The 57,671-nt window shown below is 68.2% G+C and carries 45 protein-coding genes and 2 pseudogenes (2 of these 47 only partly in view); 30 read left to right on the top strand and 17 right to left on the bottom strand.

The annotated features are described in order from the left end of the window. Positions 1 to 648 carry the 5' portion of an alpha/beta hydrolase gene (locus LU699_RS02490; protein WP_232137826.1) on the bottom strand. 390 nt of this gene lie to the left of the window's left edge, so only the first 648 of its 1,038 coding nucleotides appear in the window; its start codon is at positions 646 to 648; the stop codon falls past the left edge of the window. Positions 649 to 772: 124 nt separating this feature from the next. Then, positions 773 to 3,040, bottom strand: coding sequence for a TonB-dependent siderophore receptor (locus LU699_RS02485; RefSeq protein WP_232137825.1), 2,268 nt, complete (start codon positions 3,038 to 3,040; stop codon positions 773 to 775). Between the two features lie 277 nt (positions 3,041 to 3,317). Here LU699_RS02485 and LU699_RS02480 point away from each other — a divergent pair, with 277 nt between their 5' ends. The 9 genes from LU699_RS02480 to LU699_RS02440 all read left to right on the top strand — a co-directional run bounded on the left by LU699_RS02480 (position 3,318) and on the right by LU699_RS02440 (position 14,095). Then, entirely contained in the window at positions 3,318 to 4,526 is a 1,209-nt protein-coding gene (locus LU699_RS02480) for an MFS transporter (protein WP_232137824.1), read from the top strand. After that, positions 4,523 to 5,689, top strand: coding sequence for an isochorismate synthase (locus LU699_RS02475; protein ID WP_232137823.1), 1,167 nt, complete (start codon positions 4,523 to 4,525; stop codon positions 5,687 to 5,689). The genes LU699_RS02480 and LU699_RS02475 overlap by 4 nt, the downstream gene beginning before the upstream one ends. Positions 5,690 to 5,714: 25 nt before the next feature. Next, positions 5,715 to 7,364, top strand: a complete 1,650-nt coding sequence (locus LU699_RS02470; protein ID WP_232150347.1) for a (2,3-dihydroxybenzoyl)adenylate synthase — start codon at positions 5,715 to 5,717, stop codon at positions 7,362 to 7,364. Beyond that, positions 7,364 to 7,999 carry an isochorismatase family protein gene (locus LU699_RS02465; RefSeq protein ID WP_269781329.1) on the top strand — a complete coding sequence of 212 codons (636 nt, stop codon included), beginning with the start codon at positions 7,364 to 7,366 and terminating at the stop codon, positions 7,997 to 7,999. Before LU699_RS02470 ends, LU699_RS02465 begins: the two co-directional genes overlap by 1 nt. A 35-nt stretch (positions 8,000 to 8,034) precedes the next feature. After that, entirely contained in the window at positions 8,035 to 8,262 is a 228-nt protein-coding gene (locus LU699_RS02460) for a phosphopantetheine-binding protein (protein ID WP_232137862.1), read from the top strand. Next, positions 8,259 to 12,179, top strand: a complete 3,921-nt coding sequence (locus tag LU699_RS02455) for a non-ribosomal peptide synthetase (RefSeq protein ID WP_232137820.1) — start codon at positions 8,259 to 8,261, stop codon at positions 12,177 to 12,179. Before LU699_RS02460 ends, LU699_RS02455 begins: the two co-directional genes overlap by 4 nt. Before the next feature lie 46 nt (positions 12,180 to 12,225). After that, positions 12,226 to 13,122: a 2,3-dihydro-2,3-dihydroxybenzoate dehydrogenase gene (locus LU699_RS02450; RefSeq protein ID WP_232580469.1), complete on the top strand. Its 897-nt coding sequence runs from the start codon at positions 12,226 to 12,228 to the stop codon at positions 13,120 to 13,122. Between the two features lie 58 nt (positions 13,123 to 13,180). Then, entirely contained in the window at positions 13,181 to 13,606 is a 426-nt protein-coding gene (locus LU699_RS02445) for a nucleotide triphosphate diphosphatase NUDT15 (protein ID WP_232137817.1), read from the top strand. Positions 13,607 to 13,735: 129 nt separating this feature from the next. Then, entirely contained in the window at positions 13,736 to 14,095 is a 360-nt protein-coding gene (locus tag LU699_RS02440) for a VOC family protein (RefSeq protein WP_232137816.1), read from the top strand. Positions 14,096 to 14,318: 223 nt separating this feature from the next. Here the strand turns inward: LU699_RS02440 and LU699_RS02435 are convergent, their stop codons facing one another. From LU699_RS02435 to LU699_RS02420, 4 genes are read right to left on the bottom strand one after another with little or no spacing between them, the layout of a single operon-like run. Beyond that, positions 14,319 to 14,597 (bottom strand): hypothetical protein, encoded by a 279-nt coding sequence (locus LU699_RS02435; protein ID WP_232137815.1) that lies wholly within the window; start codon positions 14,595 to 14,597, stop codon positions 14,319 to 14,321. Next, positions 14,587 to 16,941, bottom strand: coding sequence for an FdhF/YdeP family oxidoreductase (locus tag LU699_RS02430; protein ID WP_232137814.1), 2,355 nt, complete (start codon positions 16,939 to 16,941; stop codon positions 14,587 to 14,589). The genes LU699_RS02435 and LU699_RS02430 overlap by 11 nt, the downstream gene beginning before the upstream one ends. Then, entirely contained in the window at positions 16,938 to 17,825 is an 888-nt protein-coding gene (gene fdhD / locus LU699_RS02425) for a formate dehydrogenase accessory sulfurtransferase FdhD (protein ID WP_232137813.1), read from the bottom strand. The genes LU699_RS02430 and fdhD overlap by 4 nt, the downstream gene beginning before the upstream one ends. 52 nt (positions 17,826 to 17,877) lie before the next feature. Next, positions 17,878 to 19,563, bottom strand: coding sequence for an OFA family MFS transporter (locus LU699_RS02420; RefSeq protein WP_232137812.1), 1,686 nt, complete (start codon positions 19,561 to 19,563; stop codon positions 17,878 to 17,880). Positions 19,564 to 19,769: 206 nt separating this feature from the next. Between LU699_RS02420 and LU699_RS02415 the strand changes: the two genes are divergently transcribed. Then, positions 19,770 to 20,846, top strand: coding sequence for a substrate-binding domain-containing protein (locus LU699_RS02415; protein ID WP_232137811.1), 1,077 nt, complete (start codon positions 19,770 to 19,772; stop codon positions 20,844 to 20,846). Positions 20,847 to 21,048: 202 nt separating this feature from the next. On the opposite strand, the gene LU699_RS02410 is transcribed toward LU699_RS02415, so the two are convergent. Both LU699_RS02410 and LU699_RS02405 read right to left on the bottom strand, forming a co-directional pair. Then, entirely contained in the window at positions 21,049 to 22,713 is a 1,665-nt protein-coding gene (locus LU699_RS02410) for an alpha/beta hydrolase (protein WP_232150344.1), read from the bottom strand. A 208-nt stretch (positions 22,714 to 22,921) separates the two neighbouring features. After that, the gene (locus tag LU699_RS02405) at positions 22,922 to 24,733 is read right to left on the bottom strand and encodes a DUF885 domain-containing protein (RefSeq protein WP_232137807.1); all 1,812 of its coding nucleotides are present in this window, start codon (positions 24,731 to 24,733) and stop codon (positions 22,922 to 22,924) included. A gap of 262 nt (positions 24,734 to 24,995) precedes the next feature. On the opposite strand from LU699_RS02405, the gene LU699_RS02400 reads away from it, so the two are divergent. The 12 genes from LU699_RS02400 to LU699_RS02345 all read left to right on the top strand — a co-directional run bounded on the left by LU699_RS02400 (position 24,996) and on the right by LU699_RS02345 (position 40,834). Then, a complete protein-coding gene (locus LU699_RS02400; RefSeq protein WP_232137805.1) occupies positions 24,996 to 26,627 on the top strand; it encodes a TldD/PmbA family protein in 1,632 nt (543 codons plus the stop codon). 479 nt (positions 26,628 to 27,106) lie between these two features. After that, positions 27,107 to 28,741 (top strand): TldD/PmbA family protein, encoded by a 1,635-nt coding sequence (locus LU699_RS02395; protein WP_232137804.1) that lies wholly within the window; start codon positions 27,107 to 27,109, stop codon positions 28,739 to 28,741. A 12-nt stretch (positions 28,742 to 28,753) separates the two neighbouring features. Further along, a complete protein-coding gene (locus LU699_RS02390; RefSeq protein WP_232580468.1) occupies positions 28,754 to 30,088 on the top strand; it encodes a TldD/PmbA family protein in 1,335 nt (444 codons plus the stop codon). A gap of 588 nt (positions 30,089 to 30,676) precedes the next feature. Next, positions 30,677 to 31,375, top strand: coding sequence for a DUF4159 domain-containing protein (locus tag LU699_RS02385; protein WP_232150340.1), 699 nt, complete (start codon positions 30,677 to 30,679; stop codon positions 31,373 to 31,375). Between the two features lie 52 nt (positions 31,376 to 31,427). Further along, positions 31,428 to 32,429 (top strand): AAA family ATPase, encoded by a 1,002-nt coding sequence (locus LU699_RS02380; protein ID WP_232137799.1) that lies wholly within the window; start codon positions 31,428 to 31,430, stop codon positions 32,427 to 32,429. Between the two features lie 8 nt (positions 32,430 to 32,437). Further along, entirely contained in the window at positions 32,438 to 33,367 is a 930-nt protein-coding gene (locus LU699_RS02375; protein ID WP_232137798.1) for a DUF58 domain-containing protein, read from the top strand. Continuing rightward, positions 33,364 to 34,512, top strand: a complete 1,149-nt coding sequence (locus tag LU699_RS02370) for a BatA domain-containing protein (protein WP_232150339.1) — start codon at positions 33,364 to 33,366, stop codon at positions 34,510 to 34,512. The genes LU699_RS02375 and LU699_RS02370 overlap by 4 nt, the downstream gene beginning before the upstream one ends. After that, positions 34,509 to 36,752: a DUF4175 domain-containing protein gene (locus LU699_RS02365; RefSeq protein ID WP_232580467.1), complete on the top strand. Its 2,244-nt coding sequence runs from the start codon at positions 34,509 to 34,511 to the stop codon at positions 36,750 to 36,752. Before LU699_RS02370 ends, LU699_RS02365 begins: the two co-directional genes overlap by 4 nt. Beyond that, positions 36,749 to 38,563, top strand: coding sequence for a carboxypeptidase regulatory-like domain-containing protein (locus LU699_RS02360; protein ID WP_232150338.1), 1,815 nt, complete (start codon positions 36,749 to 36,751; stop codon positions 38,561 to 38,563). The genes LU699_RS02365 and LU699_RS02360 overlap by 4 nt, the downstream gene beginning before the upstream one ends. Before the next feature lie 27 nt (positions 38,564 to 38,590). Further along, positions 38,591 to 38,935, top strand: coding sequence for a GFA family protein (locus tag LU699_RS02355; RefSeq protein WP_232137794.1), 345 nt, complete (start codon positions 38,591 to 38,593; stop codon positions 38,933 to 38,935). Next, positions 38,932 to 39,729, top strand: coding sequence for a DUF4349 domain-containing protein (locus LU699_RS02350; protein ID WP_232137793.1), 798 nt, complete (start codon positions 38,932 to 38,934; stop codon positions 39,727 to 39,729). Before LU699_RS02355 ends, LU699_RS02350 begins: the two co-directional genes overlap by 4 nt. A 154-nt stretch (positions 39,730 to 39,883) precedes the next feature. Then, complete coding sequence (locus LU699_RS02345) at positions 39,884 to 40,834, top strand: aldo/keto reductase (protein ID WP_232137792.1); 951 nt, start codon at positions 39,884 to 39,886, stop codon at positions 40,832 to 40,834. A 36-nt stretch (positions 40,835 to 40,870) separates the two neighbouring features. On the opposite strand, the gene LU699_RS02340 is transcribed toward LU699_RS02345, so the two are convergent. Continuing rightward, the gene (locus tag LU699_RS02340) at positions 40,871 to 41,167 is read right to left on the bottom strand and encodes a hypothetical protein (protein WP_232137791.1); all 297 of its coding nucleotides are present in this window, start codon (positions 41,165 to 41,167) and stop codon (positions 40,871 to 40,873) included. Positions 41,168 to 41,273: 106 nt separating this feature from the next. Here LU699_RS02340 and LU699_RS02335 point away from each other — a divergent pair, with 106 nt between their 5' ends. Together LU699_RS02335 and LU699_RS02330 are read left to right on the top strand one after the other, a co-directional pair. Further along, a complete protein-coding gene (locus LU699_RS02335; RefSeq protein ID WP_232137790.1) occupies positions 41,274 to 41,657 on the top strand; it encodes a GNAT family protein in 384 nt (127 codons plus the stop codon). A gap of 60 nt (positions 41,658 to 41,717) precedes the next feature. Then, on the top strand, positions 41,718 to 42,110 hold the full coding sequence (locus tag LU699_RS02330) for a GNAT family N-acetyltransferase (protein WP_232137789.1): 393 nt from the start codon (positions 41,718 to 41,720) through the stop codon (positions 42,108 to 42,110). Here the strand turns inward: LU699_RS02330 and LU699_RS02325 are convergent, their stop codons facing one another. Both LU699_RS02325 and LU699_RS02320 read right to left on the bottom strand, forming a co-directional pair. Next, positions 42,111 to 42,632: a GNAT family N-acetyltransferase gene (locus tag LU699_RS02325; protein WP_232137788.1), complete on the bottom strand. Its 522-nt coding sequence runs from the start codon at positions 42,630 to 42,632 to the stop codon at positions 42,111 to 42,113. It abuts the gene before it with no gap. A 5-nt stretch (positions 42,633 to 42,637) separates the two neighbouring features. Next, positions 42,638 to 43,576 (bottom strand): peptidylprolyl isomerase, encoded by a 939-nt coding sequence (locus tag LU699_RS02320; protein ID WP_232137787.1) that lies wholly within the window; start codon positions 43,574 to 43,576, stop codon positions 42,638 to 42,640. A gap of 121 nt (positions 43,577 to 43,697) precedes the next feature. Between LU699_RS02320 and LU699_RS02315 the strand changes: the two genes are divergently transcribed. Beyond that, on the top strand, positions 43,698 to 44,072 hold the full coding sequence (locus LU699_RS02315; protein WP_232137785.1) for a PadR family transcriptional regulator: 375 nt from the start codon (positions 43,698 to 43,700) through the stop codon (positions 44,070 to 44,072). Further along, on the top strand, positions 44,069 to 45,010 hold the full coding sequence (locus tag LU699_RS02310) for a sensor domain-containing protein (RefSeq protein WP_232137784.1): 942 nt from the start codon (positions 44,069 to 44,071) through the stop codon (positions 45,008 to 45,010). Before LU699_RS02315 ends, LU699_RS02310 begins: the two co-directional genes overlap by 4 nt. Positions 45,011 to 45,101: 91 nt before the next feature. Here the strand turns inward: LU699_RS02310 and LU699_RS02305 are convergent, their stop codons facing one another. Continuing rightward, positions 45,102 to 46,442 (bottom strand): polyhydroxyalkanoate depolymerase, encoded by a 1,341-nt coding sequence (locus tag LU699_RS02305; protein WP_232137783.1) that lies wholly within the window; start codon positions 46,440 to 46,442, stop codon positions 45,102 to 45,104. 96 nt (positions 46,443 to 46,538) lie between these two features. Beyond that, positions 46,539 to 47,129 (bottom strand): class I SAM-dependent DNA methyltransferase, encoded by a 591-nt coding sequence (locus tag LU699_RS02300; RefSeq protein WP_232137782.1) that lies wholly within the window; start codon positions 47,127 to 47,129, stop codon positions 46,539 to 46,541. 137 nt (positions 47,130 to 47,266) lie between these two features. Between LU699_RS02300 and LU699_RS02295 the strand changes: the two genes are divergently transcribed. Beyond that, the gene (locus tag LU699_RS02295; RefSeq protein ID WP_232137781.1) at positions 47,267 to 47,725 is read left to right on the top strand and encodes a CopD family protein; all 459 of its coding nucleotides are present in this window, start codon (positions 47,267 to 47,269) and stop codon (positions 47,723 to 47,725) included. A 198-nt stretch (positions 47,726 to 47,923) separates the two neighbouring features. Here the strand turns inward: LU699_RS02295 and LU699_RS02290 are convergent, their stop codons facing one another. The 3 genes from LU699_RS02290 to LU699_RS02280 all read right to left on the bottom strand — a co-directional run bounded on the left by LU699_RS02290 (position 47,924) and on the right by LU699_RS02280 (position 51,740). Continuing rightward, a complete protein-coding gene (locus LU699_RS02290; RefSeq protein WP_232137780.1) occupies positions 47,924 to 49,105 on the bottom strand; it encodes a patatin-like phospholipase family protein in 1,182 nt (393 codons plus the stop codon). Beyond that, positions 49,102 to 49,887: a 3-hydroxybutyrate dehydrogenase gene (locus LU699_RS02285; protein WP_232137779.1), complete on the bottom strand. Its 786-nt coding sequence runs from the start codon at positions 49,885 to 49,887 to the stop codon at positions 49,102 to 49,104. The genes LU699_RS02290 and LU699_RS02285 overlap by 4 nt, the downstream gene beginning before the upstream one ends. 152 nt (positions 49,888 to 50,039) lie before the next feature. Next, positions 50,040 to 51,740, bottom strand: coding sequence for an alkaline phosphatase family protein (locus LU699_RS02280; protein ID WP_232580466.1), 1,701 nt, complete (start codon positions 51,738 to 51,740; stop codon positions 50,040 to 50,042). A gap of 165 nt (positions 51,741 to 51,905) precedes the next feature. Between LU699_RS02280 and LU699_RS02275 the strand changes: the two genes are divergently transcribed. Then, a complete protein-coding gene (locus LU699_RS02275; protein ID WP_232137777.1) occupies positions 51,906 to 52,598 on the top strand; it encodes a response regulator transcription factor in 693 nt (230 codons plus the stop codon). On the opposite strand, the gene LU699_RS02270 is transcribed toward LU699_RS02275, so the two are convergent. Further along, positions 52,574 to 53,983: a sensor histidine kinase gene (locus LU699_RS02270; protein WP_232137776.1), complete on the bottom strand. Its 1,410-nt coding sequence runs from the start codon at positions 53,981 to 53,983 to the stop codon at positions 52,574 to 52,576. The genes LU699_RS02275 and LU699_RS02270 overlap by 25 nt on opposite strands. A gap of 237 nt (positions 53,984 to 54,220) precedes the next feature. On the opposite strand from LU699_RS02270, the pseudogene LU699_RS02265 reads away from it, so the two are divergent. Both LU699_RS02265 and LU699_RS18385 read left to right on the top strand, forming a co-directional pair. After that, positions 54,221 to 57,382 (top strand): annotated as a pseudogene (locus tag LU699_RS02265) (ESPR-type extended signal peptide-containing protein); the annotation flags it as partial. 192 nt (positions 57,383 to 57,574) lie between these two features. After that, positions 57,575 to 57,671, top strand: a pseudogene (locus tag LU699_RS18385) (YadA family autotransporter adhesin); its annotated part runs 731 nt beyond the window's last position; the annotation flags it as partial.

Here is a 57,671-nt window from a genome sequence, read left to right as displayed (position 1 = left end):
GGCGGCGTAGGTGTCGAACGCGCCGGTGCGCGTGTACAGCACATGCAGCGCGAACAGGCCGGCCAGCGAATGGCCCCACAGCGTCTGCTGCGTCGGATCGGTGGCGACGCGGCGTTCGACTTCGGGCCGGATCGAGCGTTCGATGACTTCCAGCAGCGCATCCGCGCCACCGCCGCCGACGATCGTGCCGCCGTCGCGCACCGGGCGTTCTCCGGTGAATGGCGTGTAGTCGCGCGTGCGCGCTTCGGAATCGATGCGCAGATCGTTGGCGTAGCCGACGAACACCAGCGCATGCGGCACCGGCTGCGCGGCGAGTTCGGCGAGCAAAGCGTCGTCGAATTCGATCAGCGCGGCGTTGCCGTCGAGCATCCAGAACGCCGGCCAGCCGCCCGCGGGCGCGGCGCCTTTCGGCGCAGCCACGTGCACGCGCCAGGTGCGCTGGCCGTCGGCGCTGCTGACGTCGAAGCGCTGGAAGGTGTAGTGCTGCGAGGCGTGATTGGCGACGGTATCGGTGATCGACTTCGTCGGATCGCGCTGCTGCGCGGACGCGACCTGTGGCACGGCCTGCAGCGCGAACAGCAGGCCGGCGGCCGCGGCGAGCGTGGCCAGGCGCAGCGGACGTGCAGCGGTGGATCGGCGGTTGGGCATGCGGGACATCGTGAGGTGCGGGGGTCCGATCTTCGTGCGACGGGCGGGATGCGTCCAGAACGTCGCGGAATGAGGGCTGGACCCTGGACGGTCCGGCCGGGTACGGCCCGGAGGCCGCGCGACATCAGAAGCCGATGTTCATGCTCACGTAGTACGAGCGGCCCGGCTCGTTGTAAGTGGCCGCGCCTGCGTACTGGCTGTTGGACTCGCGGAACAGGCGCTTGTCGAGCAGGTTGTTGACGCCGCCCCCGAGGCTGATCGTCGGCGTGATGCGGTAGCGCGCGCCGATGCCCCAGATGTTGTACGGCTCGCGCACCTGGCGCACGGACACGCAGTCCGCGCCGGCTTCATCGCAGCGGTCGTCGTTGTTCATGTCGCGCGTCGCCGGTTCCTGGCGGCCGTAGAACGTGCCGGTCAGCAGCAGCGACAGCGCGTCGGTGGCCTGCCAGTCGAGCGAGGTATTGACGGTGTATTCCGGGATCACCGACAGCGGCTGTCCGGTCACCTTGTTCTCGTTCTCGATCATGTAGGTGACGTTGTTGTTCCACTTCAGCACGCTGCCGCGCTCGCCGATCAGCGGGATATTGATGTTGCCTTCCAGGCCCGAGACCACGGCTTCGGGCGCGTTCTCCCACTGGAAGAGGCGCGCGGGGCGCACGGTCGGCGTTCCCGGCGTCTGCCCGATCGGCGTGAAGCCCGACACCACCTTGTCCTTGTAGTCATTGTGGAAGTAGGTCAGCGAGGCGTGGTGGCCGGAGACCGGCGCCCACTCGATGCCGATTTCCTTGTTGATGCTGGTCTCGGCGTCGAGATCGGCGTTGCCGAGGATGTAGCAGCCCGAGCCGAAGCTCGGGAAGTTGTCCGGGCAGCCGAAGCCCATCGTGTAGTACAGATAGTTCGGGTTCGACTGGTAGAGATTCGGCGCCTTGAACGCGCGCGCCACGCCGCCCTTGAGCTTGAGGTCTTCGCTCAGCGCGAACTGCACGTTGAGGCTGGGGCTGGCGTTGTTGCCGAACTGGCTGTGATGATCGAAGCGCACGCCCGGAGTCAGGATCCAGCGCTCGCCGGCGTAGATGTTGTCCTCGACGAACACCGCCGATGTCTGCGCATCGGCCTTGCCGCCGCCACGGTTCGGATCGAGGCCCGGAATGCCGCCGCCATTGCCGCCCGACTGCGACATCGAATACGGATCTTCCAGCTCGCTGTCGCGATGCTCGAAGCCGACCGTCCAGATGTGCTCGGTGGCGCCGATGGTCGTCGGCAGGTTCACTTCGCCGTCGATCGCGTAGTTGCGCAGGCGCGAGGTCGACGATGCAGTCGCGCTGCCGATCGTGCCTTCCGGGCCACCGGCCAGGCCTTCGTTGAGGCGCGTGTTGTTGGTGCCTTCGAAGGCGACGGTCACGCGCGACGATGCATCGCCCCAGCGGCCGCGATGGGTCACCGCGCCGCTGTTGCGGTACATGCGGTTGGTCTCGGCGCCCTGTTCGGCGAGCTCGGTCGTCAGCGGCGTGCCATCGAGGCTGACCGCGCGGTCGCCGGCGTAGATGTTGCCCTGGCGGCTGGTGCCGGCCTCGAACTCGACCACGTGCGCCTCGTTGATGTCCCAGCGCAGCAGCGCGTTGACGTCCTTGTTGCGCACGCCTTCGCGGCCCGCGGGCGGGGTGACGCCGACGTCGGTCAGGAAGTCGGCGTTGAGGTCGAGCGAATCGGCCTCGGTCTTGTTGAGGTTGCCGTAGAGGCGGAACGACAGGGCATCGGTCAGCGGGCCGCTCAGGGTCACGCCGGCACGCTGGCTGCCGCCTTCGACGCCATGCTGCGGCACCTGGCCGAACAGGCTCAACGAGCCGCTCAGATCGCCGGTCGGACGCTTGGTGATGATGTTGACCACGCCGCCCGAGGCGCCCGAGCCGTAGCGCGCCGCCGCCGGTCCGCGCAGCACTTCGATGCGCTCGACAGCTTCGGCCGGCACCCAGTTGGTGTCGCCGCGCGTGTTGCGCTCGCCGCTGCGGCCCATGCGGATCGAATCGCGCGAGCCGACCGGCTTACCGTCGACGAGGATCAGCGTGTTCTCCGGGCCCATGCCGCGCAGGTCGATCTGGCGGTTGTTGCCGTACTGGCCCGAGGAACTGTTACCAGTGAGGTTCACGCCCGGCATCGTGCGGATCAGCTCCGACAGATCGTTCGCCGGCGGACGGCGCTCGATGTCCTCGACCGTGATCACCGAGGTGCCCAGCGCCTGACGGGCGATGGCTTCGGCGGTCACGCGGACGGTGTCGAGTTCGACGGCGTCGCGGTCGGTGTCGTCGGACAGGCTCTGCGCGAGGGCAGGCGCGGACAGCAGAAGGGCGATCGAGGCGGACAGGGCAGTGCGGTGCAGTGGGGCGGACGACATGCGGAAACTCCGGCGCTGGTAACTCGCCATGGCGGCGGCAGGCGGTGACGTGGAAAGGGCGTCGCTGGGCGACGTTCGCGAATAGTAAAATGAATGCGAATTATTCTCAATAACTTCATTGCGGCGGAACGAAGCGTCTCGCGGCGCCTTCCGTGGTTGTCCGCAAATGCGATCTGTTATCATTTGGGTCCTGTACTGCGCTCGAGGCCGTCAACCGACGGACACCCGGCGCATTGCCTGCCAGGCCGCCGCTGGCGCCCGCGAACCCGAGATCCCGATGCACACTGCGACGACCGCGCCCCGCACCGCGTCCGCCCTGCCGGCGCTGGTGTTCACTGCCCTCGTGGGCACGATGGCAATGATGGCCTTCGTCGCGGTGGTGGGCCCGGTCGTGCGTCTGCTGGGACTGGCCGAATGGCACGCCGGTCTGTCGGTCACCGCCGCGGGCGTGCTGTGGATGCTGTCGGCGCGACGCTGGGGCCGGCTCAGTGATCGCATCGGCCGTCGACGCGTGCTGCTGATCGGTCTGACCGGCTACGCGGTGGTCTACATCGCGATGGCGGTGTTCGTGGACGTGGCGCTGCGGTCGCCGCCGGCGGTGCTGGTGTCGGTGGTGATGCTGGTGGGCACGCGCGCGTTGATCGGCCTGTTCTATGCGGCCATTCCGCCGACCGCCGGCGCGCTGGTCGCCGATGAAGTCGCGCCCGGTCTGCGCGGCAGTGCGATGGCCAAGCTCGGCACCGCGAACGCGCTCGGCATGGTGCTGGGCCCGGCCGCGGCCGGCTGGATCGCTTTCCACGGGATCGCACTGGCGCTGTACATCGCGGCAGCGCTGCCGCTGCTGGCGCTCGTCGTGCTGTGGTGGCGGCTGCCCGACACGCCGCCTTCGGACAGCCTGCACCAGAAGCCGAAGACGGGCATGGCGCTGGCCGATCCACGTCTGCGCCTGCCGGTGTTCACCGTGTTCGCGGCGATGGTATCGGTGACGATCGCCCAGGTCGTCGTCGGCTTCTTCGCGATCGACCGGCTGCAGCTGTCGCCGGCCGACGGCGCGCGCGTCGCCGGTCTGGCGCTGACGGCTGTCGGCATCGGCCTGATCTTCGCCCAGTCACTGGTGATGCGTTTCAAAGCGGTGCCGCCGGCGCGCTGGATCGCGTTCGGCGCGTTCGTCTCGGGCATCGGCTTCGCCTCTTCGGCACTGGTGGCCGTGCAATGGCAGCTGCTGGCGGCCTATGGATTCGCCGCGTTCGGCATGGGCTTCGTGTTTCCGTCGTTCCAGGCGCTGGCGGCCGATTCGGTCGAGTCGCACGAGCAGGGCGCGGCCGCCGGCACGGTCGCGGCGGTGCAGGGCATGGGCATGGTCGCCGGCCCGCTGCTCGGCACGCTGCTGTATCGCTGGTCGCCGTCGGCGCCGTATCTGTTCGTCGGCGTGGTGTTGGCATTGCTGTCGCTGGTCGCCACATTGCACGCGAGACGGCCTGCATGAGCGCGACCCGCGCCATCGACGCGCGCGATCTGGGCGGCGATGTCGCCAGCCTGTTCCGCCTGCACGCGCCGGACCGGCGTCTGGCGACCGATGGCATCCGCAGCCGTCTGCCGGCTGGCCCCGCAGCGACGCTCGGCGAACGCGTCGCCACGTTCTTCGCCACGCCGCGCAGCGGAGCGGATCTTCTGGTCGGTGCGCTGCCGTTCGATCCGCACCAGGACGACGCGCTGTATCAGCCCGAGCGCTTCTCCACGCCCGGCACCGGCAGCCTGCCGTCGACGCTCGGCCCGCTGTTCGCTACGGCTGAACTGCCGCCTGCCGCCGACTACGCCGACGCGGTCGCGCGCTGCGTCGCCGTGCTGCGCGATGCGCCCGCCGGCGAGGACGCGCTGCGCAAGGTCGTACTCGCGCGCGGCCTGCGCGTGGAAGGCGCGGCACCGATCGATCCGCACGTGCTCGCGGTCAAGCTCGGCAGCGATGCCAGCGTGACCACCTATGTCGTGCCGCTGCCGGTTGCGCCGGGCGAAGCGCCCGCCTGGCTGGTCGGCGCGACGCCGGAGCTGCTGGTGTCGCGTCGTGGCCGCGCGGTGGTCTCGCATCCGCTGGCCGGTTCGGCGCGTCGCGTCGGCAACGAGGCCGAAGACCGCCGTCGTACCGATGCGCTGCTGGCCTCGGACAAGGATCTGCACGAACACCGCTTCGTCGTCGAAGCGATCCTCGATGGCCTCGCGCCGCTGTGCAGCCAGTTGCAGGCGCCGCCGCGACCGTCGCTGCATGCGACCGCGACGATGTGGCATCTCGCGACGCGTATCACCGGCACGTTGAAGACCGACGACATCTCGTCGGCGACGCTCGCCGGTGTGCTGCATCCCACACCCGCGGTCTGCGGCACGCCGCGTCTGCCGGCGCTGCAGGCGATCCGCGATCTCGAACCCTTCGACCGCGGCTTCTACGCCGGCGCGGTCGGCTGGACCGATGCGTCGGGCGATGGCGACTGGTACGTGGCGATCCGCTGCGCGCGCGTGCAGGGCCACGCGATGCATCTGTTCGCCGGGGCCGGTATCGTGGCCGATTCGCAGCCCGCGCTCGAGGTCGACGAGACCGCGGCGAAGTTCATGGCCCTGCGCAACGCGCTCGGCATCGACGACGCCCGCGCGGCCTGAAGACACACCAGGACACCTGTTCCGCATGACCGATGCATCCCGACACACCGTGCCGCTGCGGCAGACGTGGCCCGACGATTTCGTCGCGCGCTACCGCGCCGCCGGCCACTGGCGCGGCGAGACCTTCCCCGGCTTCCTGCGCGAGCGCGCGGCGCGCTTCGCAGACAGCGTTGCCGTCGTCGGCGGCGATACGCGCTGGACCTATGCGCAGCTGTGGTCCGAGGCCGAACGCATCGCCGCGGGCCTGCTCGCGAGCGGTCTGGCGCCCGGCGACCGTGTCGTCGTGCAGCTGGGCAACATTCCCGAATTCATTGCCGTGGTCTGTGCGCTGTTCCGCGCGCAGCTGGTGCCGGTCTACGCCTTGCCCGCGCACCGGCTGGCCGAGGTCGCGCATTTCGCGCGCAAGTCGGAGGCCAGTGCCTACGTCTGCGCGGACCGCTACGAGACCTTCGACTACCGCACGCTCGCGCGCGAACTGCAGGCCGAAGTGCCTGCGGTGCGGCAGGTCTTCGTCGTCGGCGATGCGGCGGAGTTCGTGTCGATCGATGCGCTCGACGGTCCGCATGGTGCGCTGCCCGGCGATCCCGATCCGCAGTCGGTCGCGTTCCTGCAGATCTCCGGCGGCAGCACCGGCCTGTCGAAGTTGATTCCGCGCACGCACGACGACTACATCTACAGCTTCCGCGCGAGCAACGCGTTGTGCGGTATCGATGCGGACAGCGTCTACATGGTCGCGCTGCCGGCCGCGCACAATTTCCCGATGAGCTCGCCCGGCTTCTTCGGCGCGCTGTACGCCGCCGCGCGTGTGGTGCTGAGTCCCGGCCCCGGGCCCGATGTCGCGTTCCCGCAGATCGCCCGCGAGCGCGTGACCTGCGTCGGCCTCGTGCCGCCGCTCGCGCTGTTGTGGGCTGATGCCGCGGGCAAGACCGCGCACGATCTGTCGAGCCTGCAGGTGCTGCAGGTCGGCGGCGCCAAGCTGGTGCCGGAGGCCGCGCGCCGCGTGGTCGCGGGCCTGGGCTGCACGCTGCAGCAGGTGTTCGGCATGGCCGAAGGCCTGGTGAACTACACGCGTCTCGACGATGCCGATGATCTCGTGCTGACCACGCAGGGCCGACCGATCAGCGCCGATGATGAAGTGTTGGTGGTCGACGATCACGGCGCGCCGGTCGCCGATGGCGAAATCGGCCATCTGCTGACGCGTGGCCCGTACACGATCCGCGGCTATCACAACGACGACGCGGCGAATGCGCGGTCGTTCACCGACGACGGCTTCTATCGCACCGGCGACATGGTGCAGCGCCTGCCTAGCGGCCATCTGATCGTGCAGGGCCGAGCGACCGACCACATCAACCGTGCCGGCGAGAAGATCTCGGCCGAGGAGATCGAAGACCACCTGCTCGCGCATCCGCAGGTGTTCGACGCAGCGGTGGTGTCGATCCCCGACGAATTCCTCGGTGAGCGCAGCTGCGCGTTCGTGATTCCCGGCGATACGAAGCCGCGTCCGGCCGAGCTCAAGGCTTGGGTGCGCGGCCGCGGGCTCGCGGCGTTCAAGGTGCCGGACCAGATCGTGTTCGTCGATGCGTTCGGCACCACGGCGGTCGGCAAGGTCAGCCGGCGCGAGCTGCGTGCGCAGCTGCGCGCGCGTTTCCTCGAAGAGCAGAAGGACGCCGGTTGATGGGCCTGCCGAAGATCGCACCGTATCCGTTGCCCACCGCCGCCGAACTCCCGGTGGCACGCGGCCAATGGCTGCCCGAACCGAAGCGCGCCGCGTTGCTCGTCCACGACATGCAGCGCTACTTCCTCGCCGCGTTCGCGCAGGACGACGCGCCGCTGGCGCCTGCCGTGCAGAACCTCGCGCGCCTGCTCGCGCATTGCCGCGGCGCGGGCATCCCGGTGTTCTACACCGCGCAGCGCGGCCACCAGGACCGGCGCGATCGCGGCCTGCAGGCCGATCTCTGGGGCCCGGGCATGCAGGCGAGCGCCGAGCACGAGAGCATCATCGATGCGCTGGCGCCGGCCGACGGCGACCACGTGCTGGTCAAGCACCGCTACAGCGCCTTCCAGCGCAGCAACCTCGACACGCTGATGCGCGCGCGCGGTCGCGACCAGTTGCTGATCACCGGCGTCTACGCGCACATCGGCGTGCTGTCGACGGCGACCGACGCCTTCCAGCGCGATATCGAGACCTTCGTCGTCGCCGACGCGGTCGCCGACTTTTCGCGCGCCGACCACGACCTTGCGCTGCACTGGATCGCGCGCACCTGCGGCGTGCCGCTGACCACCGACCGACTTCTGGAGATGCTGCAGTGACTGTGGACCGCACCGGCCCCTTGACCCTCGAGCGCATGCGCGCCGATGTCGCCAAGCTCGTCGGCGAAGCGCCGGAAGATGTGCGCGACGACGACAATCTGATGGACCTCGGTCTCGATTCGATGCGCGTGCTGGGCCTGGTCATGGCCTGGGGCGAGCACGGCATCGCGCTGGAGTTCTCGCATCTCGCCGAGCACACGACGCTCGCCGGCTGGTGGCAGGTCGTGCAGGACCTGCAGCGCGACACGCCCGCCGCCGGATGACCGCGACAGCGTCTCATGTCGAAGCCGATGCCTCGACATCGGGCACGGGCTGGCCGCTCACCGAAGCGCAGGCCGGCCTCTGGTATGCGCAACGGCTGGCGACGGACAACCCGGCGTTCAACACCGCGCACGCCTTGTGGATCGACGGCGCGCTGGATGTCGAGGCCTTCGTGCGCGCGGCGGACCAGGCTGTCGACGAGGCGCCTGCGCTTGCGTTGCGTATGCGCGAGACGGGCGACGGTCCGATCCAGTGGATCGACGCGGGTCACGTGCCGCATCTAGAGATCGTCGATCTGTCGGCCGAACCGGCACCGGACGATGCCGCGCGTGCGGCGATGACGCGCGATCGGCTGTCGCCGGTCGATCCCGCGCGCGATCGACTCGCGCTGCAGCGGCTGTACGTGCTCGGCGGCCACCGGTTCGTCTGGTATCTGCGGGTGCATCACCTCGCGACCGACGGCTACGGCATGGCGCTGCTGACCGAACGCGCCTGTGCGCTGTATGCCGACGCATCCGCCGGTGCGGCATTCGCGCCGCTCTACAGCGTGCTGGCCGAGGACGCGAGCTATCGCGCGTCGGAGAAGCGTGCGACCGATGCGGCGTACTGGCAGGAGACGCTGGCCGGCATGCCGGCGGCGTCGGGGCTCGGCAGCGGATTCGCCCATGCCGCGCCCGATTGCCTGCGTCACGTCGAAGCGCTCGACGCGGACTTCCGCGACGGCCTCGCCCGCGCGGCGACCGCGCTCGGCCAGCCCTGGCCGGACGTGCTGACCGCGCTCACCGCTGCCTATTGCCAGCGCTTCGGCGGGCAGGGCGAAGCCGTCGTCGGTGTGCCCTTCATGGGCCGGCTCGGCAGCGCGTCCGCGCGCGTGCCGGCGATGGTCATGAACGTGCTGCCGCTGCGCGTGCCCGCACAGCCGGATGCGAGCGTCGCGGATTTCATGCAGACGATGGTCCGCGCGCTGTTGCGCGGCCGCCGGCATGGACGCTACCGCGGCGAGCAGCTGCGGCGCGATCTCGGCCTGATCGGCGGTCAGCGTCGTCTGCATGGCCCGCTGATCAATGTGCAGCCGTTCTACCGGCCGACACTGCTCGCCGGCACGCGCGTATCGATGGAAATCCTCGGCACGGGACCGGTCGACGACATCACGCTCGGGTTCCGCGGCGATGGCGTGCAGGCGCTCGATCTGGAGATCGAAGCCAATCCGGATCTGTACGCCGACACCGACGTCGCCGCGCACGCGACGCGTCTGCGCACCTTCCTCGGCGCGGCGTTCGAACTTGCAGCGCAGCCGGATGCGCGTCTCGACGACGTGCCGCTGGCGACACCGGACGAAGCCGCGCGCACGCTGTTCGACTTCAACGCCACCGCGCATCCGGTACCCGACACGACCCTGGTCGCGCTGATCGAAGCCTCGATGGCGGCGACACCCGACGCGCCGGCACTCGTGTTCGGCGGCGAGACGCTGACCTACCGCGCACTCGATACGCGCAGCCGCGCACTCGCGCAGGCGCTGCGGGCGCGCGGTGCAGGCGTCGGCACGGTTGTCGCGGTCGCATTGCCGCGCTCGATCGAACTGGTCGTGGCACTCGTCGCCGCACTGCGCGCCGGCGCTGCCTACTTGCCGATGGATCTCGCGCATCCGCTCGAGCGACGTGCGCGCATCTTGCGGTCCGCGCAGCCGGTCGCGCTGCTCGCGAGCGCCGACGACGGGATCGACTGGCCCGACGACGCGCTGCGCTTTGCGCCGCGTGATTGGCCGCAGCGTGCGGACGACGGCGTGCTGCCGTCCGTGGATCCGCAGAATGCGGCCTACGTCATCTACACCTCCGGCTCGACCGGTGAGCCCAAGGGTGTCGTCGTCGAGCATCGCGCGATCGTTAATCGGCTCGAATGGATGCGCACGCATTACGGCATCGATGCGAGTGATCGCATCCTGCAGAAGACACCGGCGACATTCGACGTCTCGGTCTGGGAGTTCTTCCTGCCGCTGCTGGCCGGCGCCACGCTGGTGGTCGCACCGCCGGACGCACACCGCGATCCGGTCGCGATAGCGCGGCTGATCTCCGATGCCGGCATCACCACGCTACATTTCGTGCCTTCGATGCTGGCCGCGTTCCTGAGCGCGCCGGAAGCGCGCGGGCTCTCGACGCGTCGCGTCTTCGTCAGCGGCGAAGCACTGGATGCCGATTTGCGCGATCGCTTCCACGCGACGGTTGCGTCGGAATTGCACAACCTCTACGGCCCGACCGAAGCCGCGGTCGACGTCAGCTTCTGGCCCGCCAGCGCGGACGACACCTCGCGCCCGGTGCCGATCGGCTTCCCGGTCTGGAACACGCGGATGTACGTGCTCGATGCGCGCATGCGCGCGTTGCCGCCGGGCGTCGTCGGCGATCTGTATCTCGGCGGCGTGCAGCTCGCGCGCGGCTATCTGGGCCGCGACGACTTGACCGCCGAGCGCTTCCTCGACGATCCGCATCTGCCGGGTGAGCGCATCTATCGGACGGGCGACCTTGCACGCTGGCGCAAGGATGGCGCGGTCGAGTTTCTCGGCCGCAGCGATCACCAGGTCAAGTTGCGCGGCCTGCGCATCGAACTGGGCGAGATCGAGGCCGCCATCGTCGCCAGTGGACTCGCGTCGCAGGCGGCCGTCATCGTGCGCGAGGACCGCGCCGGTGACCGGCGCCTGGTCGGCTACCTGCAGCCGACGGCGGACTTCGACGCTGCGTCGCTGCGTACCTCCGTTGCCGCGCAGCTGCCGGATTACATGGTGCCGTCGGCCTTCGTCGCGCTCGTCGACTGGCCGGTGACCGCGAACGGCAAGCTCGATCGCGACGCCTTGCCGGCACCCGCGTTCGAGCAGGGCGCATTCGTCGCGCCGCGCACGCCGACCGAAACCGCGCTCGCCGCGTTGTTCGCCGAGGCCCTGGGTGTCGCACACGTCGGCGCGGACGCCGACTTCTTCGCGCTCGGCGGCGATTCGCTGCTCGCCGTACATCTGCTGCTCGCGATCCAGCAGACGTTTGGGCGCGATCCGGGTCTCGGTGCCTTGTTCGCGACGCCGACGGTGGAAAGACTCGCCGCCGCGCTCGATGCGGGCGAGGGCGACGATCCTGACCACGGCCTCGCGCCGGTGATCGCGCTCGCGCAGGGCGAAGCCGCACGCGCGCCCTTGTTCGTCGTGCATCCGGCCGGCGGCATCGCCTGGTGCTATCGCGACCTCGCGCGTTTTCTCGCGCCTGCGCGCAGCGTATACGGCCTGCAGTCGCCGGCCCTCGACCTCGCGCATGCGCTGCCCGGCAGCATCGACACGCTGGCGGCCGAGTACGCCGACCGCGTCGTCGCCCTGCAGCCGGACGGTCCCGTGCATCTGCTCGGCTGGTCGGTCGGCGGCATCCTCGCCCAGGCGATGGCCGTCCGTCTGCGCGCGCTCGGTCGCGAAGTCGGTGTACTCGCATTGCTCGATGCGTACCCGGCCGAGGTCTGGCGTGCCGAGCCCGAGCCCGATGCCATCGCCGCATTGCGCGCGTTGCTGGCGATTGCCGGCTACGACCCGGATGCGTATCCCGAGCTGCGTACGCGCGAGGCCATTGTCGATTTCCTGCGTCGCGGCGACAGCGCGCTGGGCAACCTGCCGGGCGCGGTGCTCGACGGTGTCGTGCGCGCGGTGACCGACACCAATCGCCTGGTGCGACTGCATCACCACCATCGATTCGACGGCACGCTGCTGCACGTGCGCGCCGGCAACGATCATGCCGACCGCCCGCAGCTGCAGGCATCGTTGTGGTCGGCGCATGCCGCGCGCATTGATTCGATCGCGTTGCCGTTCCTGCACGCGGAACTCACGGGCCGCGACGCCACCGCGCGCATCGCGCCGATGCTCGACGCGCGACTCGCGGCGTTCGACGCGCGCTGACCGGCGCATCCTTCATTCGACAGACGAAATACCGGGAACCGCACGCATGCAACTCACAGGCTTCGACGGAAAGCTCGCTCTTGTCACAGGCGCGGCAGGTGGTATCGGTGCTGCGGTAGTGCGGCTGCTTCAGGAGAGTGGCGCGACGGTGGTGGCGACGGATCGGGAGGCGCCGGTGGTGGGGGCATCGTCCGGAGACACTGCGTCGGCTGATGGGGCCCTCACCCCAACCCCTCTCCCGGAGGGAGAGGGGCTCGAATCTCGAGGTCGTCCGCTTTTGAGCCCCTCTCCCCCTGGGAAAGGGGTTGGGGTGAGGGCAGGTCTCGCGACCCTCCATTCCCACGCCCTCGACGTCACCGACGCGGCCGCCGTCGACACCCTGATCAAACAGATCGAAGCCGACATCGGCCCCATCGATCTCGCCATCAACGTCGCCGGCATCCTCTCGACCGCATCGGTCCTCGACCTCACCGCCGAAGAGTGGCGCCGCACTTTCGCGGTCAACACCGACGGCGTCTTCCACGTGTCGCAGGCCGTGGCCCGTGTCATGGCGCCGCGCCGTCGCGGCGCGATGGTGACCGTCAGTTCCAACGCCGCCGGCATCCCGCGCCAGAACATGGCGGCCTACGCCGCGTCGAAAGCCGCCACGACGATGTTCGTGCGCTGCCTCGGCCTCGAACTCGCGCCGCTGGGCATCCGCTGCAACATCGTTGCGCCCGGTTCGACGCGCACGCCGATGCAGACCGGCATGTGGACCGACGCCGGCGGCGAGGCGCGCACCATCGCCGGCACGCTGGAGACGTTCAAGAGCGGCATTCCATTGGCCAAGCTCGCCGAACCCGAGGACATCGCGAACGCGGTGATGTTCCTGCTGTCCGACCAGGCCGGCCATATCGCGATGAGCGATCTCTACGTCGACGGCGGCGCCACGCTGCGCGCGTGATTGACTCGCATCGGCGCATCGCGGGATCACTGGCTTCTACACACGACAGGACACGGGAATGACAACGCAAGTGCAGACCGGCGCAGTCCTGGTGGGCGTCGGCGTGATCATCCTCCGCGACGGCAAGGTGCTGCTCGGCGAACGTGCCGGCTCACATGGCGCCGGCACCTGGGCCTTGCCTGGCGGCCATCTGGAGTTCGGCGAAACGGTTGCGGACTGCGCGCGGCGCGAGGTGCTGGAAGAAACCGGGCTCGCGATCCACGACATCACGCCCGCGCCGTACACCAGCGATGTCTTCGCCGTCGAAGGCCGCCATTACGTGACCCTGTTCGTCACCGCGCAGGCGACTGGTGAGCCAGCGGTGCTCGAACCCGCGAAATGCCTGGGCTGGTCGTGGTGCCGTTGGGCCGACCTGCCGGCTCCGTTGTTCCCACCTCTGCAGACCCTGCACGATTCCAGCTTCGTACCTGCGGGCGCGGTCTGATTCTTCATCGTGGATCGGCGCTGCTTCCAGGCGCGAGTCTCTTCCGCACCAAACGAATGAAGCGCCGCGCAGGCGCGACGTGCCGACGGCATTGGGGCATCATCCGCGAAACCGCACCGGAGCCCCGCCATGCCCGCCCACGAAAAGCTCAACTACGTCGAACTTCCCGCCCGCGATCTCGATGCGACGAAGCGGTTCTTCGCGCAGGTATTCGGCTGGACCTTCGAAGACTACGGTCCGGAGTACATCGCGTTCTCGAACGAAGGACTCGACGGCGGTTTCTATCGCGCGGATCTGCAGGCGCGCAGCGAGGCGGGCAGTGTGCTGCTGGTGTTCTACAGCGCACGCATCGAAGAGACGCTGGCGAAGGTCGAGGCCGCGGGCGGCACGATCCTGAAACCCGTCTTCGAGTTTCCGGGCGGTCGCCGTTTCCACTTCGCCGAGCCGAGCGGCAACGAGTTCGCGGTGTGGTCGGATCCGGTCGCCTGAGCGGTGCGACAGCGCGCTGCACATCCCGATGCGCGGATCAAGCGGCAAGATCCACCGGCATCGGCAGGGTGGTGAAAATTTGACCGCATGAAATGGGGCCGCCTGCGAGGCGGCCTCGCGGTGCTTATCCACACCTTTGTCATCAGACCATCCACATCCGGTGTGGACAACGCAGGCCGAAGTGCTCGTTGCGGTGCGGTCAAGCGCGGCGTAGAAGCGCCGGTCAAGCCGGCGCGCTGTCGTCCGGCTGCAGCAGCGACATCGCGACTGCGCGGCCGCTGTCGGTGAGTTGCGCGAGCGTCCGCTCGCCATCTTCGACGGTGCGGACCCAGCCCGGGCCCTGCGCATCGCCGATGCGTTCTTCGCCGAGGTAGGCGAGGGTGCGCAACAGCACGCTCATGCGAACCCCGAGACGCTTGCACAGTCGCGGCAGCGACATGCCATCCGGCGCTGCCGCCAGTTCGGTCAGCAGCGCCTGCAGCAGGGCTTCGTCAGCGGACAATGGTGGCTGTGATGTCGCGCTGGCGCGGCATGTGCGCGCCGACGTCGGCGACGTGCGGGGTCACGATGACCGGTACCGACTTCGAGGTCGGCGTGCGCGATTCGTCGGCGAAGCTCGACAGCGGCACCAGCGGATTGGTCTCCGGGTAGTAAGCGGCCAGACATCCGCGCGGGATGTTGTATTCGACCAGCAGGAAGCGCAGGGCCTGACGGCGCACGCCGTCCTCGCACAGGCTTTCCAGGTCCACCCAGTCGCCGGCCTTCATGCCGAGCGCGGCGATGTCATCCGCGTTCGAAAACAGCACGCGACGCTCGCCGAACACGCCGCGATAACGGTCGTCGAGGCCGTAGATCGTGGTGTTGTACTGGTCGTGCGACCGCGTGGTCGCGAGCGTGAACACCGGCTGCGTGCCGTGCATGCGGCGCGCGCGATGGATCGGATTGTCGGTCGGCACCGGGCAGGCGAAGAACACCGCCTTGCCGGCCGGATTCACCCACTTGCGATCGCGCGCCGTATTCGACAGGCGGAAACCGCCGGGCACGCGCACGCGGGTGTTGAAGTCATGGAAGTCGTCGAAAGTCATTGCGATCAGGTCGCGGATGCGGTCGTAATCCTCGACCACGCCCAGCCAGTCGATCCTCGAACGCGCGCCCAGTGTGGCGTGCGCGAGGCGCGCGACGATCGCCGGTTCCGACAGCAGCGTGTCGGACGCCGGCGGATTGATGCCCGATGACAGGTGCACCATGCTCATCGAATCCTCGACTGTCACGCCCTGCGGGCCGGCGGCCTGGATGTCGATCTCGGTGCGGCCCAGGCACGGCAGGATCAACGCGTCCTTGCCGTGGATCAGATGGCTGCGGTTGAGCTTGGTGGTGACGTGCGCGGTGAGCGCGCAGCTGCGCAGACCGCGCGCGGTCGCGTCGGAATCGGGCGTGGCGATGGCGAAGTTGCCGCCCATGCCGAAGAACACCTGGCCGCGGCCGTCGATCATCGCCTCGATCGCGCCGACGGTATCGAAGCCGTCCTCGCGCGGGGGCTCGAAGCCGAATACGTCGCGGATGCGATCGAGAAACGCGACCGGCGGCTTCTCGTAGATCATCATCGTGCGGTCGCCCTGCACGTTGCTGTGGCCGCGCACGGGGCACGCGCCGGCGCCGGGACGACCGAGGTTGCCGCGCAGCAGCAGCAGGTTCATCAGCACGTTGATCGTCGCGACCGAATGCTTGTGCTGTGTGATGCCCATGCCCCAGCACGCGATGACGCGTTCGCACGAGAGATACAGCTCGCCGGCGCGACGGAGCTGCGCCTCGTCGAGTCCGGATTCCTCGATGATCACGTCCCAGGATTCGGCCAGCACGTCGACGACGAACTCATCGAAGCCGGTCGTGTGCTCGGCGATGAACGCATGGTCGAGCAGCGATGGCCGGCCGAGTCCGGTCTCTTCCACATCGCGTTCGAGCACGTGCTTGATCATGCCTTTCACAGCCGCGAGGTCGCCGCCGATCTTGAGCTGGAAATAGTCCGAGGAGATCTTCGTCGAACTGTAGGTCGCCATCTCCAGCTTGTCCTGCGGATCGGCGAAACGTTCCAGGCCGCGCTCGCGCAGCGGATTGAACGAGACGATCTTTGCGCCGCGCTTCGCCGCCTCGCGCAGTTCGCCGAGCATGCGCGGATGGTTGGTACCGGGATTCTGGCCGAAGATGAAGATGCCGTCGGCGAGTTCGAAATCGTGCAGCGACACCGTGCCCTTGCCGACGCCGATCTGCTTCTTCAGCGCGGTGCCGGACGACTCGTGACACATGTTGGAGCAGTCGGGAAAGTTGTTGGTGCCGTACTCGCGCACGAACAGCTGATAGAGGAACGCGGCCTCGTTCGAGGTGCGACCCGAGGTGTAGAAGATCGCGTTGTCGGGCGAGGGCAGGGCGTTGAGATGCGTCGCGACGAGACCGAGCGCTTCGTCCCAGGTCACCGGCACGTAGTGATCGGTCGCCGCGTCGTAGCGCATCGGCGTGGTCAGCCGTCCCTGCTGTTCCAGCCAGTAATCGCTGTACTCGGCTAGCTGCGTGACGGTGTATTTGGCGAACAGCTCGGGACCGGCGCGGAACTTCGTCGCTTCGGCGGCGACGGCCTTGGCGCCGTTCTCGCAGAACTCGAAGGTCGAGGTGTGGTCGCGGTCGGGCCAGGCGCAGCCGGGGCAATCGAAGCCGTCGGGCTGGTTGGCCTTGAGCAGGGTCTTCGCGCCGCTGACCGCGATCTTCTGTTCGGTCAGATGCTTGGCCACGCTCTTGAGCGCGCCCCAGCCACCGGCGGGACCGTCGTACTTGCGGATCGTGTCGTTGCTCATGGGGCAAAGCTCCTGCCTGTGCGCGCGGCGACCGGCGATGTCGCCGGCGGGGGCAGCAGCCGCTGCGCGTGGGTGTATACGGCATGCCCGTCGTCGCGTGCGAAACCGATCAGGGTGAGATGGGCGCGCTCGGCCAGCGAAATCGCCAGCGCAGTGGGCGCGGAAATCGCCGCCATCAATGCGATGCCGACACTCGCCGCCTTCATCGCCATTTCGTAGCTGGCGCGACTGGTGACGACGAGGAAGCCGTCGGCCGGATCGAAGTTATCGGCGTGCAGCGCGCCGATGAGTTTGTCGAGCGCGTTGTGGCGGCCGACGTCCTCGCGTGCGAGTTGCAGCCTGCCGTCGAGCGACGCCCAGCCTGCCGCATGCGTCGCGCCAGTGAGGGCGGCGATGGATTGCGCATCGCGCAGTGCGCGCAATGCCCGTGACAGTGATTCGGGTGACACACGGACATCGGTCGTGACCGGTGCCGGATACCGCAATGCCGCTTCCAGCAACTCGCTGCCGCAGACGCCGCAGCCGCTGCGTCCGCTCATGCTGCGACGACGTAGCGCCAGTGCCTCGGCGCGCGCCTCGGGAATCCGCAGCCGGATCTCGATGCCTTCGATGAAATGCGCGATGCCTTCGATCGCCACATCCTCCGGCGCATCGACGATGCCTTCGCTGATCGCGAAACCGCGCGCGAAATCTTCGAGGTCGGCAGGCGTTGCCATCATCACCGCGAACGGCACGTCGTTGTAGACGAAGGCCACCGGCACTTCTTCGGCCACGTGGTCGTCGACCTGACGCACCGCGCCGTCGCGCCAGCGTTCGACCGGACGGCGCACCGCGCCGGCCGTCGCGTCGCTCTGAAGAAGATCTGTGTTGGGGGAACGTGTCATGTCGGGAGGGTACCGGCGACCGCGTGAGCGGCCGCCGGTCCTGGCTCATGCCTCAGGCGAACAGCACCAGGGCTTTTTCCAGCGTTTTCCAGATGCCGAAGGCGAGCGGAATGCCGACTGCGGCCCAGCAGAACGCGACCAGTGCCGGGTTGCCACCCGCGCCGATGCGATCCATCTCGTCCTGAGAGATCAGCGACTTGCCGCTTGCGTCGACCTTCTCGTGCGCCAGCTGCTTCTCGTGCGCCAGTTCTTCCGGCGACATGAAGTACTTCGGGTTCACCGGACGCACAAGCAGGTTGCAGATCAGGCCCAGCACCAGCATGCCGGCGAGGATGTACATCGTGGTGTTGTAGACCTGCGACGGCGGCATGCCGAGGCTCAGCTGATGCTCGCGCATGTAGCCGATCACAAGCGGGCCGAGAATGCCGGCGGTCGCCCATGCGGTCAGCAGGCGGCCGTGGATCGCGCCGACGTGCTGAGTGCCGAACAGATCGGCGAGATACGCCGGCACAGTGGCGAAGCCGCCGCCATACATCGACAGGATTACGCAGAAGGCCGCAACGAACAGCGCGATCGAACCGGCGTTGCCGAGCGTCGGCGCCGAGGCGTACAGCGCGATGCCGAGCACGAAGAAGATCGAGTAGGTAACCTTGCGGCCGAACTTGTCCGACATCGAGGCCCAGAAAAACCGGCCGATGATGTTAGCCAGGCTCAGCATGCCGACGAAGCCCGCAGCGATCGCGGCGATGGCCGACAGCTGCTCGGTGCTCAGATCACCGAAGCCGACATCCAGACCGATCAGACGACCACCGAACATCTCCTGCAGCATCGGCGAGGCCAAGCCCAGCACGCCGATACCGGCCGACACGTTGAGGCACAGCACGCCCCAGACCAGCCAGAACTGCGGGATGCCCCAGACGCGCTTCACGTGCACGTGGCCCTGGGTGATCATCGCGTTGTCCTTCGCCGGCGGCGGCGTCCAGCCCTTCGGCTTCCAGCCGGTCGGCGGCACGCGATAACCGAACGCGCCGGCCATCATGAAGACGAAGTAGGCCGCGGCCATCATCAGGAAGGTTTCCTTCACACCGACCGAGGTCGGCGTCGCGAAGTGGCGCATCAGCATGTCGGCCAGCGGGCTGCCGATCAGCGCACCGCCGCCAAAGCCCATGATCGCCATGCCGGTCGCCATGCCGCGGCGGTCCGGGAACCACTTGATCAGCGTCGACACCGGCGAGATGTAGCCCAGGCCCAGACCGATACCGCCGATCACGCCCGAACCCAGCCACAGCATCCAGATCTGATGCAGGTGCACGCCGAGTGCGGAGATCAGCAGACCGCCGCACCAGCACAGTGCGGCGACGAAGCCGGCCTTGCGCGGACCGACGCGTTCCAGCCAGCCGCCCCAGATCGCTGCCGAGCACCCCAGCAGCACGAAGAACAGCGTGTACATCCACTGCAGTTCGCTGATCTGCCAGTCGCAGCTGGCCGAGGTGATGCGGGCGAAGAAGCCCATGTCGGCGCCGCAGGCAATGGCGGCATCGATGCCGACCGCCTTCGACAGCGGCAGCCAGAACACGCTGAAGCCGTAAGCCATGCCGATGCACAGATGGATCGCCAGCGCGGCGGGCGGGACCAGCCAGCGGTTGAAGCCGGGCTTGGCGATGATGCGTTCTTTCGAGAGCAGGCTGCCTTCGCGGGCGCTGCTGGCGGGTTGTGTCGTTGCGGAACTGGTGGCCATGAATCCTCCCCGGGTCGATGTGCCGATCTCTGACCTTTGTCGCGTATTTATGTTCTTGGATACATATTGGCTGCGACAAATCGCCGCAACGGTACCCCCGCAACCCTTGTGCCGCCAGTTCCAATGGTCGAATATCCGGCTTTCAGGAACATATTGAACCTGCGGCCGATGCGCGCTGCGCTGCAGCAGGTTTGAGGGAGTCGCGCATGTACAAGGTCCGCATCCAGCCGCGTTGGGAACTGGAAAGCGCTGCGGGCGCTAAGCTGCCGTCGCATCTGGTCGAGCTGCTGATCGCGGTACGCGGGACGGGCTCGCTGGCCGCGGCGGCGCGCAAAGTCGGCCTGTCCTACCGCTACGCCTGGGGCCAGCTGCAGGACGCGCGCGAAGTCTTCGGCCAGCCGCTGCTGCGCATGACCCGCGGCCGCGGCGCGCGCCTGACCCCGATCGGCGAACGTCTGGTCTGGGCCGACAACCGCATCGCCGCGCGCCTGACACCGATGCTCGACAGCCTGGCCACGGAACTCGAAGCCGAACTCGAACGTACCGTCAGCGCGCATGCCACGCCGCTGCGCATCCACGCCTCGCACGGCTTCGGCGTCGAAACGCTGCGTCGCACGATGGCCGAAGCCGATCTCGCGCTGGACCTCAAATACCGCAGCCCCGACGACGCACTGGTCGCGCTGCGCAGCGGTGCCTGCGATATCGCCGGCCTGCACCTGCCGATCGGCGATCTGGAACCCGCGCTGTTCGTGCACTACCGCGACCGCCTGGATCTCGACGCCGACCGGGTGATCCATCTGGCGATGCGCCGTCAGGGTCTGGTGCTCGCGCCGGGCAATCCGCGCGGCATCGAGACGCTGCAGGATCTCGAACGCCCCGACATCCGCATGATCCATCGCCAGCCCGGCTCCGGCACGCGCCTGTTGCTGGAAGCGATGCTCGCGCGCCACGGCATCGCGTTCGAACGCATCCGCGCCTGCGACGTCGAGGAGCTCACGCATGCGGCGGTGTCGGCCTACGTCGCCAGCGGCCTGGCCGATGTCGGCTTCGCGCTGGAGCCGCCTGCGCGCAAGTACGGCCTGGATTTCTTCCCGCTGATCACCGAGCACTATTTCTTCCTGTGCCACAACGATGTGCTCGATTCCGGGCGACTGACCGCACTGCTGACGCTGTTGCGCAGCGATGGATTCCGGCGCGATCTCGGCATGCTGCCGGGGTACGACCCGAGCTACTGCGGCAAGGTGCAGACATTGCCGGAGGCGTTCGAGTCGGCGCGGGGATAGGGCGGTGCATGCGCTGTGTTGACTGCGCCGGAGGAAGCAGACATCCGCGCGTCATCCCGGCGAAGGCCGGGATCCATTCTGACGCTGTGCTTCCGGATAAACATCAGAATGGGTCCAGCGTGCGCCGTGGCGACGGCAAAACGAACGTGCTGCCCGGTGTGGCGATCGTGGGCATCCCGGCGGATGGCAGCGGTTGCGAGCGCTACAAGCCCTCCGCCGCCAGCGTCGCCTTCAACGCCGCCACCGAATCCGCGTCCCACGTCGCCCCCGTCGTCGCGATCCACGCATCGACATAATCGTCGGCGGCGAACACGTGTCCGTATCCGGTCGGCGTCGAGGTCGCGACCGCCATGTCCATGCCGAGCTGCAGGAACGTCACCAGCGGAAACCAGCGCAGCGAATCGGACACGTCGTCCGCACGCGGCCCGGCCAGCCAGTCCGGGCGCCGCAACGCCGAGCCGGCTTCGAAGAACGTGATCGGGTCGCTCGGATACTGCAGATAGACGATGCGCGTGCCGCCCCATGCCGCATCGCCCGCCGGCGCGCCGTCCTGGGTCATGAAGCGCACGACCGAACCGTCGCGATACCGCGGACGCCAGGCCGGCGTGGCGGGATCGCGGCCGAGCGTCGCGTGACGCCAGGTGCGACTCGGAAACGGGGGGCCCGCCCACAGCGCGCCATCGAACGGTTCGCCGATGATGTCGAACAGATCGACCGAAAGATCGGAGTTCAGCGCGCCGAGGCTCAAGCCATGCAGATACAGACGCGGGCGCTGGTCGCGCGGCAGCGTGCGCCAGTGGCCGTGCACGGCGGCGAACAATGCGCGCGCCGAATCAGCGCCATAGGTCGGGTCGACCATCAGCGCCAGCCAGCTGGCGAGGTATGAGTACTGCATCGAGACCGTCGCGACATCGCCGCGCTGCAGATATTCCATCGCCTTCTGGCTCGCGGGATCGAGCCAGCCGGTGCCGGTCGGCGTGTTGATCACCAGCGTCGAACGCTCGAACGCGCCGACGCGGATCATCTCCGCCAGTGCGAGCTCGGCGCGCGCCCGGATGTCCGGCGCGGAATTCAGGCCTACGTAGATCCGCAGCGGTTCCTGCGCGGGTTGTCCGCTCAGCGCTTCGATCTCGACCTGGGTCGGGCCGGCGGCGACTGCGGCACGGCCCATGCGACCCAGGCCGGACCACCCGAGCAGCGACGCTTCGCTGCCGGTCTTCAATGGATCGAGCGGCGGATCGAGCGCGGTGTCGACGACCGAATCGAGTTGCCGGTAAGACGAATCCAGCGCACGCAGGCCGGCCTCGAACACGACGCCGTTGCCGATCGACCAGAACAGCAGGCCGGCGAGCGCGACGCTGACGATCAGCGACACGCGCCGCGGCAGATGCCGGCCCAGACGCTGAGACAGCACGTACACCACGCCGCCGAACAATCGGCCGAGCAGCAACAGCACCAGCGCGACACCGCCCGCCACCAGCCCGACGAACACCGGGCGCGCACTCGCAACCGCCTCCATGCCCATGCGCGCACGAATGTCGTTCTGCCAACCGGAGGCCTGCGCGAGAAACCCGATCACCATCGCCGCGCACACGACGACCGCGAGCCCGGTCGCGACACGCCCGACCGCCAGATCACGCAATCGCGGTAGACCGAGGAAGATCCACAGCCAACGCATCAGCACGCCGACGCCATATCCGGCCGCGAAAGCGATGCCGGAGAGCACGCCCTGCAGCAACGCGTCGCGCGGAATCAGACTGGGTGTCAGCGATGCCGCGAAGCACAGCGTCCCAAGCCAGAGCCCCATGCTGCACAAGGGATCGAGCATGCGCGCGGCGGCGTGGCGAAGAGAAGCGCGTGTGGGCATGACGCGATGATATCGCGGGTCAATAATCGACCTGCTGACACCTGTTCCGCCCTGACGACCTGGGCTCGTGCTCTCGGTCATTAGGGAATCGTTCGGCACCGTCATCCCAGCGCAGGCTGGGATCCATTTTGATTCTGATGCTTTGCGCGAAAATCAAAATGGGCCCCAGCGTTCGCTGGGGCGACGGTTGCGGGTGCGCGAGCGACGTTTACTCGATCGTCTCGTCCAGCATCAGCTGACGCGCGAAGCGCACCGGTGGGGCGCCCTGGGCCAGCATGTCGTCGTGGTACTGCTTGAGGTTGAACGCCTCGCCGGCCTTGGCTTCGGCCGCCTTGCGCGCGTCGAAATGTTCCTGCGCGCCGACGAAATACGTGGCGAGCTGGGTCGACGACAGCTGGGCGCGGATCCACTTGCCTTCGGCTTCGCTGGTCTGCTGGAAGGTCTGGCGGACCATCAGGTCCATTGCCTGTTCCTTGGTCCAGTTGTCGACGTGGATGCCCTGGTCGAGGATCGCGTTGGCCACTGCGCGCGCGTAGAACTTCAGCTGCATCAGGCGGAACAGCGGATCGTTATCGGCGTAACCGGCGTCGGCCATCATCCGCTCGGTGTAGACCGCCCAGCCTTCGGCGAACGGACCCGAGCGGAACACCGCGCGCAGCGTCGACGGATGGTTCACCGAATGCGCGCCCTCAAGGTAATGGCCGGGCATCGCTTCGTGGATCGTCAGCACGTGGATCATGTGCTTGTTGTATTCGCGCAGGAACGAATCGACCTGGCCGTCGTCCCAGTCGTCCGGGATCGGCGAGATCGCGTAGTAGGTGTCCAGGCCCTTGTCGAGCGGACCGGGCGAATCGCAATACGCGACCGCAACACCGCGCTGGAATTCCGGCATCAGGATGATCTTCACCGGATCGTCGGGCACGGTTACCAGATCGTGCTGACGGGTGAACTCGGTCGCGACATCCAGCGTGTGCTTGGCGAAATCGACGACTTCATTGCGGCCCGGCTTGTCGGCATAGGCGACTTCCATCGCCGCTTCGATCGCCGCCTGGCGCTGGTCTTCGCTCGGCTGCGCCGGCGTCTCCGGTGCGCCTTCGCGATCCTTGAGCACGGCCTGGACGACGACGTACATCTCGTCGCGGATGCGCACCAGTTCGGCTTCCGCGCGCTGGCGGATGTCCTGGCGGCTGAGCGAGGAATTGAGCGCGAACTTGAGCTTCTGGTCGTAGATCTCCGCGCCGACGCGGAACTCGCCCTTGGCGTTCGGCACCAGCGTGCCGTCGAGCCAGGTCTGGTGTTCGTCGACGGCCGCGCGCAGCGTCGCCACCGCGGCGTCGAGACGCGTGCGGTCCTCGCCCTGCAGCTGGTCGGCGTTCGGGGTGATGAACGTGTCGATCAGCGACAGCACGCCCTTGTTCTGCGCGGCAACGGTGCGCGCATGCGTCGCGGGCACGCGCGCCGGGTCGAGGTTCTCGCGCGCCTGGGCCAGGATCGTCGGGATCTTCTCCATGCGCGCGGTCGCCGACTTCAGGCGCTCGGGCATCGGTGCGAATTCGCGCGCCATCAGGTTGTAGATCGCGCCGCCCGCCAGGCCGCTGTACATCTGCGGATCCCAGGCCCAGCTCTGCAGCGTTTCGGTATCCCAGATGCCGTACTCGAGGGTGTTCTTGAGGATCAACGCATCGACATGGTTGTCGCGCGAGAGCTGGGCGAGATCGATTGCATCGAGCTCGGTCAGATAGCGACGGTTGAAGTCGAGACCCGCCTGGCGGCCGGCCGCGGAGAGATCGTCCACTTCGGAATCGAAGCGGTGATCGCCGATCTGTGTGGCCGAGATCGGCGAGAACCGCATGCCCTCGTCGAGATAGCGCTTCGAGAGTGCCGCGAACGCGGCGTCGGCCTGCGACGGTGCGCTGGCAGCGGGCGCGTCCTGCGCGGTGGCGGGCGCGGTCGGCGCCTCACGGTTGCAGCCGGCGAGGGCGGCGGTGAGCACGGCGACAGCGAGCAGGGAACGACGCATGCGGCGGTTTTCCGGGTACGGGACAGCGGGCAAGCATAGAGGCGCGCCGGCGGCCTTGCATGTGCCGATGGTGGCGGAACGGGTCCGCAGCGGTGGAAGGCGCACACGCGTCACGCCGCGTCATCGGCAACGCCAGGCTGGCCCGGCCCACGTCACGTATGAGCGCGCATACAGGTGCGGAAAAATGGCGCCTGATTTGACGCATGCACCATGCGCACCGAAGAATCGGGCGGTATGCGGCCATCGCCGCGGGGAGAGTGGAATGCGGCGTCGTGACTTCATGGCCTACGGTGGAATCGGGCTTGGCAGCCTCTTGTTGCCCGGTGGCATCGGCCGCGCGATCGCTGCGGAAGACCTCACCAGCACGCTCGATCCGGCGCTCAAGAAACGGCTCGCCGATGTCGCCCTGCAGGCGTCACGCGATGGCGGCGGCAGCTATTGCGACGTGCGCATCGGACGCTACCTGCGCCAGTACGTGATGACTCGCGAGACGCGCGCTGAAAACGTGGTCAACGAGGAATCGACCGGCGTCGGCATCCGCGTGATCGCGAACGGTGCCTGGGGCTTCGCGGCGACGCGTGCACTCGATCCAGACGGCATTGCCGAAGCCACGCGGCAGGCGCTGGCAATCGCCAAGGCCAATGCACGCATCCAGACCGAGCCGGTGCAGCTGGCACCGGTGCGCGGCGTGGGTGAGGTGTCGTGGGCGACGCCGGTGCGCCGCAACGGCATGGCCGTGCCGCTGGAGGAAAAGGTCGCGCTGCTGATGGACGTCAATGCCGCGGCCACTGCGGAAGGCGCGGACTTCGTGAGTTCACGACTGTTCCTGGTCAACGAGCAGAAGTATTTCGCCAGCACTGACGGCTCGTACATCGACCAGGACGTGCATCGCATCTGGGCACCGTTCACCGTCACCGCTGTCGACAAGGCCAGCGGCAAGTTCCGCACCCGCGACGGCCTGTCGGCGCCGATGGGTCTGGGCTACGAATACCTCTCGCCCGATCCGGCGCAGCGCTTCGAACTGCCGGGCGGCGTGATCGCCTACGGCCAGGCCTACGACATGCGCGCCGATGCCGCAGCGGCGGCGCGTCAGGCGCGCGAGAAGCTGTCCGCACCGTCGGTGCAGCCGGGTCGCTACGACCTCGTGCTCGATCCGTCGAACCTGTTCCTGACCATCCACGAGAACGTCGGCCACCCGCTCGAACTCGACCGCGTGCTCGGCTACGAGGCCAACTATGCCGGCACCAGCTTCGCCACGCTCGACAAGCGCGACGAGGGATACCGTTGGGGCAGCGAGATCGTCAATTTCTTCGCCGACAAGACCCAGCCGGGCAGCCTCGGCGCGGTCGGTTTCGACGACGAAGGCGTGCAGTGCAAGCGCTGGGATCTGGTCAAGGACGGCATCCTCGTCGACTACCAGACCACGCGCGACCAGGCCCACATCCTCGGCAAGACCGAGTCGGATGGCTGCAGCTATGCGGATGCCTGGTCGAGCGTGCAGTTCCAGCGCATGCCCAATGTGGCGCTGGCGCCGGGCAAGGCGCCGCTGACGGTCCAGGACATGATCGCGGGCGTGGAACGCGGCCTGTACATCCACGGCCGCGGTTCGTACTCGATCGACCAGCAACGCTACAACGCGCAGTTCGGCGGGCAGCTGTATTACGAGATCAAGAACGGCGAGATCGCCGGTATGGTGGAGGACGCGGCCTACCAGATCCGCACGCCGGAATTCTGGAACGCCTGCTCGGCGATCTGCGACGAGCGCGACTTCCGCCTCGGTGGTTCGTTCTTCGACGGCAAGGGCCAGCCGAGCCAGGTCTCGGCGGTGTCGCACGGCTCGGCGACGACGCGCTTCGACGGGATCAACATCATCAATACGGCGCGGAATATTTGAGGCGTTCAAAGCGCCTCGTAGGATGGGTAGAGCGCAGCGAAACCCATACCGTGTGGCTGAAGTCGGCATCGGTGCGAGCGTCTGCCCTCACCCCAACCCCTCTCCCCTAGGGAGAGGGGCTCGCTCAACGTGCGTCTACGGATTTTCATTGCATCCAGCGCATCGCATGACCCAGCACCTCTCCCTCCGGGACCAGCACCTCTCCCTCCGGGAGAGGTCGACGCGCGCAGCGCGTCGGGTGAGGGTCGGCAGTGAGGCAGTGCAGAACGCTTTTGCTCGATCCGCGGACAGCCATCTCCAACGCTTCGCCCTCTACACACCCACCCAGCGACCCCCATCACACACGCGTATGCCGAAAGTCACTGGACGCTGTGCACGCATCGCGTCAAGAATCGGGATGGCCTCGCAGGATGCGACGCCACCCTTGCCAACCCCGTCCACGGCGAACGCCGCTGCGGACCCGTTCCGGGAGAGCTCCCTTGCATAGACGCGACTTCCTCGCCCTCGCTGGTGTCGGCGCGGGCGGCCTGATGTTGCCTGCCGTCTTCGGCCGGGTCATCGCCGCCGAGCAGCTGGTGTCCACGCTCGATGTCGGCTTCAAGAAGCGGCTTGCCGATGCCGGCCTCAATGCCGCGACATCCGCGGGTGCCACGTATTGCGATGTCCGCGTCGGCCGCTATCTGCGCCAGTTCGTGATGACGCGCGAGGACAAGGTGCAGAACGTCGTCAGCACCGAATCGATCGGTGTCGGTGTGCGCGTGATCGCCGGTGGGGCCTGGGGCTTCGCGGCGACCAATACGCTGACGGAACAGGGCGTGGCCGAGGCCGCGCGTCAGGCGACGGCGATCGCGATGGCGAATTCCAAGGTGCAGACCGCGCCCGTGCAGCTGGCGCCGGTGAAGGGTGTGGGCGAGGCCTCGTGGCGCACGCCGATCACCAAGAACGCCATGGAAGTGCCGGTGGCCGAGAAGGTGGAGCTGCTGCTCGGCGTCAACGCGGCGGCGATGGGTGCAGGCGCGAGCTTCGTCAATTCCACGCTGTTCCTGGTCAACGAGCAGAAGTATTTCGCCAGCACCGACGGCTCCTACATCGATCAGGACGTGCACCGCATCTGGGCACCGATGACGGTCACCGCGATCGACAAGGCCAGCGGCAAGTTCCGCACGCGCGAAGGCCTGTCCGCACCGATGGGCATGGGTTACGAATATCTGGATGGCGCGGCGTCGGGCAAGATCCTCTCGCCCAACGGCGTCGTCAACTACGGCAACTCCTACGACATGCGCGAGGATGCGATCGCCGCGGCCCGCCAAGCGCAGGAAAAGCTCAAGGCGCCGACGGTCAAGCCGGGTCGCTACGATCTCATACTCGACCCCTCGCACACCTGGCTCACCATCCACGAGGCGATCGGCCATCCGCTCGAACTCGACCGCGTACTCGGCTACGAAGCCAACTACGCCGGCACCAGCTTCGCCACGCTCGACAAGCGCGAGCAGCGTTTCCAGTACGGCAGCGACATCGTCACCGTGTTCGCCGACAAGACCCAGGAAGGCAGCCTCGGCGCCGTGGGGTATGACGACGAAGGCGTTGCGACTAAGCGCTGGAACATGATCACCGACGGCAAGCTGGTCGATTACCAGGCGATCCGCGACCAGGCCCACATCCTCGGCAAGACCGAATCCGACGGCTGCTGCTACGCCGATTCGTGGTCGAGCGTGCAGTTCCAGCGCATGCCCAACGTCTCGCTGGCGCCGGGCAAGGCGAAGCTGAGCGTTGCGGACATGATCAAGGACGTCGAGAACGGCATCTACATCATCGGCGACGGTTCGTTTTCGATCGACCAGCAGCGCTACAACGCGCAGTTCGGCGGCCAGCTGTTCTACGAGATCAAGGACGGCGCGATCACCGGCATGGTCGAGGACGTGGCCTACCAGATCCGCACGCCGGAATTCTGGAACGCCTGCACCGCGATCTGCGACGAGAGCGACTACCGCCTCGGTGGTTCGTTCTTCGACGGCAAGGGCCAGCCGAGCCAGGTGTCTGCGGTCTCGCACGGCTCGTCCACCGCCCGCTTCGACGGCATCAACGTCATCAACACCGCGCGTTCGCTCGGCTAAGGAGATCCCACCATGACCATCTTCACCGAAGCCCAGGCGCGCGAGATCCTCGAGAAGACCGTCGCCCTGTCCACCGCCGACGAATGCACGGCCACGCTGGCCGGTTCCGTCGACGGCAACATCCGCTTCGCACTCAACAACGTGTCCACCAGCGGCATCGTCAGCAATGCCGAACTCGCGGTGCAGGTCGCGTTCGGCAAGCGCGTCGGCACCGCCAGCATCAACGCCTTCGACGACGCCTCGCTGCGCAGCGTGGTCAAGCGCGCCGAAGTCCTCGCGCGCCTGGCGCCGGAGAATCCGGAATTCCTGCCGGCAATCGGCAAGCAGGAATACCGCCCCAGCCCGACCTTCAGCGAATCGACGGCCGCGATCACGCCGGAATTCCGCGCCCAGGTCGCAGCCGGCTCGATCACCCCGTGTCGCGCCGAGCAGTTGATCGCCGCAGGCTTCCTCGACGACGGCAAGAACTTCGTCGCCTTCGCCAACAGCAATGGCAACTTCGGTTACCAGCAGGCGACGAACTTCAACTACACCTGCACCGTGCGCACCGAAGACGGCCGCGGTTCGGGCTGGGTGGGTCGCAACCTCAAGGACGCCAGCGCGTTCGACGCCGGCCGCGACGTGCGCGTGGCGATGCGCAAGGCCAGCGATTCGGCCGAGGCCAAGGCGCTGGAGCCGGGCAAGTACACGGTGATCCTGGAGCCGGCCGCATCTGCTGGCCTGATCAGTTTCATGATGCGGTTCTTCGACGCGCGTACCGCCGATGAAGGCCGCAGCTTCCTGTCCAAGCGCGGCGGCGGCAACAAGCTCGGCGAGCAGGTCTACGACCCGCGCGTCAACATCGTGGCCGATCCGTGGCACCCGGAAGCGGCCGTGATGCCGTGGGATGGCGAAGGTCTGCCGCGCGAGAAGATGCCGATCATCGAGAACGGCAAGATCGCCAACCTTGACTACTCGCGCTTCTGGGCGCAGCAGCAGGGCAAGCGCGCAGTCGGCCGTCCGGGCAACCTGCTGATGTCGGGCGGCGAGGGCACCACGGCCGACCTGATCCGCGGCACCGACCGCGGCATCCTGGTCACGCGCACTTGGTACATCCGCATGGTCGATCCGCAGACCGTGCTGTTGACGGGTCTTACCCGTGACGGCACGTTCTACATCGAGAATGGCGAGATCAAGCATCCGGTCAAGAATTTCCGCTTCAACGAGTCGCCGGTGATCATGCTCAACAACATCGACGAGCTGGGTCGCCCGGTGCGCGTGGGTGGCGACGAGTCGTCGATGGTGATGATGCTGCCGCCGATGCGGTTGCGGGATTTCACGTTTACGTCGTTGTCGGATGCGGTCTGAGGCATTCGGTTCGCGGTTCTGCGTTCGTCGTGGAAAGTGCTCGCTTTCCGCGACGCGCGCGATGCAGATCGCAAACCCGGAGGGCGGCGGGCATGGATGCCCGCCGTTTTTCGACCGAGCCAGGATGGCGAGTCGAAAAATTCCGGAACGAATGACATGCCGGGTGAGCTCCGTCGGGGAGGCCGTTTTCTTTGGTTCCGTTTCTTTTGGGCCAGCAAAAGAAATGAACCCGCTCGCCGCAAGGCGAGTGGAAGCTCTTGACTCTGCCTGTCTCACCGAAGGTGCCGATAGAGGCGAGGATCAAACGCTTTCGTCCGCTGACGCGGCCGAGTTCATTTCTTTTGGTAGACGCCAAAAGAAACGGAACCAAAGAAAAACGTCTCCCCGAGGAAGCAAATCCGGTGAGTCACTTGTTCCGGGATTTTTCGACTCGCCATCCATGGCTCGGTCGAAAAACGCCGCACATCCATGTGCGGCGCCCTCCGGGTCTGCGTTCTGCATCGACCATTCGCTGCAAAGCCAAAGCCAAAGCCAAAGCCAAAGCCAAAGCCAAATCGAGTACCTCGTCACTACTGAGGCGTGCGCGCGATGAACCGCCGCCAATCCCTGCAACTGCTGCTCGCCAGCGCCACAACGCTCGCGCTGCCGCATGTCGCGGCCCAATCGGCCCGCTACGACTTCTGGTTCACCCGCCTGCGCTATGAATCAGGCAACTGGGATGTGGACCAGCGGATGCCGTCCAATGTCATCACCTCGCTGATCGACTACACCAGCCTGCGGGTCGATCCGGAAGAGCGCGTCGTCGCGCTGTCGGATCCGAAGATGCTCGCCTCGCCGTTCTGCTATCTCGCCGGGCACAAGCTGGTCGAGTTCAGCCCCGCCGAGCGACGCAATTTCGAGCGTTATGTGCGCGGTGGTGGATTCGTGTTCGTCGATGACTGCAACCACGACATCGACGGGCTGTTCGCCAAATCGTTCGAGGCGCAGATGGCTGAGATTTTCGGCGCGTCTGCGCTGAGCAAGCTGCCCAACAATCATGCGCTCTACCGCAGCTTTTTCCAGTTCCCTGACGGCCCGCCGGCGACGAGTTTCGAGCTCAATGGCTGGGGCGACGATCTGGTGCACGACTATCTCAAGGGCATCACGATCGACGGGCGCCTGGCCGTGCTCTACAGCAACAAAGATTACGGCTGCGAGTGGGATTACGACTGGCGCAACAAGCGTTTCCTGGCCGAGGACAACACGAAGTTCGCGGTCAACATCGTCATGTATGCCTTGAGCGCATGACACGCATTTCTCGTGTGGGCACGCGTCCACACCTGCACTTTTCGAGGCACGCATGACCGACACCGCTCCTACCGAAGCCGACCTGCAGGCCCGTCTCGCCGAGCTCGATGCCCTGCGCGCTGCGATTGGGCGCGCGGTCGTCGGCCAGGCCGATGTCGTCGAACAACTGCTGGTCGCGCTGCTCGCAGGCGGCCACGTGCTGCTCGAAGGCGTGCCCGGGCTCGGCAAGACGCTGCTGGTGCGCACGCTGGGGCAGGCGCTCGATCTGGGCTTCCGGCGCGTGCAGTTCACGCCCGACCTGATGCCCAGCGATCTGCTCGGCACCGAACTGCTCGAGGAAGATCACGGCACCGGCAAGCGCCACTTCCGGTTCCAGGAAGGCCCGGTGTTCACCCAGCTGCTGCTCGCCGACGAACTGAACCGCACGCCACCCAAGACCCAGGCCGCGTTGCTGGAAGCGATGGCCGAGCACACCGTCAGCCATGCCGGTGTCACCCGCGCGTTGCCGCGGCCGTTCTTCGTGCTGGCCACGCAGAATCCGATCGAACAGGCCGGTACCTATCCCTTGCCCGAGGCGCAGCTCGACCGCTTCCTGTTGCACGTTGCGCTCGGCTATCCCGATGCAGACGAAGAGCAGGCGATTCTCGCGCGCACCACCGGCACGGCCGAGGCCGAGGTGCCGCGCGTCATGGGCGCCGATGCGGTGCTCGCGCTGCAGGCGCTGGTGCGCCAAGTGCATGTGAGCGAAGACCTGCTGGCGTGGATCACCGCGCTGGTGCGTGCGACGCGGCCGGGCGAGGGTGCGCCGGATGTCGTGCGCGAGTACGTGCGCTGGGGCGCGGGTCCGCGGGCGGGCCAGTCGCTGGTGCTCGCGGCGAAGGCGCGTGCGTTGTTGCAGGGCCGGCTCGCGGCAACGCGCGAAGATGTCGCAGCCTTGCTCGCGCCGGTGCTGCGCCATCGTCTGGTGCTGTCGTTCGCCGCCGAGGCGGCGCAGATCGATGCCGACGCGGTGATTGCCGGCCTGCTGCGCGCCTTGCCCGCGCCGGCACGCTGACGCACGCGATGGCGACTGCGGAACCCGACGTATCCGGAACGCCTGCGGCCGATGCCGTGGGCGACGTGCTGTCGCCTGCGCTGCGTTCGTTGCTCGCGACCCTGCGCCTGCGGCCGCGTCACGCACCGGGACGACAGGGCATCGGCCACCACGCAAGCCGCAATCGCGGCAGCGGGCTCGAATTCTCCCAGTACCGCGCCTACGAATCCGGCGACGAGCCGCGGCAGATCGACTGGAAGCTCTACGCGCGCAGCGATCGTTTCTTCGTCCGCGAGGCGGAGCGCGACAGCCCCGTGCGTGCCTGGGTGCTGCTCGACACCACGGCATCGATGACCCAGGCCGACGAGGCCGCGCCGACGCGCACGCGCTTCGATGTCGCGCGGTTGCTGACGACTTGCGTTTATGAGATCGCACAGCGGCAAGGGGACGCCTGTGGCCTCGTGCTGTGCGGTGGCGCAGGCGTCGCGCTGGTGACCCCGGGCACCGGTCCGCGTCAGCGCGACCGGCTACGGCATGCCCTGGCCGCGGTGCGTCCGGGTGGCGAATGGCCGGAGGCGAAGGCGCTTGCGCCCGCGTGGGGACGCATTGCACGTGGCGATCTCGTCGTCGCGATCGGCGACTGGTTCGACGACACCGCAGTCGAGCAGCTGGTGCAGCTCGCCAACGCCGGCCGCGACGTGACCGCGCTGCAGGTGCTGACCGCCGACGAACGCGATTTCCCGTTCCGCGACGGACGCCGCTTCGTGGAACAGGAAGCCGGCGAATCGTTGCTCGGTGATGGTCCCGCGCTGCGCGCGGATTACCTCGCCCGTTTCGAGACTGCGCGACGCGCGTTGGCGGCGCGATTCGCGGCGGCCGGCATCCGCTTCGCGACCCACGTGATCGATACGCCGCCGGCAACCGTGCTTGGCGCACTGTTCGGTGACCGAGCGCCATGAGTGTCGGTCTGCTCGCGCCGGCCGCGCTCGCGGCGCTGATCGCACTGCTGTTGCCGCTGCTGCTGCATCTGGCACGTCGTGATGCGACGCGGCCCACGCCGTTCGCCGCGTTGCGCTGGCTGCGCGAGCGGCCGAAGCCGCGACGTCGTCTGCGCTTCGACGACTGGCCGCTGCTGCTGGTGCGGCTGCTGGTCTTGGCACTGCTTGCGCTGTGGCTCGCGTGGCCGGTGCTGCACGGTGAAACCGCACCGGCGCGCTGGACCGTCGTCGTGCCTGGCGTTGCCGACGCCGCGCTGCCGCGTACCGAAGACGGCGTACCGGCGCCGCGCTGGCTCGCGCCCGGATTTCCCGAAGTGGGCGGCGAATCCGCGCCCGCACGCAACGGCGCCAGTGTCGCCAGCCTGTTGCGCGAGCTGGACATGACCGCGCCCCCCGACACCGCGTTGACGGTGCTGGTGCCCGAGACGATCGACGGGGCCGACGGTGGACGCATCGTGCTGTCGCGGCCGGTCGACTGGCAGATCGTGGACGGCAGTGAACCCGACACGGACGCACCGTTAGTCCTGCCCCCGCGTCTCGATGCCTTCGGCATTGCCGCCGACGATCCGGCGTTGCGCGTGCTGCGCGCTGTTGCACGCGCGTGGCGCCCCGATGATGCCGATGCATTGCGCATCGCGAACGCAGACGAAGCGCCGCGGGCGGATGCGATTGCCGTCTGGTGGGGCGACACCGCCCCGCCCGCTGCGTTTCGCACCGAAGCGTCTGGCCGCGTTCTGCTGCTGGGGCCGGACGTACCGCGCGAAGAGATCGACTGGCAGTCGCTCCAGCAGGACGCGAACGGTGCGGCCGTGGTCGAACGCGCCGCCTGTGGCGAAGCGATCTGCGTACGTTTCGCGCAGGCGGTCGATCCGGCGACGATGCCCGTTCTGCTCGATCCCGGATTCCCGTCGCGCCTGCGGGAGTTGCTGCAGCCGCTGCCCGCACCGCAGCGCATCGCTGCCACGGATCTGGCGCCATCGACCGGCGCCGATGCCTGGCCGACGACGCCACGCGACCTGCGGCCCTGGTGGGCCTTGCTCGTCGCGCTGGCGTTCGCGCTGGAGCGCTGGATGGCTGCGGCGCCGCGTCGGAACCGAACGGCATGAGCGTCGTTGCACAGCTGACCCGCACCTTGGGTGCCGCGCGCCGACGCGCGGTCGCGAGCGTGCTGCTGTGCGCACTGCCGCTGATCGCGGGCGGTGCAGCGCTGACGTGGCGGCTCGCGGGCATGCCGTTCGCCACAGGCGTCGCGCTCGCGGGGCTGGCGGTCGTCGCGTGGCTGGCGTCGCGTCGCATGGTGCGCTTCGATCGCGCATGGCTGACGCGCCGCCTGGACGCGGACCGCGCGGACATGGACGACAGCGCCGCACTGGTGTTCGCGCGTGCCGAGACACTAGGCGCGCTGCAGCGCCTGCAGCAGTCGCGTCTGCAGGCAAGACTCACGAGCGCGCCTTGGACGTCTGTACCCGTACCGCTCCCGACGCAAACGATCGCGGCGGCATGGGTGTCCGGCGCGATCCTGATCGCAGCGGCTGTGTGGTGGCCGCCCATCGCGCCGAATGCGGATGCGCAGACACGACTTGCGTCGCGATCCGCTGCGGTGAATGGCACGCCGGTCCTGCAGTCGCAAGCATTGCGGATCGACGCGCCGGCCTACACCGGTCAGGCGATGCGCACGCAAACCGAACTAGACGCGCAGGCACCAGTCAGCGCGACCTTGCGATGGACGCTGCGCTTCGCCCCGCAGCCGCAGCGTGTCGCGCTGCGGTTGCATGACGACAGCGAGATCGCGTTCGTGCGCGAGGGCGAGGACTGGGTCGCCACGTTGCGGCTCGACCAGTCCTGGCTATACCGCATCGCCGTCGATGGCAATACCGACCACATCCTGGCGCGCGCGCAGCCCTGGCGACTGGACGCGGTGCCGGACCGGCCGCCCGAGGTGCGCGTGCGCACGCCGGAGGAGACACTGTCGACCTATACCCGCGGACAGCGCGCTTGGCCGTTGGTCTTCGAAGCCAGTGACGATCACGGCGTCGCGCCGGACGCGCAGCTGCGGATCACGGTCACGCGCGGCAGTGGCGAAGCGATCACGTTCGAGGACCGCACGATGCCGCTACGCGGACGCGGCGATGCGCGCGCGTTGACCTTCGCAACGACGCTCGATCCGGTCGCACTCGGGCTGGAAGAGGGCGGGGATCTCGTCGCCCAGCTCGAAGTGCGCGACAACCGCGCGCCGGAACCGCAACGTGCCCGCAGCGCCAGCCTGATCCTGCGCTGGCCGCCGCCGGCACCGGTCGATGCGGATGGGCTCGAAGGACTCGCGCGCGACGTGCTGCCCGCGTACTTCCGCAGCCAGCGCCAGATCATCATCGATGCCGAAGCCCTGATCGCCGAGCAGCCGCGCATCGAGCGCAGCGCCTTCGAGGGACGCTCCGATGCCCTCGGCGTGGACCAGCGGATCCTGCGGCTGCGCTACGGTCAGTTCCTCGGCGAGGAATCGGAAGGGGGGCCACGTCCGCCGCCGACCGACGATGCCGAAGCGCCGCCTCCACGACCGCGCAAACCGCTGCCGATCGACGACTTCGGCCAGACCGATACGCCGCCGGTGGACGCCCACGACGATGACGATCACGCGCACGACGATGCGCCCGCCGCACAGGGCGCGGCCACGCACGACGACCACAACCACGACCACGATCATGCACCGCAGGACGCGATGACCTTCGGCCGCGCCGACGACGTGCTGGCGACGTTCGGCCACACCCACGACCTGCCGGAAGCGGCGACGCTGCTGGACCCGAAAACGCGCGAGATCCTGCGTGGCGCGCTGCAGGCGATGTGGCAGTCGGAACTGCACCTGCGCCAGGCCGCGCCTCGCGAGGCGCTGCCGCACGCCAACCGCGCGCTCGAACTGATCAAACAGGTGCAGGAAGCCGATCGCATCTACCTGGCGCGCGTCGGTGCTTCGTTGCCACCCGTCGATCCCACGCGACGCCTCGAGGGCGATCGCGACGGCATCGCGCCGCGTGCCGTGCCCGCACCCGACGTGGACACCGACGCGGCACCCGCAAACGCCTGGCGCGCGCTCGCCTGGAACGATGCGCCGGATCTCGATGGGTTGATCAGCTGGGCGCAGGCGCATCCGCGCCAGGTCGACGATCCGCTCGCGTTGCTGGCCGCCGTCGATGCACTGCGCCGCGACGCGGCCTGCGCCGACTGCCGGCAGGCGGCGCGTGGACAGCTGTGGCGCGTGCTGCAGCGACCGCTGCCGGCGCCCGCGCGGCGTGCAGCGCACGATGCGATGGGCGCGCGTTATCTCGAAGCGCTGCAGGCGGACGCACCATGAACGCGGATCGCTGGCTGCTCGTCGTGCTCGTCGTCGGTGCCGCGCTCGCGGTGCTGCGCTTGGCGGTGGGACATCTGCGCGCGACGCCCGACGCACGTCCTGCCGCGTGGCGCACGTGCGCGCTCGTCGCGTTGACGCTGGCGTCGACAGTCCTGCTGTTCCGCGGGTTGTTGCCGCCGCCCGTCGCGGTCGAGCGCGGCACGCTCGCCGTGCTGACCGCCGGCGCTGAAGGTCTCGCGGTGCCGGCCGCCGAGACCGTCGTCGCCCTGCCGGAAGCCGGTGACATGCCGCCGGGTGCCGAACGCATGCCGGATCTGGCGACCGCGCTGCGTCGGCATGCCGATGCGCGCGCGCTGGTCGTCGTCGGTCATGGGCTGGACGCACGTGATCGCGATGCGGTCGACGGTCGCGCGTTGGCGTTCGTGCCGGCCGAATTGCCTGCAGGAGTCGTCGAACTCGTTGCGCCAGACCACATCGGCGCCGGTGCGCGTTTCGACGTGCGCGGCCGCGTGGCCGGGATCGAGGCGGCACGCGTCTCGCTGATGGATCCCGCAGGCCGCCTCGTGTCGAACGTGGAGGCCGACGACGCCGGACGTTTCCGGCTGGACGCGACCGCGCGTGAGGCAGGCGCGACGCTGTTCGATGTCGTCGTGCACGACGCGGACGCGCGCGAGATCGAGCGCGTGCAGGTGCCGGTGATCGTCGACGCGGCAGCGCCGCTGCGCGTGCTGCTGATCGCGGGCGCTCCGAATCCGGACGTGCGCGCGCTGCGTCGCTGGGCGGAGGATGCGGGTCTGCGCTTGCGCTGGCGCACGACCTTCGGCGGCGGCGCGGGCGTCGGCGATGCGCCGGCTCTCGATGCCGCATCGCTCGCGCAGCAGGATCTGGTGTTGCTCGACGCACGCGCCTGGGACGGCCTCGGCGCCGGCGCGCGTGCATCGTTGCTGACCGCCGTGCGTGGGGGCCTGGGCCTGCTGATCCATACGCCGCAGGCGCCATCTGCGGCGCTGCGGGGCTGGTTGCGCAGCGCTGGCCTGACGATCGAGACCGGACGCGCCGTCGACTGGCAGCCGGACGTCGGCCCCGACGATGTCGCACGTCTGCGCGCGTGGATGGGGCCGGGCAGCGACGACGCGCCCTTCGATCCGCTGCTGGCCGGCGAAGCGGCGCCGACGCTCGCCTACCTGCCGCTGTCGGGCGGCGCAGCGGCGCCCGGCGATGGGCCGTCCGGGATGATGCGCTGGCAGGAGGTCGGACACGGACGGCTCGGTGTGGTCACGCTGGCCGACAGCTGGCAACTGCCGCTGGCCGGCCGCGCGGATCTGCATGCAGGACTGTGGAGCGGTTGGGCAGGCACGCTCGCGCGCGTCGGTGATGTGCAGCCGCCACGTTTCGACGGCGAATTCCGTGTCGGCACGCGTTCGACGGTCTGCGGGCTGGACGCCGATGCACGCGTCCATGCGCCCGACGGCACGACCTCGACGCCGGTCCCCGATCCCGCCACGAACGACTGCGCCGGCATCTGGCCGACGGTGGCGGGCTGGCATCGAGTCGAATCCGGTGCCGGAGACTGGCCGTTCCTAGTGCGCGCAGACGGTGCCGCCGTGAGTCTCCACGTCGCCGCGTTGCAGAGCGCGACCCGGGCGCTCGCGCGGGCATCGGACGCAACCCCGGACACGATGACGGCGACACGCCCGGGCCGCGCCTGGCCGTGGCTGCTGGCCTGGCTGTGCGTCACCGCTGCACTGTGGGCGCTCGGCCGTGCACGCGCGGGCCGCAACCGGGTGCCGGCGCCCTCGTCAGGCGCATAATCCCGCCGCACAACCGGAGAGACGACGATGGCGCATACGGGGCGCTGCCACTGCGGCAGCCTGGCGTTCGAGCTGGACGGCGAGATCGCCGAGGTCTACGACTGCAACTGCTCGATGTGCCGCCGGCGCGGCGGCCTGCTGGCATTCGTGGCCGCTGACGCGCTGCGCGAAACCGGCAGCGGCACGCCGCAGACCTATCGCTTCAACACGCACAACATCGACCACCACTTCTGCGACACCTGCGGCATCGCGCCCTACAGCCGCGGCGTCGGTCCGGACGGCGTGAAGATGGCCTGCATCAATGTGCGCTGCGTCGGCGGGATCGATCTCGCAGCGCTGGAGATCGTGCAGATCGATGGGGCGCGTCTGTGAGGCGCGCGCACCTGCGTTGGGTCGGCGTGCTCGCGCTCATGGGCGCGCTGACCACCGCTTGCTCGAATCCGAACGCACATGCGGACGGCATGGCCTATACCGAGGGCGCCGCCGCGCAGGCAGACGACGCCGAGGCCTTGCTGGCCTACGAGCACAGCGTCGGCGTGCAGCTGGACGGGGCGATGATCGTGCCGCGGCTGCAGGCGATCCAGGCCGCGTGCCGCGATGCGCGCTTCGGTGCGTGCACGCTGATCGAAGCGCAGCAGTCGGCCGGCGATCGCCCGTCCGCACGCGCGGTGCTGCGCATGGCGCCCGCGGGCATCGAACCGATGATCGCGCTGGCAGGCGAGGGTGGCGAGGCCGGCGAGCGCAGTACGCGCGCCGAGGATCTCGCCGTCGTCGTACGCGACAACACCACCGAGCAGGACCGGCTGACGAAGGAACTGGCGCGGCTGCAGGCGTTCGAAGCGCGACGTGATCTGTCGGTGGCCGACATGATCGCGTTGTCGGAGCGCATCGCCGCGACCGAAGCGCAGATCGAGGCCGCGCGTCTCGACGGCGCCCAGCACCGCCGGCGCATCGACACGCAACTGCTGACCGTGCAGCGGCGCGCGCGCGACGGCGAGCAGGGCCGCAGCGAGATCGCGATGGCGTTCCGCGAGTTCGGCGGCACGCTGGCGGTCGGCACCGCCTGGACGATCCGCGCGACCGCATTCCTGTTGCCCTTGGGCATCGCCGGTTTCGCGTTGTTCCTCGCGCTGCGCGCGCTGTGGCGGCGACGTCGCCGCGGCTGATCGCATCAAGCGCGTCGGTTGCCCGACGCGGTGGGGTATTGCAGACTCGGGACGCCGCCTGTCATGCCGGCACGCCGGACGCGCAACGCAGTTCCCACACCGCGCCGGTTCACGACGCAGGCCCGGCCTGCGCCATCCATGCAAGGAGGACGCCATGGTCACCCGTCGCGATGCCCTGAAACTCTCACTCGGTGCCGGCCTGTCGCTGGCATTGCCCGGCACGCTGTTCGCCGCCACGCCCGCGCCGTTGCTGACGCGCCCGATTCCGTCGAGCGGCCAACGTATTCCCGTCGTCGGTCTCGGCAGCTCGGCGACGTTCTCGTCGACCGCGCGCGACGACGCATCCGCGCTCAACGAGGTGCTGCGCGCGCTGGTCGACCAAGGCGGCGCGGTGTTCGATACCGCGCCCAGCTACGGCGCCTCGGAAGAGGTCGCGGGCAAGGCGGTGCAGGACCTCGGCATCGCCGATCGCGTGTTCTGGGCGACCAAGGTCAATGTCGCCGGCCGCGAAGCGGATGCAAAGGCCGACCCGGCTGCGGCGCGCGCGCAGATCGAAGCCTCGTTCTCGCGCCTCGGCCGCGACACGATCGATCTGATCCAGGTGCACAACCTCGGCGACGTGCCGACCCAGCTCGGCATCCTCAAGGAACTGAAAGAGGCCAAGCGCGTGCGCTACATCGGCGTCACGTCGACCAGCAAGCCGGCGTATCCGAAGCTGATCGAGACGATGCGCAACGAGCCGCTGGATTTCATCGGCGTGGATTACGCGATCGACAACCGCGACGTCGAAGAGACGATTCTTCCGTTGGCGGCCGAGCGCGGCATCGGTGTGCTGGTCTACGCGCCGTTCGGGCGGACGCGGCTGTGGCGTCGCGTCGGCGAAACGCCGGTGCCGGACTGGGCAGCGGAATTCGATGCGGCCACCTGGGGCCAGTTCTTCCTGAAGTTCGTGCTGTCGCATCCGGCCGTGACATGCGCGACGCCGGCGACGAGTCGCGCCTCGAACCTGATCGACAATCTCGGTGCAGGCCGCGGTCGCCTGCCGGATACCGCGCAGCGCGAACGCATGGCCAAGCTGATCGAGGCATTGCCGGCGGCGAGCTGAGTGCAGCGAGCCCGCCGCCGCGAATGGTGTGCGGGCTCAGCCTTCTTCTTCGGTCTCGAACTCGACGACGGCGTCGAGGTCGAAGGCCAGCGCTTCGATCGCCTCGCGCACCTTGCGCTCGGTCGAGGGATTGCCGACCTCGACTTCGATCTCGTGCATCTTCGGTCCGGCGACATCGCTGAGACCGGCGGAGCTGGAATCGGCATCGTCCATGTGCGGCATCAGGTCGTCGATTTCCTCGACGTGCTCGATGCCCTCCACGCTCGACAGAAGATTGATCACCGCGCGTGCAGTGTCGTCGCTGCCGGTGAGGCGGATGCGGAGCATGGGCATGTCGGTTCCTTGTGGTGCGGGGGATGACGTGCAGGCTAGGCAGCGAAACGGAAAGCCGACGTGACGACACACGCATCTGTCACCGGCGGGGCGTAGTCTCATGCCCATGAATGCGAACGCGCCCACGACCGAAACCGCCGACGAACAGTTGCCGGTGCTGCTGCGCCCACTCGAACGCGGCGATCTGCATTTCGTCCACGAGCTCAACAACAACCGCACGGTCATGAGCTACTGGTTCGAGGAGCCCTACGAGTCCTTCGTCGAGCTCGAGGAACTGTTCCGCAAACATATCCACGAAGGACCTGCTCACCCGATTGGGGCGTGTCCCGTTGTCGCGTCCGGCGTCCAGAGGTTCGTTGCGCCGCGAAGCGACAGGCCGGGTGCCTGTTCGAGCGGCGCGCGGGCGTCTGGGCGCCGGACGCGGCAACCCGAAGGGCCGCGCCTGAGCGCGTCCGGCACTGCGTCATCACTCGGTTGCTTATCGACATAAGCGCCCTCGCTCTTCCTTGCGCCGAACGCGCTCAGGCGCGGCGGGACATGCCCCAATCGAGTGAGCAGGTCCTGGAGCGAACGCCGCTTCATCGTCGAAGACGGCAGTCATACGCGCGTGGGCATGGTGGAGCTGGTCGAGATCGATCATCTGCACAGGCGCGCCGAGTTCGCGATCATGATCTCGCCGACGCATCAGGGCCGCGGCTATGCGCGGCCGGCGACGTCGCTCGCGATCGCCTACGCGTTCCGCGTGCTCAATCTCTACAAGCTGTACCTGCTGGTCGACGTGGACAATGCCGCGGCGATCCACGTCTACGAGTCGCTGGACTTCCAGCGCGAAGGCGTTCTGGTCGACGAGTTCTTCAGCGACGGCCGCTATCGCAGCGCGATCCGCATGTGTCTGTTCCAGCACCAGGCGCTGGGCAGAGACGACAGCCACCGCGACGCCTGATCAGGCGCGCGGTCGCAGGCGCTCGAAGGTCAGCGTGGTCTCATCGTGGTACTGCGTCGGACCCGTTTCGACGTAGCCGAGCTTGCCGGCCAGTTTCCGCGACGGCGCGTTGTCCGGATTGATGATGCAGACGCTGCGCCCGCCGAAGGGCTGTGCGTCGAACCAGGCGTGCATCGCCTGCGTGGCTTCCGACGCGATGCCGCGACCGTGCGCTTCCTTGGCGAACACCCAGGCACCCTCGGGCGAGGCGGAGAACGCATCGCCCAGATCGCGACGGAAATCCGCGAAGCCGGCGCCGCCGACGTTGCGGCCGGTTTCGCGTTCGATCACCGCGAAGATGCCGAAGCCGAACGCGGTCCAGTGGCCGATGTAGCGCAGCAGCCGGTTCCAGATGTCCTCGTCGCTGGGCACGATCGAGGTGATGTGCCGCATCACCTCGGGGTCGCGGATCATCGCCCGCAGCGCGTCGAAGTCCTCGATCGTGTGCGGACGCAACAGCAGGCGTTCGGTCTCGATGCGCATCGTGATCAGCTCGCCGGCGGCGTGCGCACCGGCACGTTGATGTTGCACAGGTCGATGTGGCCAGCCGGCTGCACGTACCAGTCGTCGCGGCGGTTGCGGCGCGATTCCACCACGGCGTCGAACAGCGGCGTGTCGGTGCGCAGCACCTGCAGCGGCGTGCGCTGGTTTGCTGGTGCTTCGGAGGCGAGGCGGATGCGGCGGATCGGCGTGCGCTGCTTCGGATCCTCGTAGAAACCCAGCGGACCGGTCCCACGCGGCAGCACGCTCAGCAGTTCCATGCCCTGCAGCACGCGGCCGACCGTGGTGATGTTGCGATCGAGCTGGCGCGGCGATTGGCCGGTGACGATGTAGAGCTCGGTGCCGTTGCTGGAATCGGGCGCCATGTCGCGGCCCGCGCCCAGCGTGCCGTAGCAATGCGCGAGCCACGCGCGGCCGGCGCCGTTGCGGTCGTCGCGCGCGGCCGGAAAGCCGTCGGCGAAACCGGCCTGCGCCGCCCAGCCGTCGGGGTCGGGCAGCGCGTGGAAGGCGAGACCGGCCGACGCGCGATCGAACTCGGCCGGTAACTTCGCGCGTGCGCTGCCGATCGGCTTGCCGGGTGCGCCGTCCTCGGTGATGTCGCCGAACTGCACGACGAAGTTGTCCTGCGAGCGGTACAGGGTGAGTCCGTTCCAGAAGCCGCCGCGGGCGAGGGTGCGGATGTTGGCGACGTGTTCGGGCGCGAACGCCGGCGCCAGTTCGATCACCACGCGGCCGCCGTCGACATCCATGTACAGCAGGTTGGCCGGGTCGGGCGTGCGCCAGTCCTCAGGCGTGGAGGCATCCAGCAGTTCCTGTGTGGAACGGGTCTCGACGGTCGCTGGTGCGCCGGACGTGGCGCAGCCGGCCAGCGCGAGCACGCAGGCGGCGAGGGTGGCGGACAGGGCGTGACGCGACAGCTGGCGCATGGATGGATTCCCCGGAAAACAGACCCCGATTGTGGCCGAGTCGATGGTCTGCGTGACTACCGGCACATCCGCTATAGCGAAGTCCGCACTAGTATCTGGATCAACCTAGCGGAGGTGGCCCATGGCCGACGCCCCTGATGACAGCGATCTGCAGCTGCGCAAGTTCCAGAAGGAGCTGAGCGCGGGCACGGTGTCGCTGGCATTGCTGGCGGTACTGGGCAGCGCGGGCGAGCCGATGTACGGCTACCAGATCGCCAAGCGTCTCGAATCGCTCGACGGCGTGCTCAGCGGCAAGCAGAGCGCGCTGTATCCGGTGCTGCGCAATCTCAGCGCTGCCGGGCTGCTCGACAGTCACGTGGAACCGTCCGTCGCCGGACCGCCGCGCCGTTACTACCGCATCACCGAGGCAGGGCGGACCACCCTGCAGCACTGGACCGCCGCCTGGCGGGCCACACGGGATTCCGTCGACGCCGTCCTGGAGGGGATACGCGAATGAACATGCACAAGCCACCGCAGAGCATCCCCGAGTACCTGGAACAGCTGCGCGTCGCGCTCACCGGCGCCGATCCCGCACTCGTGCAGGACGCGCTCTACGACGCCGAGGAATATCTGCGTTCGGAACTGGCCGAACAACCGGGCCGTTCGGAAGCCGAGGTCATCGCGTCGGTCGCGTCGAGCTACGGCGCGCCGGACGAGGTGGCCGATATCTATCGCGACACCGAGGTCAAAGTGCAGACTGCGCTGCGGCCGCCGGCGCCGAAGCCGCGCACGTCGCTGGTCGGCCGCTTCTTCGGCGTCGCCGCCGATCCGCGCACCTACGCATCGATGTTCTACATGGTGCTGTCGCTGGCGACGGGCATCTTCTACTTCACCTGGGTGGTGACCGGCCTGTCGGTATCGCTGAGCCTGGTCGTCGTGCTGATCGGCATTCCGCTGCTGATCCTGTTCTTCGGTTCAGTGCGGCTGCTGTCGCTGGTCGAAGGCCGCCTGGTCGAAGTGATGCTCGGCGAGCGCATGCCGCGCAGGCCGCTGTATTCGGCCCGCGGTCGCAACTGGTTGCAGCGCATCGGCGACATGTTCACCGACGTGCGCACCTGGAGCACGCTGTTCTACCTGCTGCTGATGCTGCCGCTGGGCATCGTCTACTTCACGATCAACGTGACCCTGCTGTCGCTGTCGCTGAGCATGATCGCCGCGCCGCTGCTGGTGTGGACGGGCATGGCGACGCCGGGCGTCGACAACTTCGGCTGGTCGGTGTTGAACTGGTCCAACGATTCGGGCCTGTCCACGTCCTTCCCGCTGATCGCGACCCCGCTGCTGCTGGTGACCGGCGTGCTGACCCTGTTTGCCAGCCTGCACTTGTTCCGCGGCATCGGCCGCATGCATGGCGGTATCGCCAAGCACCTGCTGGTCAAGACGGCGCAGTACAGCTGAGCGGCTGTTCACCGATCCACGAAAAAGGCGCGCCGGTTTCGACCGGCGCGCCTTTCTGTTTGCGTGATCCGCGCATGCGTGGCGCGCGGGATCAGGTCGTCTTCTTCGTCGTCCGCTTCGCCGCCTTCTTGCGTGCGGTCTTCGCTGCCGGCTTTGCCTGCGCCGGGCTCGCGCCCTGCGCATGCGATGCGATGAAGGCACGCACCTGCGGATACACCTGCGTCCGCCAGCGGCGGCCGCTGAAGATGCCGTAGTGGCCGGCGCCCTTGACGGTCAGATGTGCGCGATCAGCTTCCGACACACCCGTGCACAGCGTGTGCGCGGCGCGGGTCTGGCCTTCGCCGGAAATGTCGTCGAGCTCGCCTTCGATCGTCAGCAGCGCGGTGCCGGTGATCTTCGACGGATCCACACGCTCACCGGCGACGACCCACTTGCCTCGCGGCAACAGATGCTCCTGGAACACGATGCGGATCGTGTCGAGGTAGTACTCGGCCGGCATGTCGAGCACGGCGTTGTATTCATCGTAGAAACGGCGGTGCGACTGCGCGTCGTCGTCATCGCCCTTGACCAGATCGCGATAGAAATCCCAGTGCGATTCGAGGTGGCGCTCGGGATTCATCGCCATGAAACCCATGTGCTGCAGGAAGCCCGGATACACAAGACGACCGCGACCGGGATAGTTCATCGGCACCGGGTGGATCACGTTCTGTTCGAACCAGGCGTGCGGCTTCTCGGTCGCGAGATTGTTGACCGCGGTCGGCGACTGACGCGTGTCGATCGGACCGCCCATCATCACCAGCGAACGCGGCGTGGCTTCGCCGCGACCGGCCATCAGCGAGACCGCGGCGAGTACCGGCACGGTCGGCTGGCAGACGCTGACCACGTGCAGGTCTTCGGCGCCGATATGGCGGATGAAGTCCTCGATGTAGGCGATGTAGTCGTCGAGCGAGAACGCACCGGCTTCGGCCGGCACCATGCGCGCATCGATCCAGTCGGTGACGTAGACCTTGTGGTCGCGCAGCAGCGTGCGCGCGGTGTCGCGCAGCAGCGTCGAGTGGTGGCCCGACAGTGGCGCGACGACGAGCACGGTGGGCTGCGCCTTGATGACTTCGAGATGCGCCGGATCATCGGTGTAGCGCTTGAAGCGCAGCAGCTTGCAGAACGGCTTCACCAGCGCGTCGAGCTGCACGACCGGATAGGTGCGGTCGTTGTCGTCGTTCTCGACGGCATGGATGTCGAATGCCGGCTTCTCGTAATCCTTGCCGATGCGGTACAGCAGCTCGTTGGCGGCGGAGAGCTGCTCGGAGCCGGGCAGATTGGACAGCCAGGTGCTGTCGGCGCCGAACGCCTTCGCGTTCGCGTCGGCCAGCAGCGTCCACGGCTTCATCCAGGCGCGGCCCATCTCGTGCAGTTGGTAGAACAGCATCGGCATTCCGGTCAGTGGTGTTGCTGCGGCGCAGCATAGCGCATCGGCCGTGAACGGCCGGGGCGGGCGCGGGCAGGATTCAGGTGACGCGTTTGCGCTGGATCAGGCGGTTTCGAGTGCCGTCGCGGCGTCCGCCAGTTGTGGCGACAGCCAGCAATGCGAGCCCAGAGCGCGGAAGCCGGCAGCGGCGAAGCGTTCCCGGTAGAAACGGGCGGGGCGCTGCTTGAAACCGTCGTCGTCGCCTTCGGCACCGTCTTCGCGGGTGAAGCATTCGAGGAATGCGACGCCGCCGGTGAGGTCGGCCAGGCCAGGCAGGCCGCGGTCGAGTTCGCGCGTGTCGAGGTAATGCAGCACGTCGCTGCAGATCAGCAGATCGACCGGCGGGCAGGGCCGCAGCATCTCGAAATCGGCGAAGCGCGCGTGATGCAGATTGCGCGCACGCCCGAAACGCGACACCGCGTATTCGCTGGCATCGAAGCCGAGGTACTGCGCCTTCGGACGCAGCTTGAGCAGTGGTGCGCGCCATGCACCTTCGCCGGCGCCGATATCGAGCACGGTGCGCAGCGGGCGCTCCAGGTGGTACTCGGCCGTCGCGACCGCGAGCGCGACCTTGCGTGCGAGCCGCGCAGGGCCGCCGATGTCGCCGGCGCGATACCAGCGGTCGAAATAGGCGCGGTCGTATTGCTTGGACATCGAGGAGCCGGACAGGTGCGGGACGCGCATTCTAGGCGCTGGCCCCGACTGCGACACAGCGTCGCAGCACGCATCCGTGATGAGAACCGCACGCGCGGGCGTGCGATCCTTGCCCGTCAGCCGAGGGAGCCAGCGCGATGCAAGCCTATCTGTGGGTCAAGACCTTCCATCTCGTGTTCGTGATGGCGTGGATCGCCGCGGCGTTTTACCTGCCGCGCATCCTGATCAACCTCGTTGAAGCCGGCGACACCGTCGACGTGCGCGCACGGCTGGTGCTGATGGGCCGCCGCCTCTACCGCTTCGGCCACGTGATGCTGGGCCTCGCGCTCTTTCTTGGCCTGGTGCTGTGGATGGGCTACACCTTCATCACCGACTTCCCGACGATGGCCCCGATGGGCGGCGGCGCGGGTTGGCTGCACGCCAAGCTCGGGCTGGTCGTGCTGCTGATCCTGCATTTCGTCGTCGCCGGACGCTGGCTCAAAGGCGTCGACAAGGGCCGCGCGTTGCCGTCGACGAAGGCGCTGCGCTGGTTCAACGAGATCCCGGTGCTGCTGCTGGTCGGCGTGGTGTGGCTGGTGCTCGCCAAGCCGTTCTAAAACGGGTTCGACGGGTTCCGCTGCGCTTTACCCATCCTGCAAACAGCGCACGATCCGTGAGCATCGACGCAGGAAGCGCGACGCGCGAACCGTATGGAGCCCCTCTCCCTCGGGAGAGGGGTTGGGGTGAGGGGTGACGCTCGCGAGGACTCCGCTGCAGGCAATGCGCTCCGCCCAGTCCGCCGAATCCGCATCCACTCAGTCGCCCGATCGCGCCCGATGGATATCGTGCGTCGCCACGCCCTTCGCGCGGTCCGGCAGATCGAACCAGCGTGGATGCGACAGCGTGCGATCCATGTCGCGTCGGCCGCTGTCCCAGTGTTCGCGCAGCGGGATGTGGCCGAAGGCGTAGTCCTTGTTCTGCTGCTCGTGCGGCTTGGTCTGGTAGATCAGATGGATCACGTTGAACACGCGGTCGTCGAGATACGGCGACAGCGCCTCTTCGAGATGCGCTGGCAGCACGCGGTCGGGCAGATGCTCGATCAGTTCCTTCAGCGACGTGCGCAGCGTCTGCGCCATCTCGACCATGCGCGTGCCGTGGCGCGTGCGGCTGGAGAAACGGATGTCCTTCATGCGCTCGAGTACGTCGAGCATCGACGCCGGCGCCACGCCGCGCGCGCTCCACAGGTCGACCTGGAAGGCGAGCGTGTCCTCGTGCGGGCGGCAGTCGAGGATGTATTCCAGCGGCGTGTTGGACACGATGCCGCCGTCCCAGTACGGCTCGCCGTCGATCTCGACGGCCGGAAACGCCGGCGGCAACGCGCCCGAAGCGAGGATGTGTTCGACGCGGATCGGCGCCAGCGCGCTGTCGAAGTAGCGGAAATTGCCGCGCGTCACGCTGGTCGCGCCCACGGTCAGGCGCACGCTGCGATCACGGTTGATGCGGTCGAAATCGACGTAGCGCAGCAGCGTTTCGCGCAGGGGCGAGGTGTCGTAGAAACTCGTCGCCGCATCGCTGCCGTCGCCAGGCAACAGCAGCGGCGAGATCGGACGCGCTTCGAAAAAACCACGCTGGCCCTGCAGCAGTGCACCCATCGCGCTCATGCCGCGCGCCCACGACAGCAGCATCGGATCCTCGGGCAGGCCGGCGATCGCGGTGCGGATCGCCAGCGCCGGCAGCGACATCGGGCCGGCAGGCTCGGTGATCGTGTGCCAGAACGCCTGCAGTTGCGCGATGCGGTCTTCGGGCGCGTTGCCGGCGAGGATCGCCGCGTTGATCGCGCCGATCGAGATGCCGGCGAACCAGTTCGGCGCGATGCCGGCCTCGTGCAGGCGTTCGTAGACGCCGCACTGGTAGGCGCCGAGCGCGCCACCGCCCTGCAGCACCAGGGCGACGGTGGGATAGCGCGCGACGTGCCGGCAAACCGCGGCGTCGCTCACTGCATGTACCAGCCGTGGCTGACCACGAGGCTCTGGCCGGTCAGCGCGTTGGTCTCGAACGCGGCCAGCATCAGCGCGACATTGGCGACGTCGTCGACGGTGGTGAACTCACCATCGACGGTGTCCTTGAGCATCACGTTCTGGATCACTTCGTCCTCGCTGATGCCGAGCTCCTTCGCCTGCTCGGGAATCTGCTTGTCGACCAGCGGCGTGCGCACAAAGCCCGGGCAGATCACGTTCGCGCGCACGCCATAGGCCGCGGCCTCCTTGGCGACCGTACGGGCCAGGCCCAGCAGGCCGTGTTTGGCGGTGACGTAGGGCGCCTTGAGCTTGGACGCGGTATGCGAATGCACCGAGCCCATGTAGATGATCGCGCCGCCGGTCTTGCGCGTTTCCATGTCGCGCAGACACTCGCGCGTGGTCAGGAACGCGCCGTCGAGATGGATGGCGAGCATCTTCTTCCAGTCGGCGTAGCTGAAGTCGGTGACCTTGTTGACGATCTGGATGCCGGCGTTCGACACCAACACGTCGACCTGGCCGTAGTGCGCGACGACCTTGGCGATGCCGTCGACCACCTGTGCTTCGTCGGTGACGTCCATCGCCACGGCCAGCGCATCACCGCCGGCATTGCGGATTTCGGTCGCGGTGGCTTCGGCCGCATCGAGCTTGAGATCGGCGATGACGACCTTGCCGCCCGCCTGCGCGTAGACCTCGGCGATGCGCTTGCCGATGCCGCTGGCCGCGCCGGTGACCACGCAGACCTTGCCGTCGAGTCGATTCATGGGTGCCGCTCCGCTTCGAATGGGGATGCGGCCAGCTTAGCCCGTCGATGCTGCGGGCCGCGTCGTACTTTCGGGCGAGGCAGGATGTCGCGCGTGGAACGCTGCGTACGCGATCGGGCGGGCCGATCGCGTACGGATCAAGGGCGTCGGCTTCAGTCGGCCGCGCGCACCGGCGCGTCCACCGGCGTCATCGCTGGCAGGTCGACCGGAACGCCATCGGCATTGCAATAGCCGGTCGCGCACAGCTGCGCGCGCAATGCGGGTGTCGCCTGCACGATCAGGTGATAGATCACGTTCTGCTCGACCGTGCCGCGCACCGCGTCGCTGCCCGGGCCGCGTGCCCAGATGCCCACGTCATCGCCGCCATGCGATTCGCTGCGCATCGGCACCAGCGCTTCCTGCATGAAGTCCGGATGCTCGGTGTCGACCTCGCGCAGATCCGGGCGGCCGCTCGCGGGCTCGAAGCTGCTGGGCTTGTGATAGTGGACCTTGGGGCCGGCGGGCTGCTGGTTGCTGGCGCCGATGTAGCCGGGACCGTTGGCATAGACCAGCGTGGTGTAGGTCAGACCGGTCGCGTCGAGCGCGTAGGCGTTCGGATCGTCGTCCTCGCTGACCCTGCCACGCACCTTGCCGAGGATCGGATTGCCGCGGGTCGGATAGCCCACGAAATTCAGCGTATGCGAATGGTCGGCGGTGACGAGGATCAGCGTGTCCTCAGCCGACGTCGCCTCGGCCGCGGCCTGCACCGCACGCGACATCGCGACGGTCTCGTCGAGCGCGCGGAAGGCGTTGCCTTCGTGGTTGGCGTGATCGATGCGTCCGCTCTCGACCAGCAGCACGTAGCCCTTGCCGTCGCGGGCCAGACGCTCGATCGCGACGCGGGTCATCTCCGCCAGATCCGGCTCGCCGTCCTCGCCCTGGTTGCGGTCGTGCTCGTATTGCATGTGGTCGGGTTCGAACAGGCCGAAGACCGCATCGGCATCGTTCGCTGCGCGCAGCTGCGTGGTGTTCCAGACGAAGGCGCCGCCGGGATTGGCGGCCAGCCATTCGGCAGTCAGATCGCGGCCGTCGAGGCGCTGGCCGACCTTGTCGTCGTATTCCGGATCGCGCACGCCGGCGGGCAGGAACATGCCGCGGCCGCCGCCCATCAGCACCTTCGGCGCGCGGCCCGGTGCGAAATCGAGGATCTGCTGGGCGATGTCGCGGCAGCCCTGCGCGCGCGCCTCGTCCGGCACGTCGACATCGTTCTCCCAATTGCGGTCCGGCACATGCGCGTAGGTCGCCGCCGGGGTCGCATGGGTCAGACGCGCGGTGGTGACGATGCCGGTGTCCAGACCGGCATCACTGGCCAGGCGCAGCCAGGACTGCACGTGGCGCTGGCGGCTGTCCTCGCAATCGAAGCGCTTGCCCGACGAGACGCCGATCGCGCCCATGTGCGACTTCACGCCGGTCGCGACCGCGGTCATCGTGCCGGCCGAATCGGGCGTCTGCGAATCGGTGTTGTAGGTCTTCGACAGTCCGGTTGCCGGGAACCGTTCCCAGCTCAGCGCGTGTTCTTCGCCGCTGCCGCCCAGACGCTGGCCTTCGAGAATGCGCGCGGCCGCGACCGTGGTCAGGCTCATGCCGTCGCCGAGGAACACGATGACATTCTTCGCGTTGCCGCCCATCGCCCCGTTGCCGGCCGCGCGCGCAGCGCCGCTGCGATACCACCACTGCGCGGTCTCGTCGGCGCGGGACGCGGCCGGCGGCACATTGATGGGTCGGACATGGCCGGCGGTGGAGCTGCGGGAGGACGCGCACGCGGCGCAGAGCAGGGTCAGCGAACAGGCGAAGCCTGCAGTCAGAAAGCGCATGGGGCAGGGGATTCCGGTAAAAAACGCCGCGCAATTATGCCCGGCCTGCATTGCACGTTCGCGGCAGACGCAGGTCGCGGACCCTGCGCACGCGGCGACGCGCTAACATCGTGGGGCTCCGGTGATGCGATCCCCCGACGTATGCCGGAGTCCAGGATTCCGGTGATGACGCTGAAGATTGCGCTCCTCGAAGACGACGACATGCTGCGCGAGCGCGTGCTGCTGCCGCGCCTCGCCGACTTCGGGTTTTCCGTCGACGGGATGGCGAACGCGGCGGAGCTGGAAACGCTGCTCGGCCGCGACGTGCCCGACATCGTCGTGCTCGATGTCGGCCTGCCCGACGCCAGTGGCTACGACGTCGCGCGCAGTCTGCGAGCGCGGTATCCGCGGATGGGGATCGTGATCCTGACCGCGCGCCGCGAAACGCCCGACCGCGTACGCGGGCTCAACGAAGGCGCCGACGCGTATCTGTCCAAGCCGGTGGAGATCGACCTGCTGGCGGCCACCCTGCACAGCCTGGCGCGCCGCCTGTACGAGGGCGTGGCCCCTGCGACGACGGTGACATCCGCCTGGCATCTGGCCGACAACGGCTGGAGCCTGATCGGACCCGGCGGCGGCAGCGCGGCACTGACCAAATCCGAACGCCGGATGCTGCAGTGCCTGGTCGGCGCGGAAGGCGAGACCGTCTCGCGCGATCGCCTGATCGCCGCGGTTTCCGACAACGTCCACGACTTCGATCCGCATCGCCTCGACACGCTGATCTATCGCCTGCGGCGCAAGATCGCCGATGCCTGCGGCGAGCCGATGCCGCTGCTCGCCGTGCACGGCGAGGGCTACGTGCTGACGTCGATGCGGTGAACGCCCGCGTCTGCCGCCACGCGCGGCAGGCGGATACGGAACGTCGTACCCGCGCCCGGCGCGCTGTCGGCGGCGATCGTGCCGCCGGCGCTGCTGACCAGACTGTGCGCGACCGCGAGGCCCAGCCCGGTGCCGCTGCCGGTCGGCTTGGTCGAGAAGAACGGTTCGAAGATGCGTTGCCGCACCGCCTCGGGCATGCCGGTGCCGTCGTCGCGCAACACGATTTCCAAAGCGTCGTCGCCGGTCACGGCTGCGCCCACGTCGAAACGGCCGCCGTCGGGCATCGCATCGCGGGCGTTGGAGGCGATGTTGAGCAGCATCAGATCGAACTGGTGGCGGTCGATCCGTGCCAGCAGCGGTACTTCGCTGCGCCGCACGTGCACGCGCACGTCCGGCCCGAAGGTCTGGCGCAGCATCGGCGTCAGCGCATCGATCGCCGCGCCCAGTTCCACGGTTTCGAGCTTCGCCGGCAGCGGGCGTGCGAACGTCAGCAGCTTGCGGGTCAGGGCCATGCCGCGTTCGGCGGCCTGCTCGACACCGTCGAGTGCGTCGGCCAGTGCGTCCGCTCGCGCATGCGCGGAGGCCGACGGGTCCACGCGATGGCGCTCGCTGGCGAAGGCCGACATCAGAGACAGGATGTTGTCGAAATCATGGGCGACGCCGCTCGCGAGTCGGCCTGTGGCCTCGAGTTTCTGCGCTTCGATCAGCTGCGCCTGCGCGCGTTCGCGCTCGCGCATCTCGTTCTCCAGCCGAACGCCGCGCGCCTTGGATTCGGCCAGCGCCTCGCGCAACGCCGCGATGATGCGGTCGAGCACCAGCGTGACGACGAGATAGCTCATCACGAACGACGGCAGGATCACCGCCGCGCGCGTCATCGCCTGCGCCGTGCGGGTTTCAGGCAGTACGTGCACGAGCACACCGATGGTGGCCACCGCCAGCAGCATCAGGAACACCGTCCACAAGGCCTTGCGGCCGAGGATCAGCCCGGCGATCACCAGCGACAGGATCTGCAGGCTCTGGTCGAACATCACCGCCGTGGTGACGTAGCCGATGCAGGCCGCGGTGAGCTGCGCGCAGACGAACAGCGCGATGCCGCCGCGCAACCAGCCGCGGCGGATCAGCCAGATGCAGGGAAAGCACAGCAGCGCCGCGACCACATCGGCGGCCATGAAGGTCTGCAACTGCTGCGAAACCATGCCGGCAGCCGCATGCCGCCACCAGTTCAGCGGGATCGTGATGCCGAGAAACAGGAACAGTACCTGCAGGGTCGCCGCATTGCGGCGATCCATCGGCTCGGCGAGTGGCACGCGCTGCAGCCATCGGGCGAGATCACCGAAGCCCGAAACGATGCGTCGAAACGGCGGAACGGGCGGACTGGACGACATCGTCGGAGCCGCCTGCAGACGGAATGTGAGAAGTCGTGATCATCCGGCCAGATTCTGAGTGTGACAAGTCACGCGATTGAAACTTAGTGTCGGCGCGTGCCTTCGAGCACGTGGCGCGGCCTTCGGGGGACGCGCACCGTCGACAGGATTCGACACCCATTTCACGGCATGACCGACGCGCCCCACGGGCAGGCGTCGCGGGCTGCCGATGCCGTCTCATTCTCCAGGGGTTGAACGATGAACAGGATTTACAGGAAGGTCTGGAACCGCGCGGCCGGACAGCTGGTGGTCGCCTCCGAACTCGCACGCAGTGGTCGCGGCTGCATCGCGGGTCGCACGACGGGCGCATCGCCACGCGTGTTCGCACAGGCTGCGCTGCTGGTCGCCCTGGCCGCTGGCTCGGGTGTCGCGTTCGCCGATGATGCGCATTGCGTCGACCCGGATGGCAACGTGCTCGGCACGACCGGCGGCACCGGCGATGCGGTGGTCTGCGGCGACGGCGCGTCGGCAGCGGGATCGGGCGCAGTGGCGGTCGGCGCCGGTGCGACGGCGTCGGGTGGCGTATCGGTCGCGGTCGGTTTCGATTCCACTGCATCCGGTGGCGAGGCGACGGCGATCGGCAACGGCACGTTTGCCTCTGGCTACGGCAGCTCGGCGCTGGGGTCCTATGCCTGGGCGAGTGGTGGCGGCAGCGTCGCGCTGGGCATCGAGTCCTGGGCCGACGGCCAGAACGCCATCGCGATCGGCGGCGCCACACGCGCCTTTGCGCTGGGCGGCATCGCGCTGGGCGAAAACGCAGTGGTGTGGGCCGATGCGCCCGACAGCGTCGCGATCGGTCGCAACGCCTCCGCGCATCGCCCGAACACCGTGTCGTTCGGCCAGCAGGATGACGAGCGTCAGCTGACCAACGTCGCCGCCGGCACCGAATCGACCGATGCAGTGAACCTGGCGCAGCTGGAGGACGCGACCGCCTCGAACAAGTACTTCGCCGCGGTGGGGCGCGCGAATCCGGACGAGGACGCGGGTGCATTGGCCGTCGGCGAGGAAGCGACCGCAGCGGGCGAAACCGCGACCGCGATCGGCTTCGGCGCTTCGGCCTATGGCGCGGGCGCGACCGCCTACGCCGACGGCACGCTGGCGATCGGCCACAACGCGCTCGCCGTGGCCGACAACGCCATGGCGCTCGGTCGCAACGCGGAAGCGTCGAACTTCAACACCATCGCGATCGGTACCGATGCGACGGCACTCGGCGACCAGAGCATTGCGATCGGCCTCGGGTCGATCAGCGACGGTCCGGCGAGCATGGCGGTCGGTGCGTTCAGCAGCGCCGACGGTCTGTGGGCCACCGCGTTCGGTTACAACGCGAATGCGGTCGGCGAGATGGCGCATGCGCTCGGCGTCGGCGCGAACGCGAACGGCTACGACAGCACCGCGGTCGGTGGGACGGCATTCGCCGGCGACATGGGCGCGACCGCACTGGGCGCCAATGCGCGCGCGGATGTGATGTACGCCACTGCCGTCGGCAACAACAGCTTCGCGCGCGGCATCCAGTCGGTGGCACTGGGCAACGGCGCGTACGCGAACAGCGATGCATCGATCGCGGCCGGATTTCTGTCCACGGCCGAAGGCGAGGGCAGCCTGGCGTTCGGCTACTTCGCGAACGCCGGTGGGTTCCGGCCCTGGGAACTCGGCGGCGACGGCTCGCGCGAGGCGGCGCCGTTCGCGGTCGCGCTCGGTGCCTACAGCACGGCACTGGGCCGGGGCGCGCTCTCGCTGGGCCATTACACGATGACGCTGGAGGACGGATCCGTCGCACTCGGCGCCGGCTCGCTCGCCGATCGCGGCAACGCGATCTCGGTCGGTGCGTCGCAGGCCTGGGTCAACGGTTACGACGGTACGGAGACCGCGGCGTTCACCCGGCAGATCATCAACGTCGCCGACGGCACCGAAGCCACCGACGCGGTGAATCTCGGCCAACTCGAGGACGCGACCGCGTCGAACAAGTATTTCGCAGCGGTCGGTCGCGCCGATCCCGACGAGGATGCAGGCGCATTCGCGGCGGGCGAAGAAGCGACCGCTTCGGGCGAAACGGCGACGGCGATCGGTTACGGCGCGTCCGCCTTTGGCGCGGGCGCGACGGCATATGCCGACGGTGCACTCGCCGTGGGCCACAACGCCCTCGCATCGGCCGACAACGCGCTCGCCCTGGGTCGCAATGCGGAAGCGTCGAACTTCAACACCATCGCGGTGGGCACCGATGCACTGGCGCTCGGCGACCAGAGCATCGCGATCGGTCTGGCCGCGGTCAGTGGCGGTCCGGCGAGCATGGCGGTCGGTGCGTTCAGCAGTGCCGACGGACTCTGGGCGACGGCGTTCGGCTACAACGCCGATGCGGTCGGCGAGATGGCGCACGCGCTGGGTGTCGGCGCACGCGCATCCGGCGAGAACGCGACCGCCGTTGGCGGTGGCGCCTGGGCCTCGGACTGGGGCGCGACCGCGATTGGCGCCAACGCGCAGGCGCGGGTGATGTTCTCCACCGCGCTGGGCAACAACAGCTTCGCGTCCGGCATCCAGTCGGTGGCACTGGGCAACGGTGCGTACGCGAACAGCGACACGTCGATCGCCGCCGGTTTCCTGGCGACGGCCGAAGGTGAAGGCGCCATCGCGCTGGGCACGTTCGCCAACGCAGGCGCGTTCCGGCCATGGGAGTTCGGCGGCGACGGCACGCGCGAGGCGGCACCGTTCTCGGTCGCGCTCGGTGCCTACAGCGCGGCACTCGGTCGCGGTGCGCTGGCGCTGGGGCACCACACCCTGACGCTCGACGACGGCGCCGTCGCGCTCGGCATGGGTTCGCTGGCCGATCGCGGCAATGCGATCTCGGTCGGCGCCTCGCAGCCGTGGATGAACGGAGACGATGGCACGCTGACCGGGGCTTTCACCCGTCAGATCATCAACGTCGCGGCCGGCACCGAAGACACGGATGCGGTGAATCTCGGACAGCTCAAGGCAGTCGCGGGTGAAGTCGGCGAGCTGGTCGAAGGCGTCGTGCGCTACGAGGACACCGACAAGAGCCGCGTCCGCTTCGAAGGTGCAGGCGGGACCGTGCTGGCGAACGTCGCCGCCGGCGAACTGTCGGCCGACAGCACCGAGGCGGTCAACGGCAGCCAGCTGCATGCGACCAATGTCCGCGTCGACGACATCGAAACGCGGATCGGCGACGTCGGCGAGATCGTCGCGAACGCGGTGGTCTACGACTCCGCGCAGCGCGACAGCGTGTCCTTGGGCGGTGCAGACGGCACGCGTCTGGGCAATGTCGCCGCGGGCGCAGTGGCGATCGACAGCCGCGATGCGGTCAACGGCGGACAGGTCCACGCCGCGCTGCAGAGCGTGGCCGACGTGCTCGGCGGCGGCGCCGCCGTCACCGCGTTCGGCACGATCTCCGCACCGGGGTATGTGCTGCAGGGCACGCAGTACACCTCGATCGGCGCGGCCTTCGGCGCACTCGACGCGCGCATCGGCGCACTCGATGCCCGCATCGGCGCAGTCGAGGCGGCGCCGGGAACCGGCGCCGGCGATCCGGGCCTGGCGATCGGTGGTGATGGCGCCGCGAGCGTTGGTGCCGACAGCCCGAACGGGGTGGCAATCGGCAGCGGCGCGGCCGCCAACGGCGAGAACGGCGTCGCGATCG

Origin of the sequence: Luteimonas fraxinea (assembly GCF_021233355.1) — a bacterium.
Taxonomy (GTDB): domain Bacteria; phylum Pseudomonadota; class Gammaproteobacteria; order Xanthomonadales; family Xanthomonadaceae; genus Luteimonas; species Luteimonas fraxinea.
Note: the sequence above shows the minus strand (reverse complement) of the source record. Positions and strands in the feature narration are given on the sequence as shown.

Excerpts from the sequence above, each read along its gene's own strand:
- LU699_RS02485 (WP_232137825.1), bottom strand. The coding sequence starts at position 3,040 with ATGTCGTCCGCCCCACTGCACCGCACTGCCCTGTCCGCCTCGATCGCC.
- LU699_RS02480 (WP_232137824.1), top strand. The coding sequence starts at position 3,318 with ATGCACACTGCGACGACCGCGCCCCGCACCGCGTCCGCCCTGCCGGCG.
- LU699_RS02475 (WP_232137823.1), top strand. The coding sequence starts at position 4,523 with ATGAGCGCGACCCGCGCCATCGACGCGCGCGATCTGGGCGGCGATGTC.
- LU699_RS02470 (WP_232150347.1), top strand. The coding sequence starts at position 5,715 with ATGACCGATGCATCCCGACACACCGTGCCGCTGCGGCAGACGTGGCCC.
- LU699_RS02465 (WP_269781329.1), top strand. The coding sequence starts at position 7,364 with ATGGGCCTGCCGAAGATCGCACCGTATCCGTTGCCCACCGCCGCCGAA.
- LU699_RS02460 (WP_232137862.1), top strand. The coding sequence starts at position 8,035 with ATGCGCGCCGATGTCGCCAAGCTCGTCGGCGAAGCGCCGGAAGATGTG.
- LU699_RS02455 (WP_232137820.1), top strand. The coding sequence starts at position 8,259 with ATGACCGCGACAGCGTCTCATGTCGAAGCCGATGCCTCGACATCGGGC.
- LU699_RS02450 (WP_232580469.1), top strand. The coding sequence starts at position 12,226 with ATGCAACTCACAGGCTTCGACGGAAAGCTCGCTCTTGTCACAGGCGCG.
- LU699_RS02445 (WP_232137817.1), top strand. The coding sequence starts at position 13,181 with ATGACAACGCAAGTGCAGACCGGCGCAGTCCTGGTGGGCGTCGGCGTG.
- LU699_RS02440 (WP_232137816.1), top strand. The coding sequence starts at position 13,736 with ATGCCCGCCCACGAAAAGCTCAACTACGTCGAACTTCCCGCCCGCGAT.
- LU699_RS02430 (WP_232137814.1), bottom strand. The coding sequence starts at position 16,941 with ATGAGCAACGACACGATCCGCAAGTACGACGGTCCCGCCGGTGGCTGG.
- fdhD (WP_232137813.1), bottom strand. The coding sequence starts at position 17,825 with ATGACACGTTCCCCCAACACAGATCTTCTTCAGAGCGACGCGACGGCC.
- LU699_RS02420 (WP_232137812.1), bottom strand. The coding sequence starts at position 19,563 with ATGGCCACCAGTTCCGCAACGACACAACCCGCCAGCAGCGCCCGCGAA.
- LU699_RS02415 (WP_232137811.1), top strand. The coding sequence starts at position 19,770 with ATGTACAAGGTCCGCATCCAGCCGCGTTGGGAACTGGAAAGCGCTGCG.
- LU699_RS02410 (WP_232150344.1), bottom strand. The coding sequence starts at position 22,713 with ATGCCCACACGCGCTTCTCTTCGCCACGCCGCCGCGCGCATGCTCGAT.
- LU699_RS02405 (WP_232137807.1), bottom strand. The coding sequence starts at position 24,733 with ATGCGTCGTTCCCTGCTCGCTGTCGCCGTGCTCACCGCCGCCCTCGCC.
- LU699_RS02400 (WP_232137805.1), top strand. The coding sequence starts at position 24,996 with ATGCGGCGTCGTGACTTCATGGCCTACGGTGGAATCGGGCTTGGCAGC.
- LU699_RS02390 (WP_232580468.1), top strand. The coding sequence starts at position 28,754 with ATGACCATCTTCACCGAAGCCCAGGCGCGCGAGATCCTCGAGAAGACC.
- LU699_RS02385 (WP_232150340.1), top strand. The coding sequence starts at position 30,677 with ATGAACCGCCGCCAATCCCTGCAACTGCTGCTCGCCAGCGCCACAACG.
- LU699_RS02380 (WP_232137799.1), top strand. The coding sequence starts at position 31,428 with ATGACCGACACCGCTCCTACCGAAGCCGACCTGCAGGCCCGTCTCGCC.
- LU699_RS02375 (WP_232137798.1), top strand. The coding sequence starts at position 32,438 with ATGGCGACTGCGGAACCCGACGTATCCGGAACGCCTGCGGCCGATGCC.
- LU699_RS02370 (WP_232150339.1), top strand. The coding sequence starts at position 33,364 with ATGAGTGTCGGTCTGCTCGCGCCGGCCGCGCTCGCGGCGCTGATCGCA.
- LU699_RS02365 (WP_232580467.1), top strand. The coding sequence starts at position 34,509 with ATGAGCGTCGTTGCACAGCTGACCCGCACCTTGGGTGCCGCGCGCCGA.
- LU699_RS02360 (WP_232150338.1), top strand. The coding sequence starts at position 36,749 with ATGAACGCGGATCGCTGGCTGCTCGTCGTGCTCGTCGTCGGTGCCGCG.
- LU699_RS02355 (WP_232137794.1), top strand. The coding sequence starts at position 38,591 with ATGGCGCATACGGGGCGCTGCCACTGCGGCAGCCTGGCGTTCGAGCTG.
- LU699_RS02345 (WP_232137792.1), top strand. The coding sequence starts at position 39,884 with ATGGTCACCCGTCGCGATGCCCTGAAACTCTCACTCGGTGCCGGCCTG.
- LU699_RS02340 (WP_232137791.1), bottom strand. The coding sequence starts at position 41,167 with ATGCCCATGCTCCGCATCCGCCTCACCGGCAGCGACGACACTGCACGC.
- LU699_RS02335 (WP_232137790.1), top strand. The coding sequence starts at position 41,274 with ATGAATGCGAACGCGCCCACGACCGAAACCGCCGACGAACAGTTGCCG.
- LU699_RS02325 (WP_232137788.1), bottom strand. The coding sequence starts at position 42,632 with ATGCGCATCGAGACCGAACGCCTGCTGTTGCGTCCGCACACGATCGAG.
- LU699_RS02320 (WP_232137787.1), bottom strand. The coding sequence starts at position 43,576 with ATGCGCCAGCTGTCGCGTCACGCCCTGTCCGCCACCCTCGCCGCCTGC.
- LU699_RS02315 (WP_232137785.1), top strand. The coding sequence starts at position 43,698 with ATGGCCGACGCCCCTGATGACAGCGATCTGCAGCTGCGCAAGTTCCAG.
- LU699_RS02310 (WP_232137784.1), top strand. The coding sequence starts at position 44,069 with ATGAACATGCACAAGCCACCGCAGAGCATCCCCGAGTACCTGGAACAG.
- LU699_RS02305 (WP_232137783.1), bottom strand. The coding sequence starts at position 46,442 with ATGCCGATGCTGTTCTACCAACTGCACGAGATGGGCCGCGCCTGGATG.
- LU699_RS02300 (WP_232137782.1), bottom strand. The coding sequence starts at position 47,129 with ATGTCCAAGCAATACGACCGCGCCTATTTCGACCGCTGGTATCGCGCC.
- LU699_RS02295 (WP_232137781.1), top strand. The coding sequence starts at position 47,267 with ATGCAAGCCTATCTGTGGGTCAAGACCTTCCATCTCGTGTTCGTGATG.
- LU699_RS02285 (WP_232137779.1), bottom strand. The coding sequence starts at position 49,887 with ATGAATCGACTCGACGGCAAGGTCTGCGTGGTCACCGGCGCGGCCAGC.
- LU699_RS02280 (WP_232580466.1), bottom strand. The coding sequence starts at position 51,740 with ATGCGCTTTCTGACTGCAGGCTTCGCCTGTTCGCTGACCCTGCTCTGC.
- LU699_RS02275 (WP_232137777.1), top strand. The coding sequence starts at position 51,906 with ATGACGCTGAAGATTGCGCTCCTCGAAGACGACGACATGCTGCGCGAG.
- LU699_RS02270 (WP_232137776.1), bottom strand. The coding sequence starts at position 53,983 with ATGTCGTCCAGTCCGCCCGTTCCGCCGTTTCGACGCATCGTTTCGGGC.